Annotated in this window: 53 protein-coding genes (2 of these 53 only partly in view); 32 read left to right on the forward strand and 21 right to left on the reverse strand. The window is 68.8% G+C overall.

Features of this window, described 5'->3' with window-relative positions; translation table 11 throughout:
* Positions 1-381: the 5' portion of a pit accessory protein gene (locus J2X58_RS18350; RefSeq protein ID WP_090055078.1), read on the reverse strand. It extends 249 nt beyond the left edge of the window; 381 of the gene's 630 nt are visible here — the first part of the coding sequence; the start codon lies at positions 379-381; the stop codon falls past the left edge of the window.
* A gap of 151 nt (positions 382-532) precedes the next feature.
* On the opposite strand from J2X58_RS18350, the gene J2X58_RS18355 reads away from it, so the two are divergent.
* Complete coding sequence (locus J2X58_RS18355; RefSeq protein ID WP_090055080.1) at positions 533-1855, forward strand: hemolysin family protein; 1323 nt, start codon at positions 533-535, stop codon at positions 1853-1855.
* Between the two features lie 49 nt (positions 1856-1904).
* Positions 1905-2513 carry an exopolysaccharide biosynthesis protein gene (locus tag J2X58_RS18360; protein WP_310050192.1) on the forward strand — a complete coding sequence of 203 codons (609 nt, stop codon included), beginning with the start codon at positions 1905-1907 and terminating at the stop codon, positions 2511-2513.
* Positions 2514-2629: 116 nt separating this feature from the next.
* On the opposite strand, the gene J2X58_RS18365 is transcribed toward J2X58_RS18360, so the two are convergent.
* Complete coding sequence (locus tag J2X58_RS18365) at positions 2630-3394, reverse strand: RNA methyltransferase (RefSeq protein ID WP_310050195.1); 765 nt, start codon at positions 3392-3394, stop codon at positions 2630-2632.
* Positions 3395-3526: 132 nt separating this feature from the next.
* Here J2X58_RS18365 and J2X58_RS18370 point away from each other — a divergent pair, with 132 nt between their 5' ends.
* Complete coding sequence (locus J2X58_RS18370; RefSeq protein WP_090055084.1) at positions 3527-4330, forward strand: inositol monophosphatase family protein; 804 nt, start codon at positions 3527-3529, stop codon at positions 4328-4330.
* A 259-nt stretch (positions 4331-4589) separates the two neighbouring features.
* Positions 4590-5600 carry a metallophosphoesterase family protein gene (locus J2X58_RS18375; protein WP_310050197.1) on the forward strand — a complete coding sequence of 337 codons (1011 nt, stop codon included), beginning with the start codon at positions 4590-4592 and terminating at the stop codon, positions 5598-5600.
* Positions 5601-5613: 13 nt separating this feature from the next.
* On the opposite strand, the gene hda is transcribed toward J2X58_RS18375, so the two are convergent.
* From hda to J2X58_RS18390, 3 genes are all read right to left on the reverse strand, one after another.
* Entirely contained in the window at positions 5614-6315 is a 702-nt protein-coding gene (hda, locus tag J2X58_RS18380) for a DnaA regulatory inactivator Hda (protein ID WP_090180971.1), read from the reverse strand.
* Positions 6312-7478 carry an AI-2E family transporter gene (locus tag J2X58_RS18385; protein WP_090180974.1) on the reverse strand — a complete coding sequence of 389 codons (1167 nt, stop codon included), beginning with the start codon at positions 7476-7478 and terminating at the stop codon, positions 6312-6314. The genes hda and J2X58_RS18385 overlap by 4 nt, the downstream gene beginning before the upstream one ends.
* Before the next feature lie 99 nt (positions 7479-7577).
* Positions 7578-8564: a DUF2066 domain-containing protein gene (locus tag J2X58_RS18390; protein ID WP_310050201.1), complete on the reverse strand. Its 987-nt coding sequence runs from the start codon at positions 8562-8564 to the stop codon at positions 7578-7580.
* A 144-nt stretch (positions 8565-8708) separates the two neighbouring features.
* On the opposite strand from J2X58_RS18390, the gene purM reads away from it, so the two are divergent.
* Genes purM through J2X58_RS18405 form a run of 3 tightly spaced genes read left to right on the forward strand, consistent with a single transcriptional unit; the run spans position 8709 to position 11157 of the window.
* On the forward strand, positions 8709-9746 hold the full coding sequence (gene purM, locus J2X58_RS18395) for a phosphoribosylformylglycinamidine cyclo-ligase (protein ID WP_310050204.1): 1038 nt from the start codon (positions 8709-8711) through the stop codon (positions 9744-9746).
* Between the two features lie 8 nt (positions 9747-9754).
* The gene (gene purN, locus J2X58_RS18400; RefSeq protein ID WP_310050207.1) at positions 9755-10402 is read left to right on the forward strand and encodes a phosphoribosylglycinamide formyltransferase; all 648 of its coding nucleotides are present in this window, start codon (positions 9755-9757) and stop codon (positions 10400-10402) included.
* A 56-nt stretch (positions 10403-10458) separates the two neighbouring features.
* Positions 10459-11157, forward strand: coding sequence for a DUF3108 domain-containing protein (locus J2X58_RS18405; RefSeq protein ID WP_310050209.1), 699 nt, complete (start codon positions 10459-10461; stop codon positions 11155-11157).
* 60 nt (positions 11158-11217) lie between these two features.
* Here the strand turns inward: J2X58_RS18405 and murA are convergent, their stop codons facing one another.
* Both murA and J2X58_RS18415 read right to left on the reverse strand, forming a co-directional pair.
* Positions 11218-12477, reverse strand: a complete 1260-nt coding sequence (gene murA / locus J2X58_RS18410) for a UDP-N-acetylglucosamine 1-carboxyvinyltransferase (protein WP_090055095.1) — start codon at positions 12475-12477, stop codon at positions 11218-11220.
* Between the two features lie 53 nt (positions 12478-12530).
* Entirely contained in the window at positions 12531-12770 is a 240-nt protein-coding gene (locus tag J2X58_RS18415) for a BolA/IbaG family iron-sulfur metabolism protein (RefSeq protein WP_090055097.1), read from the reverse strand.
* A gap of 173 nt (positions 12771-12943) precedes the next feature.
* On the opposite strand from J2X58_RS18415, the gene J2X58_RS18420 reads away from it, so the two are divergent.
* The 12 genes from J2X58_RS18420 (at position 12944) to ptsP (ending at position 22899) form a co-directional block, all read left to right on the forward strand.
* Positions 12944-13951 (forward strand): KpsF/GutQ family sugar-phosphate isomerase, encoded by a 1008-nt coding sequence (locus J2X58_RS18420; protein WP_090055099.1) that lies wholly within the window; start codon positions 12944-12946, stop codon positions 13949-13951.
* 53 nt (positions 13952-14004) lie between these two features.
* Positions 14005-14553 (forward strand): HAD-IIIA family hydrolase, encoded by a 549-nt coding sequence (locus tag J2X58_RS18425; protein ID WP_090055100.1) that lies wholly within the window; start codon positions 14005-14007, stop codon positions 14551-14553.
* A complete protein-coding gene (gene lptC, locus J2X58_RS18430) occupies positions 14550-15149 on the forward strand; it encodes an LPS export ABC transporter periplasmic protein LptC (RefSeq protein ID WP_254779192.1) in 600 nt (199 codons plus the stop codon). The genes J2X58_RS18425 and lptC overlap by 4 nt, the downstream gene beginning before the upstream one ends.
* Before the next feature lie 13 nt (positions 15150-15162).
* On the forward strand, positions 15163-15687 hold the full coding sequence (lptA, locus tag J2X58_RS18435; RefSeq protein ID WP_310050216.1) for a lipopolysaccharide transport periplasmic protein LptA: 525 nt from the start codon (positions 15163-15165) through the stop codon (positions 15685-15687).
* Between the two features lie 3 nt (positions 15688-15690).
* Positions 15691-16410: an LPS export ABC transporter ATP-binding protein gene (gene lptB / locus J2X58_RS18440; RefSeq protein ID WP_090055103.1), complete on the forward strand. Its 720-nt coding sequence runs from the start codon at positions 15691-15693 to the stop codon at positions 16408-16410.
* A 99-nt stretch (positions 16411-16509) separates the two neighbouring features.
* Positions 16510-17994: an RNA polymerase factor sigma-54 gene (locus J2X58_RS18445; protein WP_090180991.1), complete on the forward strand. Its 1485-nt coding sequence runs from the start codon at positions 16510-16512 to the stop codon at positions 17992-17994.
* 120 nt (positions 17995-18114) lie between these two features.
* Positions 18115-18462 carry a ribosome-associated translation inhibitor RaiA gene (raiA, locus tag J2X58_RS18450; protein ID WP_090055108.1) on the forward strand — a complete coding sequence of 116 codons (348 nt, stop codon included), beginning with the start codon at positions 18115-18117 and terminating at the stop codon, positions 18460-18462.
* A 110-nt stretch (positions 18463-18572) separates the two neighbouring features.
* A complete protein-coding gene (hprK, locus tag J2X58_RS18455; RefSeq protein ID WP_090055109.1) occupies positions 18573-19523 on the forward strand; it encodes an HPr(Ser) kinase/phosphatase in 951 nt (316 codons plus the stop codon).
* Between the two features lie 5 nt (positions 19524-19528).
* Positions 19529-20425 carry an RNase adapter RapZ gene (rapZ, locus tag J2X58_RS18460; protein WP_255364612.1) on the forward strand — a complete coding sequence of 299 codons (897 nt, stop codon included), beginning with the start codon at positions 19529-19531 and terminating at the stop codon, positions 20423-20425.
* 38 nt (positions 20426-20463) lie between these two features.
* A complete protein-coding gene (locus J2X58_RS18465) occupies positions 20464-20856 on the forward strand; it encodes a PTS fructose IIA subunit family protein (RefSeq protein ID WP_090055111.1) in 393 nt (130 codons plus the stop codon).
* Positions 20849-21118 (forward strand): HPr family phosphocarrier protein, encoded by a 270-nt coding sequence (locus J2X58_RS18470; RefSeq protein WP_090055112.1) that lies wholly within the window; start codon positions 20849-20851, stop codon positions 21116-21118. The genes J2X58_RS18465 and J2X58_RS18470 overlap by 8 nt, the downstream gene beginning before the upstream one ends.
* A 32-nt stretch (positions 21119-21150) precedes the next feature.
* Entirely contained in the window at positions 21151-22899 is a 1749-nt protein-coding gene (gene ptsP, locus J2X58_RS18475) for a phosphoenolpyruvate--protein phosphotransferase (RefSeq protein WP_310050219.1), read from the forward strand.
* A gap of 864 nt (positions 22900-23763) precedes the next feature.
* Here the strand turns inward: ptsP and J2X58_RS18480 are convergent.
* Positions 23764-26235, reverse strand: a complete 2472-nt coding sequence (locus J2X58_RS18480) for an acyl-CoA dehydrogenase (RefSeq protein ID WP_310050220.1) — start codon at positions 26233-26235, stop codon at positions 23764-23766.
* A gap of 53 nt (positions 26236-26288) precedes the next feature.
* A complete protein-coding gene (locus J2X58_RS18485) occupies positions 26289-27167 on the reverse strand; it encodes an alpha/beta hydrolase (RefSeq protein ID WP_310050221.1) in 879 nt (292 codons plus the stop codon).
* Positions 27168-27307: 140 nt separating this feature from the next.
* Here J2X58_RS18485 and J2X58_RS18490 point away from each other — a divergent pair, with 140 nt between their 5' ends.
* From J2X58_RS18490 to J2X58_RS18510, 5 genes are all read left to right on the forward strand, one after another.
* Positions 27308-27904: a TetR/AcrR family transcriptional regulator gene (locus J2X58_RS18490; RefSeq protein WP_090055905.1), complete on the forward strand. Its 597-nt coding sequence runs from the start codon at positions 27308-27310 to the stop codon at positions 27902-27904.
* A gap of 92 nt (positions 27905-27996) precedes the next feature.
* A complete protein-coding gene (locus J2X58_RS18495; RefSeq protein WP_310050222.1) occupies positions 27997-29787 on the forward strand; it encodes a phosphoenolpyruvate carboxykinase (GTP) in 1791 nt (596 codons plus the stop codon).
* Positions 29788-29949: 162 nt separating this feature from the next.
* Positions 29950-30504 (forward strand): sigma-70 family RNA polymerase sigma factor, encoded by a 555-nt coding sequence (locus J2X58_RS18500; protein WP_090055908.1) that lies wholly within the window; start codon positions 29950-29952, stop codon positions 30502-30504.
* On the forward strand, positions 30501-30923 hold the full coding sequence (locus J2X58_RS18505) for a hypothetical protein (protein ID WP_090055121.1): 423 nt from the start codon (positions 30501-30503) through the stop codon (positions 30921-30923). The genes J2X58_RS18500 and J2X58_RS18505 overlap by 4 nt, the downstream gene beginning before the upstream one ends.
* A gap of 26 nt (positions 30924-30949) precedes the next feature.
* Positions 30950-31855 (forward strand): DUF4097 family beta strand repeat-containing protein, encoded by a 906-nt coding sequence (locus J2X58_RS18510; protein ID WP_310050224.1) that lies wholly within the window; start codon positions 30950-30952, stop codon positions 31853-31855.
* Positions 31856-31933: 78 nt separating this feature from the next.
* On the opposite strand, the gene J2X58_RS18515 is transcribed toward J2X58_RS18510, so the two are convergent.
* On the reverse strand, positions 31934-32644 hold the full coding sequence (locus J2X58_RS18515; protein ID WP_310050226.1) for a FadR/GntR family transcriptional regulator: 711 nt from the start codon (positions 32642-32644) through the stop codon (positions 31934-31936).
* A 131-nt stretch (positions 32645-32775) separates the two neighbouring features.
* On the opposite strand from J2X58_RS18515, the gene J2X58_RS18520 reads away from it, so the two are divergent.
* On the forward strand, positions 32776-33918 hold the full coding sequence (locus J2X58_RS18520; RefSeq protein ID WP_090055125.1) for an aldose epimerase family protein: 1143 nt from the start codon (positions 32776-32778) through the stop codon (positions 33916-33918).
* Positions 33919-33944: 26 nt separating this feature from the next.
* On the opposite strand, the gene J2X58_RS18525 is transcribed toward J2X58_RS18520, so the two are convergent.
* The 5 genes from J2X58_RS18525 to xerD all read right to left on the reverse strand — a co-directional run bounded on the left by J2X58_RS18525 (position 33945) and on the right by xerD (position 41554).
* Positions 33945-34847 carry a DMT family transporter gene (locus J2X58_RS18525; RefSeq protein ID WP_090180844.1) on the reverse strand — a complete coding sequence of 301 codons (903 nt, stop codon included), beginning with the start codon at positions 34845-34847 and terminating at the stop codon, positions 33945-33947.
* On the reverse strand, positions 34844-35698 hold the full coding sequence (locus tag J2X58_RS18530) for a glycosyltransferase family 2 protein (protein ID WP_310050230.1): 855 nt from the start codon (positions 35696-35698) through the stop codon (positions 34844-34846). Before J2X58_RS18530 ends, J2X58_RS18525 begins: the two co-directional genes overlap by 4 nt.
* A gap of 13 nt (positions 35699-35711) precedes the next feature.
* Positions 35712-39575 (reverse strand): phosphoribosylformylglycinamidine synthase, encoded by a 3864-nt coding sequence (gene purL, locus J2X58_RS18535; protein WP_310050233.1) that lies wholly within the window; start codon positions 39573-39575, stop codon positions 35712-35714.
* 206 nt (positions 39576-39781) lie between these two features.
* Positions 39782-40537, reverse strand: a complete 756-nt coding sequence (locus tag J2X58_RS18540) for a DsbC family protein (RefSeq protein ID WP_310050235.1) — start codon at positions 40535-40537, stop codon at positions 39782-39784.
* A 96-nt stretch (positions 40538-40633) separates the two neighbouring features.
* On the reverse strand, positions 40634-41554 hold the full coding sequence (gene xerD / locus J2X58_RS18545) for a site-specific tyrosine recombinase XerD (RefSeq protein ID WP_310050237.1): 921 nt from the start codon (positions 41552-41554) through the stop codon (positions 40634-40636).
* 175 nt (positions 41555-41729) lie between these two features.
* On the opposite strand from xerD, the gene J2X58_RS18550 reads away from it, so the two are divergent.
* Positions 41730-42221: an RDD family protein gene (locus tag J2X58_RS18550; protein ID WP_310050239.1), complete on the forward strand. Its 492-nt coding sequence runs from the start codon at positions 41730-41732 to the stop codon at positions 42219-42221.
* On the opposite strand, the gene J2X58_RS18555 is transcribed toward J2X58_RS18550, so the two are convergent.
* Complete coding sequence (locus tag J2X58_RS18555; RefSeq protein WP_310050241.1) at positions 42214-44202, reverse strand: hypothetical protein; 1989 nt, start codon at positions 44200-44202, stop codon at positions 42214-42216. The genes J2X58_RS18550 and J2X58_RS18555 overlap by 8 nt on opposite strands.
* Positions 44203-44250: 48 nt before the next feature.
* Entirely contained in the window at positions 44251-45264 is a 1014-nt protein-coding gene (locus tag J2X58_RS18560) for a hypothetical protein (RefSeq protein WP_310050243.1), read from the reverse strand.
* Positions 45265-45568: 304 nt separating this feature from the next.
* Between J2X58_RS18560 and fusA the strand changes: the two genes are divergently transcribed.
* Entirely contained in the window at positions 45569-47608 is a 2040-nt protein-coding gene (gene fusA / locus J2X58_RS18565; RefSeq protein WP_310050245.1) for an elongation factor G, read from the forward strand.
* Positions 47609-47947: 339 nt separating this feature from the next.
* On the opposite strand, the gene J2X58_RS18570 is transcribed toward fusA, so the two are convergent.
* A complete protein-coding gene (locus J2X58_RS18570) occupies positions 47948-48493 on the reverse strand; it encodes a type 1 glutamine amidotransferase domain-containing protein (RefSeq protein ID WP_310050247.1) in 546 nt (181 codons plus the stop codon).
* 102 nt (positions 48494-48595) lie between these two features.
* A complete protein-coding gene (locus tag J2X58_RS18575) occupies positions 48596-49075 on the reverse strand; it encodes an SET domain-containing protein-lysine N-methyltransferase (protein ID WP_090055141.1) in 480 nt (159 codons plus the stop codon).
* Between the two features lie 146 nt (positions 49076-49221).
* Between J2X58_RS18575 and J2X58_RS18580 the strand changes: the two genes are divergently transcribed.
* The 3 genes from J2X58_RS18580 (at position 49222) to J2X58_RS18590 (ending at position 52111) form a co-directional block, all read left to right on the forward strand.
* Entirely contained in the window at positions 49222-49722 is a 501-nt protein-coding gene (locus tag J2X58_RS18580; protein ID WP_310050250.1) for a hypothetical protein, read from the forward strand.
* A gap of 32 nt (positions 49723-49754) precedes the next feature.
* On the forward strand, positions 49755-51527 hold the full coding sequence (locus J2X58_RS18585) for an acyl-CoA dehydrogenase C-terminal domain-containing protein (protein ID WP_310050251.1): 1773 nt from the start codon (positions 49755-49757) through the stop codon (positions 51525-51527).
* Between the two features lie 107 nt (positions 51528-51634).
* Positions 51635-52111, forward strand: coding sequence for a GNAT family N-acetyltransferase (locus J2X58_RS18590; protein ID WP_310050254.1), 477 nt, complete (start codon positions 51635-51637; stop codon positions 52109-52111).
* Positions 52112-52183: 72 nt separating this feature from the next.
* Here the strand turns inward: J2X58_RS18590 and J2X58_RS18595 are convergent, their stop codons facing one another.
* Positions 52184-52942, reverse strand: coding sequence for a SapC family protein (locus tag J2X58_RS18595; protein WP_090055147.1), 759 nt, complete (start codon positions 52940-52942; stop codon positions 52184-52186).
* Between the two features lie 266 nt (positions 52943-53208).
* Here J2X58_RS18595 and J2X58_RS18600 point away from each other — a divergent pair, with 266 nt between their 5' ends.
* Entirely contained in the window at positions 53209-53817 is a 609-nt protein-coding gene (locus J2X58_RS18600; RefSeq protein WP_254779197.1) for an HNH endonuclease, read from the forward strand.
* Between the two features lie 239 nt (positions 53818-54056).
* Complete coding sequence (gene dxs, locus J2X58_RS18605; protein ID WP_090180809.1) at positions 54057-55952, forward strand: 1-deoxy-D-xylulose-5-phosphate synthase; 1896 nt, start codon at positions 54057-54059, stop codon at positions 55950-55952.
* A gap of 47 nt (positions 55953-55999) precedes the next feature.
* On the opposite strand, the gene J2X58_RS18610 is transcribed toward dxs, so the two are convergent.
* Positions 56000-56148 carry the end of a hypothetical protein gene (locus J2X58_RS18610; RefSeq protein WP_310050258.1) on the reverse strand. It continues 196 nt past the right edge of the window, so the window shows 149 of its 345 coding nt (coding positions 197-345); the start codon falls outside the window, past its right edge; the stop codon is at positions 56000-56002.

The following is a 56148-nucleotide window of genomic DNA, read 5'->3' on the forward strand; positions in this document are numbered from 1 at the left end:
GACCACGACGTCGGCCGAGCGCTCCAGCAGCGCGGCGCGCTGGCTGAAGTCGATGCCCTGCAGACGCTCGGCGACGATCACGTAGCGCTCGGCGAACTTCTCGATGGTCTTCGGGATCTTGTACAGCGCGGAGTTCAGCGCCTCGATGTCCTCGCGGTCCAGCGCGGTCACGAACGTGTTCACCAGTTCCTCGCCGATCTGCCCGTGCAGGGCCTTCTCGCGGGCGCGGGCCGTGCTGAAGGCCGCCATCACCGGCGTGCGGTCGGTCTTGGTCACCAGTTCGTGCATGGCCCGGGCGCTTTCGCGGGCGGCCTCGGCGCTCGCCTCGAGCAGGCCATAGAACTTGTCGCCCTTACCGAAGATCGTCTGGAGTGAAAACATGGGGTCGCCTGGGGGAACTTGGGGGATTTGTGACGCCAATGTTACCGGACTGGCCGGGCGCATGGGTTTCGACCCACGCGTTCCGGCCGAATCCGCCTGCCGACGGGGAACGTCCACGACCGCGCGAGGCCATCTGCTATATAAGCCCCCGATGCTCAGCGAACTCCTTCTTCTTTTCGTCCTGTCCCTCGGCAACGCGTTCTTCGCCCTGTCCGAGATGTCCGTGGTCGCTTCGCGCAAGAGCCGCCTGAAGCAGCTGGCCCGCGACAGCCGTCGCGCGCGGGTCGCCCTGCAGCTGGCCGAAGCCCCCGAGCACTTCCTGTCCACCGTGCAGGTGGGCATGACCCTGATCATCCTCGTCACCGGCGCCGTGGCGGGCGACCGGCTGGGCGAGCATTTCGCGGAGATCGTGCACGGCGACGCCCCCGCCTGGTTCGAACCCTGGTCGCGCGCGCTCGGCTGGCTGGTGGGCTTCCTGCTCATGTCGCTGGTGCAGATCGTGATCGGCGAGCTCGTGCCCAAGCGCGCGGCCCTGTCCGCCCCCGAGAAGATCGCCTGCCAGATCGCGATGCCGATGCTGGTCGTGTCGCGGATCACGCTGCCGATGGTATGGCTGCTCAACCACCTGTCGACCGGCATCCTGCGCGTGTTCCGCCTGAACCGCGCGGCCGCGGCCGCCGCCACGGAAGAGGAGATCCGCCTCCTCGTGGCCGAGAGCGCCGAGCAGGGGATCCTCGACAGCGACGAGCGCAACATGGTCAATCGCGTGCTGCGCCTCGGCGACCGGACCGTCGGCTCCGTGATGACCCCGCGCATGAAGATCGCCTGGCTCGACCAGGCCGCGACGCGCGAGGACAACCTCGAGGTGCTCCGGCAGACGCAGTTCTCGCGCTACCCCGTGTATCGCCGCGACGAGAGCGAGGTGATCGGCACGGTGGAGGTCAAGTCGCTGATCGGCTCGCTCGAGCGCGGACCGGTGGACCTCTTCGCCCACGTCGCCCGCCCCCTGTTCGTGCCGGCGACGGCGCGGGCCCTCGACCTGCTCGAGGCGTTCCGGGACGCGGACACGCAGCTGGCGCTCGCCGTCGACGAGTACGGCGACATCGAGGGACTGGTCACGCTGAACGACCTGCTGACGGCCGTCGTCGGCGCCACCGCGCCCGCGGCCGACGATGTCGCCCACGAAGGTCCCATCGTCCGCCGCGACGACGGCAGCTGGCTGATCGACGGCGGCCTGCCCGCCGACGACCTGCGCGAACTCCTCCAGCTCGACCGGCTGCCGAACGAGGAGGAGCACGATTTCCGCACGGTGGCCGGCATGATCACCACGCACTTCGGGCATATCCCGCGCGCCGGGGAGTCGTTCGTCTGGCAGGGCAACCGCTTCGAAGTGGTCGACATGGACGGGGCGCGCATCGACAAGGTGCTGGTGAGCAGCGTCGGCACCGACGAGGTCGCCGCCGCCACGGAATGAACCGGATCGATTCAATGCCGGTTCAAGCCCGTGCGGCGACAGTCGGACCATGACGCCCAAGGAACCCCGGGAAGACAAGACCGCCGCCCTGCTCAGGGCGGCACTCATGTCCACGCCGGGCGAGCGCATCACCGTCGAACAGCTGCTGGAGCCGTTGCGCCGCCGCGCGTTCGGATTCCTCCTCCTGCTGCTGGCCATCCCCAACTTCATCCCCGTGCCGCTTGGCATCGGCGGCGTCATGGGCGTGCTGGTGATCGCCCTCGGCGTCGAGATGCTGATCGGCCTCGAACATCCCTGGATCCCGGGCTTCCTGCGCCGGCGGACGATGTCGCGCGAGGGGCTGCTGCGCTTCCTCGACCGCATCGCGCCCGTCACGCGCCGGCTCGAGCGCATCTGCAAGCCGCGCGTGCAGCGCCTGACACGACGCCCCTTCACCTTCGTGTCGGGGGCGATCATGATCCTCGTCGGCATCCTGCTGGCGCTGCCGATCCCGTTCACGAACTACGTCTTCGGCGCCATGCTCATCGCGTTCGCCTTCGCGCTGGTCGAGCGCGACGGCATCCTGCTGCTGGCGGTGTGGACAAGCACCGCCGCGATGGTCGTCGCCTCGGCCACCTTCAGCCGCGCGCTGGTGCAGCTCTTCCGCGACATGTTCTGAGCAGGCAACCCGTTGGAGCGGACCTGGCCGCGACAGCTTTTCGCGAGGAGCGACAGGGCCTGTGGCTCTCCGCGAAAAGCCGTCGCGGCCAGGTCCGCTCCCACAAATGTTCTGTTCTAGTCGCGCTTGTGCGCGATGTCCGCCATGCGCTGGGCGTCGGCGAGGATGCCGTGGAGGATGCGCAGCTCGCGCAGTTCCGGCCGCGCGCGAAGGAAGATCTTGCGCAGCTTGAGCATGATCGTGGTCGGCGAGCGGCCCTTGTGGAACTCGATGTCGTCGAGCGTCCTGCCGAGGTGCTCGAAGAACCGCTCGAGCTGTTCGGCGTCGGCGGGCACCTCGTCCGGATCCGCCTCGGCCACGACGGGTACCTGTTCCTCGGCCAGCAGCGCGGTGCGCAGCTCGTACGCCACCACCTGCACGGCCTGCGAAAGGTTCAGCGAGCTGAAGTCGTCGACGCTCGGGATCCGGACCATGGCATGGCAGCGCGACAGCTCGTCGTTCTCCAGCCCCGTGCGCTCGTTGCCGAAGACCAGGGCCACCTGCTCGCCGCGGCGCGCGGCGGCGATGGCCTGCGCCGCGCCCTCGCGCGGGTCGAGCTCCGGCAGGTTCACCCCGCGGCGGCGGGCGGAGAGGCCGAGCGCGAACGTGGTCCCGGCGAGGCCGGCCACGAGGTCGTCGTGGATCGCCGCGCCGGCCAGCACGTCGTCCGCGCCCGCCGCGAGTGCCGTCGCCTCGGGATCGGGGAAGCGATGCGGAGCGACCAGGGTCATCCGGTCGAAGCCCATCGTGCGGATGGCGCGCGCCGCCGAACCGATGTTCCCCGAGTGCGAGGTGCGGACGAGGACGAAGCGGAGGCGGTCGTGGAGCTCGGAAAGGGCCATGGGCGGACGGGACTGGCGGCAGGACCGGAAAGTCTACAACGGCAATGACTTGGGCGAGAGGCGGCGCGGTGTTAAACTTCCCGGCCGATGCGGCACGACCGCCTCCCCCGTTCTTTTGCCAAGCCGATCCCCATGCCAAGACCCGCCGTCAACGTCGCGGCGCGCGCCGCGCGCTCCGCAGGAAACATCATCCTGCGTTACATGAATCGCATCGAAGGCCTCACGGTCGTCGAGAAGCAGCGGATGGACTTCGCCTCCGAGGTCGATCGCCTCGCCGAAGCCGAGATCGTCAAGGAACTCCGCCGCGCCTATCCCACCCATGCCATCGTCGGCGAGGAATCCGGCCAGATCGGCAAGGGTCCGCTCACCTGGGTGATCGATCCGCTCGACGGCACCCACAACTACCTGCGCGGCATTCCGCATTTCTGCGTGTCCATCGCGCTGGTCGAGAAGGGCGAGCCGGTCTATGGCGTGGTGTTCGATCCCCTGCGCGACGAACTCTTCACCGCCAGCAAGGGCGACGGCGCCTACCTCAACGATCGCCGCATCCGCGTGAGCAAGCGCGAGGGCCTTTCCGGCGCGCTGATCGCCACCGGTTATCCGTACCGCGCGCGCAACCACCTCGAGGCCCAGCTGGCCATGACGGCCGAACTGCTGAAGGAAGCCGAGGACATCCGTCGCATGGGTTCGGCCGCGCTCGACCTCGCCTATGTCGCCGCGGGCCGCGTCGACGGCTTCTTCGAGCCGGGCCTCAACGTGTGGGACATCGCCGCGGGCGCCCTCCTCGTCCGCGAGGCCGGTGGCGTCTACGGCGATTTCGCCGGCCGCGAGGGCCTGCCCGAGAACGGCAACATCATCGCCGCGAACCACAAGGTCGCCGCCGCCATGACGCAGGTCATTGGCGCCAACGCGACCGCGCGCCTGCTGCAGGCCTAAGCCACGATGACGGGGCGGCGCATTCCGCGCCGCCTCCTGGGCATAGGCTTACCGCGATCAGGCTAAAGACGACACGCTGACCGTCGTCGCCTGCCCTATCGACCCGCACGCCGTCACCGCTAATCACTTTCGGCACGCTGCGTCATCCCTGTTCCCGACGCGGCGTGGGTATCCGCTGTCCCGCCTGCGGCATCCGATTCCTAGGATGACGGCAGCTCCTCGCAACGAGGCGCTGCTGTCCCCTCCCCAAGGAATTCCCATGCCCCATCCCACTTCCAGGCGACTCGCCCTGGCCGCCCTCGCCTCCGCCCTGACCTTCGGCGCCGTGACGGCACACGCCCGCGTGCAGACCATGATCGTCACGTCCGATCCGCAATACCCCTGGACCGAGCGAACCGACGCCGGCTTGCCGGAGAACGACGAGGAGCGCAACCGTCGCTCCGAGCGTCTGATTCGCGAGCAGTACGAGAGTATCGCGGCTTATCGCGCGGCCAGGCCGGGCGAGGACATTCCGGTGATCGTCAACGGCGACCTCACCGCCTATGGCCATGGCTGGCAGCGAACGAAGATGGACGAATTGCTCGGCATCCTGGGCGACAACGTCCACCTCGGCCTCGGCAATCACGATTATCAGAACAACATCCGCCAGCCCGACGGCAACGGCTGCTACAACAATGGCTGCGCGCGCGACAGCATCGAAGACACCGCGAGGCATGTTCGGCGAAAGCGCACACGCTTGTCGTTCGACTGGACGACCGACCAGGGCGCGCTCAGCGATACGCATAGCGGTAGCCTGGCCTATGCGTTCACGGGCAAGGGCTTCGAGGGTGCGCTGCAGTTCCAGCTCAACAACCATCCCGATTACGAAGCCTCCTTCTCGAGCCTGTACAACCTGCGCACGCAGGAGTACCGGATCACGCGTTCGCTGCCGTGGATGAACCACATTCTCTCGACCCATCTTCCGCGGCCAGAACATGAGTTCGCCATCGTCCACATGCATCAGGACACCCACCTCGGTCCCGACTTCGCACGGGCGATGTCGACGCATGGCGTCACGGCGATCTTCGCGGGCCACCTGCATCACTACCATGGGCGCTACGGCACCATTGGCGGTACGCCGATCTACCTGAGCGGTTCGGCGTCGCAGCGTACCTATCTGATCGTCGAACACGACACCGACACGCGCGAACTACGCATCTACGGCGTGCGGGACAACGATCCGTCGAAGAAGACACTCATCGAGTCGCTGTCGACCCGTCGGGGCGGCTGACGAGCTCATCGGCTCAATCGTGCCGTTCCTTCAGCAGGTTGCGCAGGAACGGCACGGTGACGCGCCGCTGCGCGGCGAGCGAGGCGCGGTCCAGCGTGTCGAGCAGATCGAGCAGCGTGCCGAGGTCGCGCGCGTGGTGGGCGAAGAGCCAGTCGAGCACGACGTCGTCGAGTTCGATGCCACGCGCGCCGGCCTGTTCGCGCAGCACGTCGCGCCGCTCCGCATCGCCCAGCGGCTTGAGCACCGCCTGCGTCAGCGAACCGAGCCGCGAACGGAGATCGGGCAACGCGATGTCCAGCGACACGGGTGCGCCGGAAGCCGAGAACAGCAGCGTGCAGCCTTCAGCGCGGTAGCGATTGAAGGTGTCGAACAGCGCGTGCTCGGCATCGGCCTCGCCGGCGATCGAGTCGATGTCGTCGATCGCCAGCACATCGCTTCCGGCCATGCCGCGGACCGCCGCCGCGCGCGAGCCGCGCAATCCCGCCAGCGGCAGGTACTGGGCCGTCCGGCCGGCGTCGATCGCCGCCTGGCATGCGGCGATGAGGAGGTGCGTGCGTCCACTGCCGACCGGGCCGGCCACGAACACCCATGGCGCCGCGGCGTCCTCGGCGGCCGCGCGCAGCGCGTCGACGGCCGCGGCGTTCTCGCCCGGATGGAAATGCTCGAACCGCTGGCGGCGGGGCCAGCGCAGCGCGAGGGGAAGCTGTGTCGTCATGGGACGCGGTCGTCGGGCAGCACCGGACGCGTACCGCCCGTGCCGACGTGCACCTCGACGTCGACCTCGACGGGAATCGCATCGTCGTCGACGGCGCCCGCCGGCGTGCCGGTGTAGAGGTCGCTCTCGCGGTAGCGGGTGAAGACGTAGCGCAGCAGCACGACCACGACCGAGGCGGCCGGCAGCGCCAGCAGCACGCCGAGGAAACCGAACAGGTGACCGCCCGCCAGGACGGCGAAGATCACGGCCACCGGATGCAGGCCGATCTTGCCGCCGACGAGGCGCGGCACCAGCACGTAGCCTTCCAGCAGCTGCCCGACGGTGAAGACGACCGCGACGAGGATCACGTGCATCCAGTCGCCGTACTGCACGAGCGCGGCGATCAGCGCGGCGACGAAGCCGATCATGAAGCCGAGGTACGGGACGAAGCTGAGCAGGCCGGCCACCATGCCGATCAGCGGACCGATCGAGATGCCGACCAGCGTGAGGCCGAGGCCGTAGAAGACGCCCAGCGCCAGCATGACCAGCAGCTGGCCGCGGACGAAGGCGCCGAGCACCTGGTCCGACTCGCGCGAGAGGCGCACCACCGTCGGTTCGATGGAACGCGGCAGCAGGCGCTGGATGTGCGCGATCATCGTGTCCCAGTCGCGCAGCAGGTAGAACGCGACCACGGGGATCAGGACGGCGTTCGTCAGCCAGGTGACGATGCCCATGCCCGACTGCGTGACCTTGGCGACCGTCTTCGCGGCGATGCTGCCGACCGAGCCGATGTGTTCCTTGACGGTGGCGAGCAGGCGGTCGGTGTCGAACACGTTCGGATCGAGGCGCAGGCGCGTCTGGATCCAGGGCAGCGCGGTGTTGCGCACCCAGTCGACGTAGCGCGGCAGGTTTTCCGAAAGGCTTTCGAACTGGTGCTGGATCAGCGGGATCAGCAGGAGGACCACGCCGATGAAGACCAGCGTGATCACGGTGAACACGATGCTCACCGCCCAGGTCCGGCCCATGCCGAGGCGCTGCAGGCGGTCGGCCAGCGGATCGCCCAGGTAGGCCAGCATCGCGGCGAGCGCGAACGGCATCAGGACCGGCGCAAGCAGCCAGATCACGAAGATGATGACGGCGGCGATCGCGAGCATCTGCCAGCGGCGCGAGGTGTCGTGAGTCATGCGAGTCCAGTTTCGGCGTGAAGGCCCGCGCCCATGGTCCCTGTGCGCGGGTGATGCGATTGTCGCGGATCGCCCCCCGTTTGGGCGAATCGAGCGGGATCAGGGCACCCAGCGGACCGCGAGGTCGGCGCCGTCGTGGCCGTCGGCGGCAAGGATATGGCCGCCGGACGCATAGCCTGCGACCAGTCGCGCCAGCGGCGCGTTGGCGCTGACCGCGAGCAGGACGCCGTCGGCCGTGGCGCCGACCGGAGCCACGGTCTTCACGGCCGGGTCGTTGCCGAAGGTCGAGAGGAGACCCGCGTAGTCGGCCGCCGAGCGCAGGCCGGACACCCAGACCTTGCCACTGGAACTGCCGCCCTGGGTCGCCGCGAACTGGCGGTCGAGCTTGTCGGCCATGGCGTTGGCGCCATTGGTCAGCAGGGCCGCGCGTGCCTCGCCGCTGTCCTTCCAGCTGGAGGTCTTGCCGGCCGAGACGAGCGTCCAGTCGGTCTGGTCGTCGCCGATGCGGCCGACGAGGATGACGCCGGTGTTGTACTGACGGGCGACGGTCGCGACCGCGCCGGGGTCGCCGCTGGCGAGCGCGTTCGCGTCCGGCGCATGGCCGTCCTTCGGCACGACGATCGTGTAGCCGCGCGAATCGGCCATCTGGGCGAGCGGAGAGATATCCTGCTGTCCGAGCAGCTTGCCCGACGCGTCGCGGGCGACGACCAGCACCGGCGCCTTGGGCGCGGCGGCCGCGGCGTCACCGACGGCCAGCACCCGGCGGATGGCGCCCGGATCGAACACGATGTCGAGGCTGAGCGGCGCGCCGTTGGCGCCGTTCGTCCGGGCGTACTGGTATTGCTGGACGAGGCCGCCGGGCTGCTTCATCGCATCCGCGTAACCGGGCTTGCCGCGCGGGTCCGCGCCGTTCGAGGCCCGTGCCAGCACCTGGGTCAGGCCCGTGGCGAACGCCTGGTCGCGCACGGCGGCGCTGGTGTCCGCGACCGGTACCGTCACCGTGTAGATGGACGTCTGCGCGATGGCGGTGCCGAGGCTGGCCATCACGAGGAGCATCAGGGAGGCGATGAGGCGGAATGGGCGCATGGGTTCGGCGTCGCTTTCGTCAAGAGGGGCAGTCTGCCCAAACCTTGCCATGGCGTCCATCCAGACCGCGTGCAGGCGGGCCCGCGGGCCCGCGGGCCGCTTGCTGCTATCATGCGCGGTTTCCAATACGCGCCGGTACCGCTTATGTCCTCCGACCAGGGCTCCCTCACCTACCGCGACGCTGGCGTCGACATCGATGCCGGCAATGCCCTCGTCGAGCGCATCAAGCCGCTGGTCAAGCGGACGTTCCGGCCCGAGGTGATGGGTGGACTGGGCGGCTTCGGCGGCCTGTTCGACCTTTCCGGCCGTTACAGGGAGCCGGTGCTGGTCTCCGGCACGGACGGCGTGGGCACCAAGCTCAAGCTCGCCCAGCAGCTGGGCCGGCACGACACGATCGGCATCGACCTGGTCGGCATGTGCGTCAACGACGTGCTCGTGCAGGGCGCCGAACCGCTGTTCTTCCTCGATTACTTCGCGACCGGCAAGCTCGACGTCGACACCGCCGCGGCGGTCGTCGGCGGCATCGCGCGCGGCTGCGAGCTGGCGGGCTGCGCCCTGATCGGCGGCGAGACCGCCGAGATGCCGGACATGTATCCGCCGGGCGAGTACGACCTGGCCGGCTTCACCGTCGGCGCGGTCGAGAAGTCCGCGATGAACGACGGCTCGTCCATCGTCGCCGGCGACGTCATCCTCGGCGTCGCGTCCTCGGGTCCGCATTCGAACGGTTACTCGCTGATCCGTCGCATCCTCGAGCGCGCCGGTTCGCCGCTGGAGACGGAGGTCGGTGGCGTGAAGCTGGTCGACGCGCTGATGGCGCCGACGACGATCTACGTGAAGCCGATGCTCGAACTGATCGGCAAGGTCGACGTCCACGGCATGGCCCACATCACCGGTGGCGGCCTCACCGAGAACATCATCCGCGTCGTGCCCGAAGGCCTCGGCCTGTCGATCGACGCGTCGAGCTGGGAACTGCCGCCCGTGTTCCAGTGGCTGCAGCGCGAAGGCAACGTCGCCCGCGAGGAGATGTGGCGTACGTTCAACTGCGGCATCGGCTTCACGGTGCTGCTGGCGCAGGACCAGGTCGAGGCCGCGAAGGCCGCGCTCGCCGCGCACGGCCTCGCCAGCTGGACGATCGGTTCCGTCGTCGCCGCCACGGGTGGCGAGCGCGTGCACATCGCCTGATCGCGGCCATGGATCGTCCTTTGCGCGTCGCCGCGCTCGCCTCCGGGCGAGGCAGCAACCTCGCCGCGCTCATCGCCGCGCGCGACGCCGGCCGGCTGCCGGTGGAATTCACCCTGGCCGGCAGCGACAAGGCGCAGGCCGGCGCGCTCGCGGTCGCCCGTGACGCGGGCATCCCCACCGTCGCGCTCTCGCCGAAGGATTACGCCACCCGCGCCGACTTCGACGCGGCGCTGTTCGGCCGGGTCGCCGACAGCGGCGCGGATCTCCTCGTGCTGGCCGGCTACATGCGCATCGTCGACGCGGCCGTCGTCGCCGCGTGGGAAGGCCGTGCGATCAACGTGCATCCGTCGCTGCTGCCCAAGTACCGCGGGCTGCACACGCACCGCCGCTGCCTCGAGGCCGGCGACACCGAACACGGCGCCAGCGTGCACTTCGTGACCGCCGAACTGGACGGCGGACCGGTGGTGGCCCAGGCGCGCATCCCGGTCCACCCGGGCGACACCGAGGCCGATCTCGCGGAACGTCTGCTGGTCGAGGAGCACCGGCTCCTGCCCGCCGTCGTCGCGGCGATCGCGTCGGGGCGCCTGCGCTGGCACGGTGGCCCGGTGTTCGACGGGCAGGCGTTGACGTCTCCCCTGCGTCTCGCCGACCTGTGACGGCCTGAAGGTCGCGGCCTCCCTTCCGTTCAGCCGCCGTCGCTAAACTCGACGGCATGAAGACCACTACCCTGCTTCGCGCCGGCTTCGCGCTGGCCCTCGCCCTGCCCGCCGCCGCCTTCGCCGCGAGCGTGCCGCAGGCCTTCACGGCCACCTACAACGTGCTCCAGGGCGGCAGCCCGCTCGGCACCGCGACGATCCAGCTCAAGCCCGCCGGCAACGGCCAGTTCGAATACACGAACCAGAGCAAGGGCACGGCAGGCATCGCGGCGATGCTCGGCGCCAGCGTGTCGGAGACCTCGCGCTTCAGCTGGGCCGGCAACGTGCCGCAGCTGGTCAGCTACAGGTACGACATGCAGGCGATCAAGCCGAAGACGCGCGAGGTCACCGTCCAGGGCGCCACGGTGCAGGTGCAGGACAACAAGAAGAACTACAGCTACGCGTCGGTGCCGGGCATGGTCGATCGCAACACGCTTCCGCTCGCGTTGGGCGTGGCGCTCGGAGCCGGCCAGAAGGACGTCACGCTGCCTGTCGCGGTGAAGCAGGCGGTGGAGAACCAGCAGTTCAGGGCGGCGGCGAACGAGCAGGTCAAGGTCGAGGCCGGCACGTTCAACGCGGTCCGCGTCGACCGCGTGGACGAGAAGCGCGGCTTCACCGCCTGGTATGTTCCGAAGAAGTACCCGGTGCCCGTGAAGCTGGCCCAGACCGACGGCGGCGACCTGACGCTGGAACTCGTGAGCTACAGCGGGAAGTAAGCGGCGCGGTTCGGCGACAGGCCCCAAGAAAAAGCCCGCGCGAGCGGGCTTTTTTTCGTCTCAGCTCGGCAGGCGCCGGATGATCGCGCCGAGAACGCCGAGTTTTTCCTCGATGTTCTCGTAGCCGCGATCGATGTGGTACACGCGATCGACGGTGGTATCGCCTTCGGCGACGAGGCCCGCGAGCACCAGGCACGCGGACGCGCGCAGGTCGGTGGCCATGATCGGTGCGCCGCTCATCTTCGGCACGCCGGTGATGATGGCGGTATTGCCCTCGAGGCGGATGTCGGCACCCAGGCGCTGCAGTTCCAGCGCGTGCATGAAGCGGTTCTCGAACACGGTCTCGGTGATCACGCCGACGCCTTCGGCGACGCAGTTGAGCGCCGTGAACTGCGCCTGCATGTCGGTCGGGAACGCCGGGTACGGCGCGGTGACGAGATTCACCGCCTTCGGACGGCGACCCTGCATGTCCAGCTCGATCCAGTCCGGACCGGTGCTGATGTGCGCGCCGGATTCCTCGAGCTTCTGCAGCACGGCGTCCATGGTGTTCGCGCGCGCGCCGCGGGCGCGGACCTTGCCACCCGTCATCGCGGCGCCGACGAGGAAGGTGCCGGTCTCGATGCGGTCGGGCAGCACTTCGTAATGCGCGCCATGCAGGCGCTCGACGCCCTCGACGATCAGCGTGGACGTGCCGATGCCGTCGATCTTCGCGCCCATCGCGATCAGGCAATGCGCGAGGTCGACGACCTCGGGCTCCTGCGCGGCGTTCTCGATGATCGTGGTGCCTTCCGCCAGCGTGGCGGCCATCAGGATGTTCTCGGTACCGGTGACGGTGACCATGTCCATCACGATCCGCGCACCCTTCAGACGGCCGGAGCGCGCCTTGATGAAGCCGTTCTCCACGGTGATCTCGGCGCCGAGCGCCTGCAGGCCGCGGATGTGCTGGTCGACGGGACGCGAGCCGATGGCGCAGCCGCCGGGCAGCGACACTTCGGCCTTGCCGTGGCGCGCGACCAGCGGGCCGAGCACGAGGATCGAGGCGCGCATGGTGCGCACCAGGTCGTACGGCGCGACGCAGGAATTCTCCGGGCGCGGGTCGATGTGCATCTTCATGCGGTCGTCGAGGACGACGCGGACGCCCATGCGACCGAGGAGTTCGATGAAGGTGGTGACGTCGTGCAGATGCGGCACGTTGCCGATGCTGACCGGTTCGTCGGCGAGCAGGCAGGACGCGAGGATCGGGAGCACGGCGTTCTTGGCGCCGGAAATGCTCACCTCACCGTGGAGCGGCTGGCCGCCGCTGATAAGGATCTTGGCCATGGAAGGGGTGCCTTGGAAGGAATGACGGGACGAGGAGGCCCCGGCGCGCGTGTTCAGCGGCGACCGGCGGCTTCTTCGGGGGTGAGGGTCTTGAGGCCAAGGGCGTGGATGGCGCCGCCCATGAGGTCGCCGAGCGTCGCGTAGACGAGGCGGTGGCGGGCGAGCGGCAGCTTGCCGGCGAACTGTTCCGAGATCACTTCCGCTTCGAAGTGGACGCCGTCGTCGCCGCGAACGTCCGCCTGCGCGCCGGGAAGGCCGGCTTCGATCAATGCCTGGATGCGCGCAGCGTCCATGGAGTCTCCGGTAAGGGGGTCGCGGCGGGGGCGGGGTTCCGAAACGGTCCCTGAATCACCCGTCGATGCCAGCGACGATAAAATGAGAATATGTAATGGTAATGGAAATCCGGTGTCGCAGAAATGGACATCCCGGGTGACCAGGGACAGCCCCCGCCCGGAACCGAGCTCGCATGAACGCACGCACAGCCCCGCCCGCCAGCCTCGTGAATGCCGATACCGTCATCCGCAGCGCCCGCACCGTCATCAAGACGGAGGCCGCGGCCATCCGGGCGCTCGAAGCGCGGGTCGACGCCGCCTTCGTCCAGGCCTGCCAGATGATCCTGGCCTGCAAGGGCCGCGTGGTGGTGTCCGGCATGGGCAAGTCGGGCCACATCGCGCGGAAGATCGCCGCCACGCTGGCGTCGACGGGCACGCCGTCGTTCTTCGTCCATCCGGGGGAAGCCAGCCACGGCGACCTCGGCATGATCCAGCCGGACGACCTCCTGCTCGGAATCTCCTATTCCGGCGAGACGGACGAGCTCCTCTACATCCTGCCGGCGATCAAGCGCCAGGGCATCGCCCTGATCTCGATCACGGGCAATCCGAAGTCGTCGCTGGCCACGCAGGCCGATCTCAACCTCGACGCCAACGTGGCCTCCGAGGCCTGCCCGCACGGTCTCGCACCCACCGCGAGCACGACGGCCGCCCTGGTGATGGGCGACGCCCTGGCGGTGGCGCTGCTGGAAGCGCGCGGTTTCACCTCCGACGACTTCGCGCGCTCGCATCCGGCCGGCAGCCTGGGCCGCCGCCTCCTGCTGCACATTTCCGACGTCATGCATTCGGGTGACGACGTTCCCCGCGTGCGCCTCGGCGCCACGCTGAGCGAGGCCCTGGTCGAGATGTCGCGCAAGCGCCTGGGCATGACCGCCGTGGTGGACGAGGACGACCGCCTCCTTGGCGTGTTCACCGACGGCGACCTTCGCCGCGCGCTCGACGACGATGGCGTCGACCTGCGCAGCGCCTCGGTGGCCCAGCTGATGACCCGCGGCCCGAAGACCATCGGCTCGGACAAGCTGGCCGTCGAGGCCGCGCAGCTGATGGAGAAGCACCAGATCAACGCGCTGCTGGTCGTCGATGCGGAAGGCCGCGCCGTCGGCGCCCTGAACATCCACGACCTGCTCCGGGCCCGCGTCGTCTGACGACGGGCATCCAGGCGTTCCCCACGCGCCTCCTCGTCCCCACATAGCGAACCATGGCCTACACCCACTACACCGAGATTCCCGCCGACGTCGCCGAGCGCGCGGCGCGCGTGCGCGTGGTCGTCTTCGACGTCGACGGCACGCTGACCGACGGGCGCCTCTGGTACGGCGAGGACGGCCGCGAGACCAAGGTCTTCCACGTCCACGACGGCCTCGGCCTGAAGGCGCTGGAGCGCAACGGCGTGAAGGTCGCGATCATCACGGCACGCATCAGCCACCCTGTGTCCCTGCGCGCCGAGGAACTCGGCATCGCCCACGTCTACCAGGGCCAGAAAGACAAGCGCGCCTGCCTGACCGGCCTGCTGGACGCCCTGCAGCTCGCGCCCGAGCAGGCCGCGTTCGTGGGCGACGACCTCCCCGACCTGCCCGCCATGGGCATCGCCGGCCTGGCCGTGGCCACCGCCAACGCCCATCCCTGGGTGGCCGAACGCGCCCACTGGCGCACGCGACTGACGGGCGGCTACGGCGCGGCGCGCGAAGTATCCGACCTGATCCTCGCGGCGCAGGGCAAGGCGGAAGCCGAGCGGGACCGCTGGCTGTGAGCGTGCTGAATTTCTTCCGCGACCGCAGCGCGACGGGCGTGGCGGGCATGCTCGCCGTGGCGCTGGGCGCGAGCGTGCTCCTCTACTACGCCACGGCGCCCGAGAAGAAGGTGCAGGATTTCGTGGGGCCGCCGCGATCCGGCTACGTGCTCACCAATTTCAACCTCGACTCGTTCAACGAGGAGGGCAAGGCGGCCTTCACGCTCACCGCGCCGCATCTCGAGCGCCGCGAAGGCGACGAGTCGCTGTACATCAACGCGCCGGATTTCGTGCTGCCCTCGACCAACGAGACCAACGCACCGCCCTGGACGGGCCACTCGCAGTACGGGTGGGTCAACAAGGACGGCAGCATGCTCAAGCTGCAGGGCAAGGTGCACATGGACCGCGTCGCCTTCGGCACGACGCCCCCCGCCAGCATCGACACCTCCGAGGTCAGCGCCTGGCCGAAGGAGAATCGCCTGGAGACGGCCGAGGCGGCCCGTATCGTTCAGGGAACCTCTACAATGGATGGCGTTGGCATGCGCGCCAATCTCGACAGCAAGCACCTGGAGCTCCTCGATGCAGTCCACAGCACGTATCAGCCGCGCAAGCGCTAAGGCCCTTCTCGTCGTGCTTGGCGCCGGGATGCTGGCCGCCCTGCCCGTCGCGGCGAAGCAGTCCGATCGCAACGCCCAGGTCCAGGTGGACGCCAAGTCGTTCGACGGCAAGCAGCAGCCGCAGGGCATCGTCATCTACACGGGCAACGTGATCATCACGCAGGGCACGCTCAAGGTGACGGGCGCCAAGGCCACCGTGTACCTCAACGACGACAACTCCGTGAAGCGCGTCATCGTCGACGGCGGCCCTGCGACCATGCAGCAGCAGGACGACGACGGCAACTGGATGCACGGCCGCGCTAACAACGTCGATTACAAGGTCGAAGAGGACTACGCGGTGCTCACCGGCAACGCGCACATCGACCAGCCGGTCAAGGGCACCGCCGATGGCGACAAGCTCACGTACAACACGAAGGACAGCACGATGACGGGCGAAAGCAATAGCGGCGCCCCCGTGCACATGACCTTCCAGCCCAAGAACACCACGCCCGCGGCCGCACCCGCGAAGCCCGCGGCGTCCGACACGAAGAAGCCCTGACCCATGCTTTCAGCCCAAGGCCTGCAGAAGCGCTTCCGCGCACGCCAGGTAGTCCGCGATTTCGCGTTCTCCATCCGCGAAGGCGAGGTGGTCGGCCTGCTCGGCCCGAACGGTGCCGGCAAGACGACCTGCTTCTACATGGTGGTGGGCCTGATCCAGGCCGACGCCGGCCAGATCAAGCTCGACCAGCAGGACATCACCGGCCTGCCCATGCACGCCCGCGCGAAGCTCGGCATCGGCTACCTGCCGCAGGAGGCCTCGGTGTTCCGTCGACTCAGCGTCGCCGACAACATCCTGGCCGTACTCGAGCTGCGCGACGGCATGACGCAGAAGCAGCGGGAAGACGAGCTGGAAAGCCTGCTCGACGAGCTGAAGATCTCGCACATCGCCGAGCAGAAGGGCATCAGTCTCTCCGGCGGCGAGCGGCGTCGCGTCGAAATCGCCCGCGCGCTGGCCGCCCGCCCGCGCTACATGCTGCTCGACGAACCCTTCGCGGGCGTCGACCCGATCTCGGTGGGCGAGATCCAGCGCATCGTGCGCCATCTCAAGGAGCGCGGCATCGGCGTGCTCATCACGGACCATAACGTCCGCGAAACACTCGGCATCTGCGACCGCGCGTACATCCTCAACGACGGCGAAGTCCTCTCCCGCGGTACGCCCCAGCACATCCTCGCGGACGAAAAGGTTCGGGAAGTGTATCTGGGACGTGAGTTCCGGATCTGACGCCCCGTCCTACCCCACCTTGGGAATAGCTCGCCGAGGCGCTGGTTTGCGGGGGCCAACAGGGGTTAGGATGGATCGGGAACCCCACGCGTCGCAGGCATGAAACCCGGACTTCAGTTTCGCCTCAACCAGCAGCTCACGCTGACACCTCAGCTGCAGCAGGCCATCCGCCTGCTCCAGCTGTCGCAGCTGGAGCTCGAGGCCGAACTCCGCCAGATCGCGGAAAGCAACCCGTTGCTGGAGTTCGCCGAAGATGCCGAATCCGAGGCGGACGCGGCCGACGACGAGGGCTTCGAGGCCGCCGATTACACGCCGCCCCGCGACGAGGTCCCGAAGAAGGCCTCCAAGGACGACGACGAATCCACCGCGGCGCCTTCCGAAGAGCTCGCGCCCGACTGGGACGACGACCGGTTCCACGGCGAGGCCGGAGACTATGCCGGCGCCCCGTCGCGCGCTGGCGGTGTCGACGACGACGGCTTCGAGCCGCAGAACGCCGCGCCCGAGAGCCTGCAGCAGCACCTGGAGTGGCAGCTCAACCTCTCGCAGTTCTCGCCGCGCGACCACGCCATCGCGACCGCGATCATCCATGCGCTCGACGAAGACGGCTACCTGCGCGACGGTGTCGAAGCGGTGGAAGCCGCCCTGCCCGCGGAACTCGGCGCACGTGCCGCTGAGATCGAAACCGTGCGCCAGCGCGTGCAACGTTTCGATCCCACGGGCATCGCCAGCCTCGACCTGCGCGACTGCCTCGACTGCCAGCTGTCGCAGTTCTCGCTCGACACGCCGCATCGCGAGCTCGCGATCCGCATCGTCAACGAAGAACTGGAACTGCTCGCGCGCAACGACCGCACGAAGATCGCCCGCAAGCTCAAGGCACCCGAGGCCGACGTCGCCGCGGCGGCGAACCTCATCCGCAGCCTCGATCCCAGGCCCGGCGCGGCCCTCGACGCCACGCCCGTCGAGTACGTCGCGCCCGACGTCTACGCGCGCCGCGAGAACGGGCGCTGGCAGGTCAGCCTGAATCCCGACGCCCAGCCGCGGCTCGGCCTCAACCAGCATTACTGCAACCTCATCGCCCGCGCGCGCGGCGACGACGCGACATGGATGAAAGGCCAGCTTCAGGAAGCCCGCTGGCTGCTGAAGAGCCTGCAGTCGCGCGCCGAGACGTTGCAGAAGGTGGCCGACGTGATCGTGCGCCGGCAGAGCGCCTTCCTCGACTACGGTCCCGAAGCCATGCATCCGCTGGTGCTGCGCGAAGTGGCCGAGGAGGTCGGGATGCACGAATCGACCATATCCCGCGTGACCACGCGCAAGTACATGCATACGCCGCGCGGCACGTTCGAACTCAAGCATTTCTTTTCCAGCGGCGTGGCGACGGAAGACGGCGGCAGCGCGTCCGCCACCGCCATCCAGGCCATGCTGCGCAAACTGATCACGGCGGAAGACGCGCGCCGCCCCCTCTCGGACCAGGCGCTCGCGGAGGAACTCCATCGACGCGGCATTCAGGTCGCCCGACGTACGGTAGCCAAGTACCGGGAAGCGATGCGTATCCCCAGTTCCAGCGAACGCGTCCGCGCCCATTGACGGTGACCGGGAACCTCGGCACAGGAGAACGGTCCCAACGTTTCAAGGCTCGAGGAACGGCACCGTGTCGTTCCGATCTCGTCGCCGAACGGCGGCACCCTCAGCAAGTAGGAGGCGTCAATGCAAATCCAGATCAGCGGCCAGCACATCCAGATCACCCCCGCCCTGCGTGAGCGCGTGGAACAGCAGATCGGTCGCTTCGAACGCCTTTTCGACAACATCAAGGCCCTCGACGTGGTGCTTTCCGTCGACAAGAACGAGCACAAGGCCAGCGGCACCCTCCACTGCGCCGGCACCCGGCTTCATGCCGACGGTCTCGCCCGGCTCGACGACGACAAGAAAGGCGACACCCTCTACAACGCGATCGACGCCATGATCGCCAAGCTCGCCGACCAGCTGAAGAAGCACAAGGAAAAGCTTAAAGATCACCACAACGCCGAGGTCCGCGAGGCCCGCGCGGCCACCTGACGCGGTCCCATGGCGGCGCCCGCCGCCCTCCGGACCGCCCCTTGATGGCACAATAGGCGCAAGCCGGCACGCCCCGCGTGCCGGCTTTTTTCCTTCTAGGGACCCATTCCGTGGACCGGCTGACCGCCAGACAACTCTTCGACGGCGTACACGAGCGCATGGCCCTGCGCTGGGCGGCGGGCATGCGCGGCGAAGCGCGCGTGCTCGAACCCAACGCCAAGCAGAGCCGGCGACCCTCCCTGGTCGGCTACCTCAACGTGATCTATCCGAACAAGGTCCAGATCATCGGCACCGAGGAGCTGAACTACCTCGACGGCCTGGACTCCCGGCAGCGCTGGGAAGCCATCCACAAGATCGCCGCCTACCAGCCGGCCGCGCTGATCGTCACGAAAGACCAGTCGATTCCGCCCGACCTGCGCGAGGTCGCCGAGGAAACCGATACGCCACTGTGGCAGAGCACCAAGCGCGGGCATGAACTGCTCACCTACCTGCAATACCACCTGGCCCGCACGCTCGCGCCGCGCACGACGCTGCATGGCGTGTTCCTCGAGGTGTTCTCCATCGGCGTGCTGATCACCGGCGATCCGGGTTCCGGCAAGAGCGAGCTCGCGCTGGAACTGATCAGCCGCGGCCATCGACTCGTCGCGGACGACGCCACCGAATTCACGCTGATCGCACCGGACGTCATCGACGGCGCGTGCCCGGAACTGCTGCAGGACCTGCTCGAAGTGCGTGGCCTCGGCGTGCTGAACATCCGCGAGATGTTCGGTCATACCGCGGTCAAGCCGTCCAAGTACCTTCGGCTCGTCGTCCACCTTAAGCCCATGCGCGAGGGCGAGGAGAACGACGCCATGACGCGCCTCACCGGCGACGTCAGCCGCCGCAACGTGCTCGACGTCGACGTGCCGATGATCACGATTCCGGTCGCGCCCGGACGCAACCTCGCCGTCCTCGTCGAGGCTGCCGTGCGCAACCATGTGCTGAAGAGCAAGGGCATCGATCCCGCCCAGACCTTCATCGACCGCCAGGCGCACCAGATGCGCCGGTTCTCCCCGTGGTGACCCGAGTGACCGACGAACTCATCAGCCCCATCGTCGACCCCGACGGCATCCACCTCGTCGTGCTCACCGGCATGTCCGGGGGCGGCAAGACCGTCGCGCTGCGCGCGCTGGAAGACCTCGAGTTCTACTGCGTCGACAACATGCCGGCGGAACTCATCCCGCAGCTCGTCGCCGCGGTGAGCCAGGGCGAGCACGGCCCCCGCCGCCGCATCGCGGTCGGCGTCGACGTGCGCAACCGCCGGGTCGACCTCTCGCGCATGCCGCACGTGCTGTCCGAGCTGTCGTCGGCCGGCGTGCACGTGCACCTGATCTTCCTCGACAGCCGCGACGACGTCCTGATCAAGCGCTACTCCGAAACCCGCCGGCGGCACCCGCTCGCGGCGGAGAAGCTCTCGCTGGCCGACTCCATCGCCCAGGAGCGCAAGCTGCTGCGTCCGCTGGTGTCGATCGCCGAGAAGGTCATCGACTCCTCCGACCTCAACGTCCACCAGCTGCGCCGCCTGTTCGCCACGGGCTACGCGGCCGCGTCGGACGGCACCACGCTGCTGTTCGAATCGTTCGCCTACCGTCGCGGCCTGCCCTCCGACGCCGACTTCGTCTTCGACGCCCGCTGCCTGCCCAATCCGCACTGGGAGCCGCGGCTCCGGCCCTTCTCGGGCAAGGATCTGCCGGTGCGCGAGTTCCTCGACGCGAACCCGCTGGTGGGCGAGTACTACGCCGATGTCGCCCGCTGGCTGGACACCTGGCTGCCCCGCTTCGAAGGCGAGGACCGCAGCTACGTCACCGTCTCGATCGGCTGCACCGGAGGCCGGCACCGGTCGGTCTACCTGGTGGAGAAGCTCGCCCAGCACTACCGCTCGCAGCGCGGCAACGTCCTGACCTTCCATCGCGAGCTCGAGTGACCGATGATCATCCCCAAGCCACAACGAGTATCCGGGCGATGACCGTCGGTGTTCTCCTCATGACCCACGAAGCCGTCGGCAAGGCGCTGATTTCGGCCGCGCGCCACGTGATGCCGAAGCTGCCGCTGGACGTCGACGCCGTCGAGGTGCCGCCCAGCGCCGACCCCGACGTCATGCGCATGCTTACCGCGAAACACGCCCGCGAGCTCGATCACGGCGAGGGCGTGCTGGTGCTCGCCGACCTGTACGGTGCCACGCCCTGCAACATCGGCCTCTCGCTCAGCGAGCTCGGCGTGCACCTGCGCTGCGTCTCGGGGCTGAACCTGCCGATGCTGCTGCGCGTTCTCAACTACTCGGAAAAATCGCTGTCCGAACTGGCCGAGATCGCGGCCAGCGGCGGGCGCGGAGGGATATTCATCGACCATGCTTGAACGGGAAATCACGGTATCCAACCGGCTCGGCCTGCACGCGCGCGCGTCGGCCAAGCTCGTCCAGCTGGTCGCGAGTTTCAAATCCACGGTGTGGCTCCTCAGCAAGGGCCGCGAGGTGAACGCCCAGAGCATCATGGGCGTCATGATGCTCGCCGCCGGCATGGGCACGTCGCTCACGATCCGCGCCGAGGGCGCGGACGAAGAAGCCGCGATCGCGGCCGTGGCCGACCTGTTCGACCGCAAGTTCGACGAAGGCGCCTGACGCATGACGCATCCGCACGGCATGAGGCATCCATGAGAATCGTGCTGACCGGCACGCCGGCTTCCCGGGGCATGGCCCTCGGGCGGGCGCGACTGGTCCAGCCTAGCCTCCTGGCGGTCGACACGCGGATGCTCGAGGACGACGAGATCGGTCCCGAGATCGAGCGCCTGCACAAGGCGATCGACACCGCGCGCACCGAACTCCACGAGCTGCGCGGCAAGCTGCACGGCGCCCTCGCCCGCGAGGTCGGCGACTTCATCGACGCGCACAGCCTCCTGCTCGACGACGAGGAACTGCTCCGCGGCCTCGACGAACTGGTCTCCATCGGCCACTACACCGCCAGCGCGGCGCTGAAGATGCAGCGCGATCGCCTCGCGGCCGTGTTCGACGCCATGAACGACCCGTACCTGAAGAGCCGCGGCGAGGACATCGACCAGGTCATCGGCCGCGTCATGTCGGCGCTCAACCAGCAGTCGAGCCGCGAGGAACGCAAGCTCGCGGCCCGCGTCGGGGAAATCATCGTCAGCGACACCGTCGCGCCCGCCGACATGGCCGGCATGGCCGGCCAGGGCATGCTCGGCGTCATCGCCAGCGCCGGCAGCATCTACTCGCACAGCGCGATCCTCGCGCGCAGCTTCAACCTGCCGATGCTCGTCGGCACGCGCGACGCGCTCGCCACCATCAACGACGACGACCTGGTCCTCATCGACGCCGAGCACGGCGAGGTCATCGTCCACCCGACCGCGCAGGACCTCGCGCGCTACCGGCAGTGGCAGCGCCAGGCGGCCGCCGAGGGCCGGCGCCTCGCCGCGCTGGCCACCGCGCCGACGCTCACGCGCGACGGCGCGCATATCCGGCTTTACGCCAACGCCGAACTGGCGGGCGACGTCACGCTGGCTCGCGCACGCGGCGCCGATGGCGTGGGTCTGTACCGCTCGGAGTTCCTTTTCCTCCGTCAGCGCGGCTTGCCTTCGGAAGACGAGCAGTTCGCCGCCTACCGCGACGTCGTGCTCGGCATGGGCGGCCTGCCGGTGACCATCCGCACGCTCGACCTCGGCGCCGACAAGGCCGACGCCGCGGGTCTCGCGATCCGCGGCGAGGACAACCCCGCCCTCGGCGTGCGTGGCGTGCGCCTCTCGATGCGCTACCCGGACATCTTCAGCGTGCAGTTGCGCGCGATCCTGCGCGCCGCCTGTTACGGACCCGTGCGGATCCTCGTCCCGATGATCACGCACGTCGGCGAACTGATCCAGGTGCGCTCGCTGATCAAGAAAGCGCGCGAAGACCTCACGCAACGCGGCCAGGAATTGCCCGAACGGCTGGAGATCGGCGCCATGATCGAGGTGCCCGCCGCGGCGATCGGCGTCACCTCCATCCTGAGCAAGGCCGACTTCCTCGCCATCGGCACGAACGACCTCGCGCAGTACGTGCTCGCCGCCGACCGCAACAACGATGCGCTCGACGGCATCTACGATCCGCTCCAACCCGCGTTCCTGCGCCTCATCGCCCACGTGATCGCGAGCGCCCGGCGCGCGAAGAAGGCGGTCAGCCTCTGCGGCGAGATCGCCGGCGACACGCAGTTCACCGCCCTCCTCCTCGCCATGGGCCTGGAGGAATTCAGCATGCACCCCGGACAACTCCTGCAGGTCCGCGACCGCCTCACCAAGCTCGACTGCACGGCGCTGCGCCGCGCGGCGCCCAGGCTGTTCCGTGCGCATACGCGCGATGAAGTCGAGGCGCGGTTGCTCGAGGTGGTCGCCGAGCAGACGGACTGCCTGTAGCCGCGTCGGGCAGGGATTCGCCCTCGCAGGAGCCTCGAAGTTGGGTGGGAGCCGATGGTATCGGCGATCCCGCGGCAGCGGGCAACCTCGCGACACGATCGGCACCCGTCACCGTCATCCCGGTGCAAACCGGGATCCACGGCGAGGCGATCGGTTTAGGCGGTACGGTTTCAAGGCACGTGGCCGACACCCTGCCGCGCACATCGATGCCGCGCCCACGCTCGGCCCGCAAACCGAGGCGGTGGGCCCCGGCGTGCGCCGGGGCGACGGTGAGGACTTTTCGCGAAGCTTCGGCCCCCCTCTCACCGTCTCCCGGTGCAGACCGGGATCCACGGCGAGGCGGTCGGTTTTCGCGGTACGGTTCCAGGGCGAGTGACCGCGCCGTGCCGCGCATATCGATGCAGCGCCGACGCTTCGAAGCAGGGGTGGGAGCCGATCGTATCGGCGATCCCGCGGCAGCGGGCACACTCGCGACACGATCGGCCCCCCTCACCGTCATCCCGGTGCAAACCGGGATCCACGGCGAGGCGGTCGGTTTAGGCGGTACGGTTCCAACACGCGGAGTCGCACCCTGCCACGCACATCGATGCGGCGCCCACGCTCGGCCCGCAAACCGAGGCGGTGGGCCCCGGCGTGCGCCGGGGCGACGGTGAGGACTTTTCGCGAAGCTTCGGCCCCCCCCCCCTCACCGTCATCCCGGTGCAAACCGGGATCCACGGCGAGGCGGTCGGTTTTGCCGCGCAGTCTCAACGTCCTACCGGACACCGAGGCGGTGGACACCGGCGTGCGCCGGGGTGACGGTGATCTCACGAAAAAAAAGGGCCGCGATCGCTCGCGGCCCTTTCTGTTACTTTGCTGCGTCGATCAGGCGGCGCGTACCGCGGCCATCTTCTCCGCGTTGCTCACCACGTTCGCGCGCAGCTCCTCGCTGTCGAAGTCGTCGACCGAGATGAACTCGGCGACGCCGTCGCGGACGCGCTGGAGCAGGTCGCGTTCCGCGGCGGTGATCGCACCCAGCTTCTCGGCTTCCGCGAGCTGCTCGTTGTAGGTGTGCGAGGTGAGCTGACCGCCCTTGAACGCCTTGAGGAACTTGCGCTCGACCGGCTCGGCGGCGATCACGTCGGGCAGGATCGCGTTCATGCGGCCGACGGTGTTGTTCGCCGTGGGCGTCATGTACGTCCAGCTCGTCAGGCGGTCGCGGGCTTCGCTGGGCGCGGTGATCAGCGCGGCGACGCGGCGGCCCAGGCGATCCGACGGCGGCACTTCGCGACGGCCGAACGGGAACACCAGGGCGCGCAGCAGCCAGGCGACCGGGCGTACCGGGAAGTTACGGATCACGCCATCCAGCGCCATCTGCATCTTCCACACGCACTCGTGGAACGCCCAGGCGAGCAGCGGACGATCCGCTTCCGGACGGCCGGTGTCCTCGTAGCGCTTGAGCATCGCGCTGGCGATGTACAGGTACGACAGCGTGTCGCCGAGGCGGGCCGACAGCTTTTCCTTGAACTTCAGCTTGCCGCCGAGCACGCCCATCGAGACGTCGGCGCACAGCGCGAGCGCGGCCGAGTAACGATTGAGCTTGCGGTAGTAGCGACGCGTGTAGGCGTCACCGGCGGTGTCGCCGATCTTCGCGGCGGTGAGGCCCAGCACGAAGCTGCGCACCGCGTTGGAGAAGCCGAAGCCGATGTGGCCGAACAATGCCTTGTCGAACGTCTTGAGGCGCTCGCGGTAGTCGGCGATGTTCAGCGCCTGCATTTCCTTCAGCACGTAAGGATGGCAGCGGATCGCACCCTGGCCGAAGATCATCAGGCTGCGGGTCATGATGTTCGCGCCTTCCACCGTGATGGCGATCGGCACGCTCTGCCAGCCGCGGCCCATGTAGTTCTTGGGACCGAGGATCACGCCCTTGCCGCCGTGGACGTCCATCGCGTCGGACGCGATCTGGCGGCACCATTCCGTGGCGTGGTACTTGGCGATCGCCGACGGCACCGCCGGCTTCTCGCCGCGGTCCACCGCCGCGGCGGTGGCGCGCGACAGTGCCTGCGTGGCGTAGGTCAGGCCGCCGATGCGGGCGAGCGCTTCCTCCACGCCTTCGAAGCGGCCGATGGCCAGGCCGAACTGCTTGCGCATGCGCGCATAGGCGCCGGTGGCGGCCACCGCCATGCGCGACGCGCCGGTGGCATTGGACGGCAGCGAGATCGCGCGGCCGACCGAGAGGCACTCGACCAGCATGCGCCAGCCCTGGCCGGCCATGTGCGGACCGCCGATCAGCACGGACAACGGAACGAACATGTCCTTCGCATGCACCGGGCCGTTCTGGAACGGCGTGTTGAGCGGGAAGTGACGACGGCCGATCTGCATCCCCGGCGTTTCGCGCGGGAGCAGCGCGAGCGTGATGCCGAGGTCTTCCTTGTCGCCCAGCAGCTTGTCCGGGTCGTACATGCGGAACGCGAGACCGACGATCGTCGCGACCGGCGCGAGCGTGATGTAGCGCTTGTCGAACGTCAGGCGGATACCGACGGTTTCCTCGCCGTTCCACATGCCCTTGGTGACGATGCCGAAATCGGGAATCGACGTGGCGTCCGAGCCGGCGTAGGGGCCGGTGAGCGCGAAGCACGGGATCTCGCGACCGTCGGCGAGGCGCGGAAGATAGTGGTTCTTCTGCTCGTCGGAGCCGTAGTGCATGAGCAGTTCGCCCGGTCCGAGCGAGTTCGGCACGGCGACCGTGGATGCCAGCGTCTGCGACATGCTCGAGAGCTTCTGCAGCACGGCGGAATGCGCCAGCGCCGAGAAGCCGAGACCGCCGTAGCTCTTCGGGATGATCATGCCGAAGAACTTGTTCTTCTTGATGAACTCCCAGACGTTGGGCGGCAGGTCCGCCAGTTCATGCGTGATCTGCCAGTCGTCGATCATGCCGCAGAGCTCTTCGACGGGGCCGTCGAGGAAGGCCTGTTCTTCGACCGTGAGCTCGGGCTTCGGCTGGCGCAACAGCACCGACCAGTTCGGCTTGCCCGAGAACAGCTCGCCCTCGAAACCGACCGTGCCGGCCTCGAGCGCCGTCTGCTCGGTGTCCGACAGCTTCGGCGTCACCTTGGCGAACATCGACAGCAGCGGGGCGCTGATCTTCTTCCGGCGGAAGTCGACCATCAGGAGCGGCACCGCGACGACCGCCAGAAGGATCAGCAGGACGACGGTGGTCACCGGCGCGCCGGCGAGGAGGCCCACGACGAGGATCGTCGCCGCCGTCGCGATGGCCCACGTCTTCAGGGACGTGCGGTGGTAGGCGCAGGCACCGGAGGCGATGAGCGCCGCCAGTACAACCAGGATCGCAGACATGGGTATCACCTCTTACTGTGGTTCGTTGCGGTCGTTGAAGGTGGAGCGGTGGATCAGATCGTTTCCATGAAGCTGGCGATCTCGCGCGTGAACGCGTCGTTCGCGTCGCCCGCCACCATGTGGGTGGCGTCGTTCAGTGCCACGTGATGCGCGTGCGGCACGAGGCGGAGGAATTCGTCGACGGTGTGGCTGGAGACGACGTCGCTGCGCGTTCCCGAGAGCAGCAGCACCGGCACCTGCACGCGCGCGGCGGCCGCGAACAGCCGCGGCTGGTAGCGCTCGCTTTCCTGCACCACCCCGTCGAGGAGTGCGGGATCCCAGTGCCAGCGCAGCCGGCCATCGGAAGCCTGGCGCAGCAGCGGCTTCAGCTGCGCCTCGGTTTTCCGTTCACGACGATGCGGAAGGTAAGCCTCGATCGCGGAGGCGGCCTCCTCGTAGTCGGCGAAACCGTCGGGATGGGCGCGCATGAAACCGAGGATACGTTCGACGCCGGCGGTTTCCCACCGGGGCGTGATGTCGACCAGGATCAGCGCCGAGAACGGCGGACGCGCCGGATCGGACTCACCGGCGGCGACGAGACCGAGCAGGCCTCCCATCGACGCGCCGACCAGCACCGGCGCGCGTCCGCCGGCCGGCGTGGCGTCGTGCGCCACGAGCAGCAGATCGGCCACGAACTGTTCCATGTGGTAATCGCCGCGCGGCACGTGCTCACTCTCGCCGTGCCCGCGCGCATCGAACGTCGTGGCGTCGAAGCCCCGCGCGTTGAGCGACCGGGCGGCGCCCAGCCAGGCGTGACGCGTCTGGCCGAAACCGTGCGCGAAGACGAGGCCGGGCGAGCGTTCGCCCTGCCAGCGCTGGGTCGCGAGCACGATCCCGTCGTCGGCGACGAGCCGGCTGACCGAAGATGCGACGTGGGCGGGATTGGCTACCATACGGCCGAGTATGTAGCGCCGCCGGAGGCACGTCAATACGCCGGCGTACGGTCATGTAACGTGTTCGAAGTCAAGGTCTTATGCAGCATGCGCGCGGCCGCCCCGATTGCAAACGGCGGCGTCTCCGCTACCATGCGTCGATGAACGACAGTTCCAAGACCGAACGGGTCCGCCTCTCCGCCGAAGACTGGGAAGACGGGGCGCTTGCCCTCATCGCCGAACAGGGCGTCGGCGCCCTCGCCGTCGAGGCCCTCGCGCGACGCCTCGGCGTCACGAAGGGCAGTTTCTACTGGCATTTCCGCACGCGCGAGGCCCTGCTCCAGGCGGCGCTCGAGCGGTGGGAAGAGTACGGCGAGCGCGAGGTTCTTGCCGAAATCGAGCGCATTCCCGATCCCCTGAAGCGCTTTCCCGAGCTGTTCCGCCGGGTCGCCCACGAGATGCAGCCGCACCGCGTGTATGCGGCGCTGCTGAAGGCGCTCGACCACCCGCAGGTCGTGCCGGTCATGTCGCGCGTCTCGCAACGGCGCATGGACTTCCTCACCCGCCTCTATCAGGAGGCCGGGCTGGAGCCGGTGGTCGCGCTGCATCGCGCGCGCCTGACCTACGCCGCGTATGTCGGTTTCCTCCAGCTGAACTTCACCCTCGGGCTGCCGCGATTGAGCCACGACGAGTTCGACGCGTACGTCGAGCACATGATCGCTACGCTCACGCCCGCGAGGTCCAGCGAAGGATCCTGAACGGCGCGGCCGCTTTTGCTGCGCCGTGCCTTGCGCATACCAACAATCGCAAACTACTGTCTCCACTGACGTTTAACTGGAGACCACACAGGATGCGAGCGCACGGCAGTTCACTGGATGCATTGAACCGATGGGTCGACGAGGTCGCCCTGCTGACGGAGCCCGCCTCCATCCGCTGGTGCGACGGCTCGGATGCGGAGTACGCCGGACTCGTCGAGACGATGCTTGCCAGCGGCGACCTTCTTCCGCTCAACGCGGAAACGAACCCGCGCAGCTACCTGCACCGGTCGCACCCGTCCGACGTGGCGCGCGTCGAGCACCTCACCTTCGTCTGCACGCCGGACGAAGCCGATGCCGGCCCGAACAACCATTGGATGGCGCCGGCCGAGGCCCACGCGAAGATCGACGCCCTGTTCGCCGGTGCCATGCGCGGGCGGACGATGTACGTCATCCCGTACTGCATGGGACCGATCGACTCCCCGCTCGCGCGCTGCGGCGTCGAGATCACGGACAGCCCGTACGTCGTCGCCAACATGCGCATCATGACGCGCATGGGCGCGGCCGCCCTCGCGCGCATCGAGCGCGAGGGCCGCTTCGTGAAGGGCCTGCACTCCACGGGCGACCTCGATCCCGAGCGCCGCTTCATCATGCATTTCCCCGAGGAGCTCTCGATCAAATCGATCGGCTCGGGCTACGGCGGCAACGCGCTGCTGGGCAAGAAGTGCCACGCGCTGCGCATCGCCAGCCACCAGGCGCGCCGCGAAGGCTGGCTCGCGGAACACATGCTCATCGTCGGCATCGAGAATCCGAAGGGCGAGAAGCACTACATCGCCGCCGCGTTCCCGTCGGCCTGCGGCAAGACCAATCTCGCGATGCTGATTCCCACCGAGGGCTACCGCAGGGCCGGCTGGAAGGTCTGGACGGTCGGCGACGACATCTGCTGGATGACACCGGGCGACGACGGGCGCCTGTGGGCGATCAACCCCGAGGCCGGCTACTTCGGCGTCGCCCCGGGCACGGGAGCCAACACGAACCCGACCGCCCTCGCGACGCTCGGCCACGATGCGATCTTCACCAACGTCGCCGTCACCGCCGACGGCCGGCCGTGGTGGGAAGGCCTCGGTGAGGGCGAGCCCGTCACGGACTGGCAGGGGCGCCCGTTCGACGCCGCCAACGGACCGGCCGCCCATCCGAATTCCCGCTTCACCGTCAGCGCGAAGCAGTGCCCGAGCTGGGCGCCCGAGTCGGAAGACGCCGCCGGCGTGCCCATCTCGGCGATCGTGTTCGGCGGCCGGCGGCCGTCCCTGGTGCCGCTCGTGTTCGAGGCGAAAGACTGGGCGCACGGCGTGCTCGTCGGGGCCGCCATGGGCTCGGAGACCACGGCCGCGGCCACGGGTGCGGTGGGCGTCCTGCGCCGCGATTCGATGGCGATGAAGCCGTTCTGCGGTTACAACTTCGCGGACTACTTCGCCCATTGGCTGTCGTTCGACAAGCCGGGCGCGAAGCTGCCACGCATCTTCCACGTCAACTGGTTCCGCAAGGACGCCGACGGTCGCTTCATGTGGCCGGGCTACGGCGAGAACCTCCGCGTGCTCGACTGGATGATCCAGCGCGTCGAGGGGCTGGCCACCGGGCATGAAACGCCCATCGGCACCGTGCCAGCGAAGGGCGAGCTCAACACCGAGGGCCTCGACGTCTCCCCCGCGACGCTCGACGAGCTGACGCGCGTCGACGTGGAGGGCTGGATCGAGGAGCTCAACGCGATCGGAACCTACCTCGACGGCTTCGGCGAGCGCATGCCGGAGCGGCTGAAGGCCGAGCAGCTGCGCGTGGGCAAGGCGCTCGAGGCGGCCCAGGAACGGCGCCCGGCACAGGTGGCCTGAGGCCATCTCCGTTCGCCGATACGATCGGCTCCCACCCCTTCGGTAGAAAGTTCGCTACCGGAGGGATGTGGCGGAACGCCGCGCCGTCCCTTAAACCGTTTCGCCCTTGCCCGCATCCAAGCTGGCAAGATGAACGCCCTATGCCTCACCGCCACCTCCTTCATGCAGCCTGAGCTGCCCGCCGCCTCGTCGGACGACGAGACCGTGCGCGCCGCGGTGGCGGGTGACCGCAAGGCTTTCGAGGTTCTCTATCGCCGCCACGCGGACCGGGTCTACGGCGCCGTCCTGCGCCTGGCCGCCTTCGACCACGCCCGCGCCGAAGACCTCACGCAGGAGGCCTTCGTCCGCGCCTGGCAGAAGCTCGAAGGGTTCCGCTTCGAAAGCTCGTTCGGCACGTGGGTGTACCGTCTCGCCGTGAACGTCGCGCTGATGTCCATACGCGCCCGCAACGCCGACCCGGTCACGATCCTCGACGACGAACACCTGCCGGACATCACCGATATCGACAATCCCGTCCGCGCCTTCGAGCGCGACGAACTGGAAAAGGCCATCGCGGCGTTGCCGCCGCGGGCCCGCGCCGTCCTCGTGCTGCACGACGTGGAAGGCTGGAAACACGAGGAGATCGCCACCGAACTGTCGATGGCGGTCGGTTCCTCGAAAGCGCAGTTGCACCGTGCCCGCGGCCTGCTCCGCCGCGTGCTGGGAGATAAGCCATGAACGAACTCGACTACCTGCGCCAGATGCGCTCGCTCAACCGCCCGGTGGTTCCGCACCGCGATCTCTGGGCCGGCATCGAAAGCCGCCTCGACGAAGCGGCCGCCCCCACCGTCGCGCGCCGGCATCGCGCGCGTCCCTGGCTGATGGCCGCCGCCATCGCCGGCGTCGCGGTGCTCGGCGGCGGCATCGGGCTGCACCTCGCCGCGCCGGCGTCCGACGGCGGGATCGCCGCCAGCGGACACGCCTGGAAACCCACGGATCCGCGCCTCGCCGGCGCCGCCGTGGAGCTCGACGCGGCACGCATGGAGCTGACCCAGGCCATGCAGGATTCCCCGGATTCGGCCGCGTTGCAGCGGCTGCTCCTGAAGACCGAACGACAGCGCGATCGCCTGCGCAATTTCGACAAGCAAGCCGGCTAACGCGACCAGCAAGGACACCCACGACCATGAAAACGATCCATCTCACTCCTCTGCTGCTGGCGCTCTCGATCGGTCAGGCCTTCGCCTCGACGCCGATCAACCTGTCGAAAGACATCCGCCCGAACGCGAAGGTCAGCATCGAGAACGTCAAGGGCGAAGTCACCGTGACCGCCTGGGACAAGAACCAGATCCAGGTCTCCGGCACGCTCGGCGACGGCGCGCGTCCGTTGCAGATCGAAGGCGACGACCGCGAGGTCGAGGTCCATGTCGGCGGCGACGAGAAGAAGGGCCACTGGTTCAGCTGGGGCAACGACTCGCGCATGCAGCCCACGATCCTCAACGTCCGCGTGCCGAAGTCCGTCGAGGTCAGCATCAACGTCGTCAGCGCCCCGGTCAGCATCGACGGCCTCGACGGCGGCAAGGTCGACGTCGACTCGGTCAGCGGCCGCATCCGCGCCAACCTGCGTTCGCCGGAAGTGAGCATGCAGACGGTCAGCGGCACCATCGATCTGGCGGGCCGCGCCGGCCGTGCCGATCTGCAGACGGTGTCGGGCGACATCACGGCGCCGAACGTCGCCGACAAGATCGATGCCCAGACCGTGTCCGGCCGCATGACCATCGGCGGCGGTCCGTGGAAGGACGCCAACTTCAGCACCGTCTCCGGCGACACGCAGATCGCGGGCGGCCCGACCCGCGAGGGGAAGCTCGATGTCGATTCGATGAGCGGCGACGTCCAGCTCCAGCTCCCCGCCGATACGTCCGCCCGCGTCGAAGCCTCGACGTTCAGCGGCGACCTGCGCAGCGACTGGGGCGACGTCTCCCGCGGCGACGGCCCGGGCAAGGATCTCAAGACCACCATCGGCGGCGGTAGCGCCAACATCCACGTGGAATCGTTCAGCGGCGACGTGCGCATCCGCTCGGCGGGGAAGTAGGGATCGTCATACCGGCGCGGAACGGGCACGTCGCATCGGCTCCTCGCTTCCGCGCTCGAGGTGCGACCGGCGAGGCACTCAGGCCGTCTTCTTGCCCTTGCGCATGTTCGCGCGCGAGTCCGCGATCATCGCCTGCATGGCCGCGGTGGCTTCGTTCGGACGACGGCGACGGATCGCTTCGTAGACTGCGCGATGATGCGGTAGCGAATACCGGAAGTTCTTCGCCGTGCGCGCCGACATGACGAAGAAGGTACCCAGCGCCGTTTCGATCACGCCGAACAGCGAACTGAGCAGCTCGTTGTTGGTCGCCGTCAGCACCGCTTCGTGGAAACGCAGATCGGCCTCCGCCCAGTCGTCGAGCGTCTGCGCCTCCTCCATCGCCTCGAGAGCCTCGCCGATGGCGGCCAGCTGCGCCGGGTCACGGCGCCGCGCGGCGGCGGCCGCCGCGGCGGGCTCGATGATGGCCCGCATCTCGACGAGCTTGTCGACGAAGTCCTCGGTCGGCATCGCCGCGCAACGCCAGGCGAGGACGTTGGCATCGAGGTGGTTCCAGAAGCGCGCATCGCGCACGCGCATGCCGGTCTTCTGGCGCGTTTCGATGAGCCCCTTCGCCGCCAGTACCTTCAGCGCCTCGCGCAGCACGGTGCGGCTGACGGCAAGCTGCTCCGCCAGACGCGCTTCGCCGGGCAACGGATCGCCGGGACGCAGGACGCCGCCGACGATCAGCCCGCCGAGCTCTTCGATGACCTGGACGTGCAGGTTCCTGGGGCTTGCCGCCTTCGGGGGCATGAGGCTCTCCGTTCCCGTGTCGTGTGCATCCTAGCGCAGGCCGACCCGTGCCGATGACGCGGCGCAGCTTGTCATTTGTCTTACAAATATGTTCAGGTCGCGGGGATCACACCGACTGGAGTGGAACCGCGATGAAGAAAGCTACGATCCTGGCCGCCGCGATCGCGCTGGCGTGCAGCGGCGCCGCCGCGGCCGGCGACGCATCGAAGGCCTCGTTCGGCAAGACGCCCGACGGCAAGGACGTCACGCTCGTGACGCTGACGAATGGCAAGGGCATGACGGTGAAGGTGCTTTCCCTCGGCGCGGCGCTCTACGCCGTGGAGGTGCCGGACCGCCACGGCAAGCCCGGCGACATCGTGCTCGGGTATCCCGACCTCAAGGGCACGTTCGCCAAGCCGCAGTACTTCGGCGATACCGTCGGCCGTTACGCGAACCGCATCGCCAAGGGCCGCTTCACGCTCGACGGCAAGACGTATTCGGTGCCGGTCAACGACGGACCGAACTCGCTGCACGGCGGCAAGGTCGGCTTCGACAAGGTCGTGTGGACCGTCGACAAGGTCGAATCCGGCGCGAAGCCGAGCGTCACCCTCAGCTACGTGAGCCCGGACGGCGACCAGGGTTATCCCGGCAAGGTCACCACGCACGCCACGTATTCGATCGGCGAAGGCAACGAACTGACGATCGAGTACACGGCGACCACGGACGCGCCGACGATCGTCAACATCACGAACCACGCGTACTGGAACCTCGCCGGCGAGGGCACCGGCAGCGTGATGGACCAGCAGCTCATGATCGCCGGCGATGCCTACCTGCCGACCGACGCGACCGCGATTCCCACGGGCGAAGTCCGCTCCGTGGCGGGCACCGATTTCGACTTCCGCAAGGCGAAGCCGATCGGCCGCGACGTGCGCGACGCGAAGGAACAGCAGATCGTCTTCGGCCGTGGTTACGACCACAACTGGGTGATCTCCCGGAAGGAGGCGGCACAGCCGCGCGAGGTGGCTCGCGTCACCGACCCGAAGAGCGGCCGCGTGCTGTCGCTGTGGTCGGCGCAGCCGGGCCTGCAGTTCTACTCGGGCAATTTCCTCGACGGCACCACCTCGGGCAAGTCCGGCGGCATCTATCGCCAGGGCGACGCGTTCGCACTCGAACCGCAGCTGTTCCCCGATACGCCGAACCAGCCGGACTTCGGCTCGGCACGCCTCGACCCGGGCAAGACCTATCGCAACACGATGACCTACAAGTTCACGGTGGATAAGGCCACCGCGCACTAAGGATCGAACGGGGTTCCACCTCGCAGTCACACCTCGTGATGCAACGCTTCCGCCGGTTTGCGCCGGCGGAAGCGCGGCGCGAGTTCCACCATGTACATCGCGGCGAGCACCAGCGCGCCACCGCCGAGCATGCGGCCGGTGAGCGCGTCCACGCCCAGCAGCACAGCGAAGCCCGCGGCGAACACCGGCTCGGTGGTCATGACGATCGCCGCGCGTGTCGCCGGCATGTGCGCCTGCGCCCAGGTCTGCACCAGCATGGCCACCGCGCCCGCGACCAGCGCCATGTAGAGGACGGCCACCCAGGCCTTCGCGTCCGGCGGCAGCGCCGGACCGCCATGCGGCAGCGTGATCGCAAAACAGACCGCGGCGATGCCGACCATCTGGATCGCGGACATCCCGAACGCATCCCCGGGCTTCGACCAGTGACCGAGGCCGACGATGTGCAACGCGTAGAGCGCGGCGGACGCCAGCGTCAGCAGCACGCCGCCGTCGACCTCGAAGCCGTTGAGCGCGAGCACGCCGAGGCCGACCGTCGCCAGCAGCACGGCGAGCCAGGTCGTCCAGGGCATGCGCTGGCGGAAGAGCAGCAACGACAGGATGGGCGTGATCACGACATACATGCCGGTGACAAAGCCGCTGACACTCGGCGACGTCCGCGCCAGGCCCTCGGTCTGCAGCCACTGCGCGACGCCGTAGAGCACGCCGAGCGCCAGGCCCCGCGCGAGCTGGACGCGGCCGAGGCGCAGCAGCGGCACCGCGAAGCACAGCAGCATCACCACGGCGGCGATGACGAAGCGCACCGCCAGGAAATCCGCCACGGACATGCGCCCGACGACGTCCTTGATGAGCACGAACGTGGAACCCCAGATGGCCGTCACCGCGAGCAGGCCCAGGGTGGCGACGCCGCTCCCGCGCGACGCCTCGCTCACCGGCGCTTCCGCAGCAGCTGCGCGGGCACCTTCAGCACGAAATGCGCCCAGATGCCGAGCCACACGACCGCGCGAACGAAGGCGTTGCGCGCCGCCGGATCGTGCCGGCGGAACCACAGGTACATGCTGCGATGCTTGTGCCGGCTGACGAACACCGGACGATGCCGGCTGGAACCGCCCTTGCCGTGGAGCACGCGAACGTCGCCGGCGAGGATCACCTTGTAGCCGGCATCGCGCGCGCGGCGGCAGAGGTCCATGTCCTCGCAGTGCAGGAAGAACGATTCGTCGAAGCCATGCAGGCGATCGAACGCGGGCCGCGGCATCAGCATGATGGCGCCGGACACGATCTCGACCTCTTCCGCGCCATCGGGGATCGGACCGCGGATGTCGATGCCGCCGTCGCCCTTACCGCCGAACTTGGTCGAGAGCGAACGGCGCAGCAGCGGGTCGCGCCGGCGCGACGCCGGATCGGGGTGTCCGTGGCTGTCGCACACGACCGCGCCGACGATACCCGTGTGGATGTCCATGTGCGCGGCCATGCGACGGATCGTGTCGCGCTCGATCAGGCAATCCGGATTGAGCACGAGCAGCCGCGCACCGCGCGCCTGCGCGGCGCCGCGATTCACCGCGGGGCCGAAACCGAGGTTCGCCCGGTTGTAGATCACGCGCACGCGGTCGTCGTCGGCGTAGGCCCGGTCGAGCGATTCCGGGATGCCGTCGGTCGAACCGTTGTCGACGACGAGCAGCTCCACCGGCACATCGCTGGCGAGCGCGTGTTCCACGCACTCCCGCGTCAGCGCCCCGCTATCGGCGAGGACGATGACGATGCTCGTGAGGGGGACGGCGTTCATCGGCGTGGCGCGATCAGCCCACCCAGACGCGGGCGTTGCGGAACATGCGCATCCACGGCGAATCCTCGCCCCACTGCTCCGGGTGCCAGCTCAGCTGCGCGCTGCGGAACACGCGTTCCGGATGCGGCATCATGATCGTGACACGACCGTCGGCCGCCGTGAACGCCGCCAGGCCGCCCGGCGAACCGTTCGGGTTCAGCGGGTAGCTTTCGGTCGGCTTGCCGCGGTTGTCGACGAAACGTGCCGCCGCGTGGCTCTTCGACGGGCTGCACACGTTCGGGAAATGCACCCGGCCCTCGCCGTGCGCGACGGCGACCGGAATGCGCGAACCCGCCATGCCGCGGAAGAACACGCTGCCCGAATCGAGGATCTCGAGCGTGGCGACGCGCGCTTCGTACTGCTCGGACTGATTGCGCAGGAACTGTGGCCAGTGCTTCGCGTCGGGGATGATGTCCTTGAGGCCCGACATCATCTGGCAGCCGTTGCACACGCCGAGCGCGAACTTGCTGCCGTCCTCGAAGAAGCGCGCGAACTGCTCGCGCAGCGCGTCGTTGTAGAGGATCGACGTGGCCCAGCCGCGGCCGGCGCCGAGCACGTCGCCGTACGAGAAGCCGCCACAGGCCGCGAGGCCGATGAAGTCCTTCAGGTGGTGGCGGCCGGTGGCGAGATCGGTCATGTGGATGTCGACCGCGTCGAAGCCGGCGCGCGAGAACGCGGCGGCCATTTCCACCTGGCCGTTGACGCCCTGCTCGCGCAGGATCGCCACGCGCGGACGCTTGCCGCTCGCGATGAACGGCGCGGCGATGTCGTCGGCGGGATCGAACGTGAGCTTCGGGGTGATCCCCGGATCGGCGTCGTCGAGGCGCCACTCGTTTTCCTGGTCGGCGCTCAGCGGGTTGTCGCGCAGGCGCTGCATCGCGTAGCTGGTTTCGTTCCACGCGCGGAAGAGTTCGGTCCAGTTCCACTTGAACGCGGTTTCGCCGTTCAGATGGAGCTTGATGCCGAGCTTCTCCTTCGGACGGCCGACGTGGTGCGTCATGCCGGCGAGGTTGTGCTTCACCAGCAGCGCTTCGAACGCTTCGCGATTCGCCGAGGCGACCTGCACGACGGCGCCGAGTTCTTCGTTGAACAGAGCGCGCAGCGTCGCGTCCGCCCAGCCGTCCAGGCGCAGTTCGAGGCCGCAGTGGCCCGCGAACGCCATCTCCAGCAGCGTAACGATGACACCGCCATCCGAGCGGTCGTGATAGGCGAGGAGCAGGCCCGACGCGTTCGCTTCCTGGATCAGTTCGAACATCGCGCGCAGGCGCTTGGCGTCGTCGAGGTCCGGCGGCACGCCGCCGCCGCGGTTGAAGACCTGCGTGAGCGCGGAGCCGCCGAGGCGGTCGCGGCCCGCGCCGAGGTCGATCAGCCACAGATCGGTGTCGCCGCGGTCGGTCTTCAGCTGCGGCGTGAGCGTGCGGCGCACGTCGTCGACGCGCGCGAATCCGGTGATGACGAGCGACACCGGCGACACGGTCTTCTGCGCCTTGCCGTTCTCGTCGGTCCACACGGTCTGCATGGACAGGGAGTCCTTGCCGACGGGGATCGCGATGTCGAGCGACGGACACAATTCGAGGCCGACGGCCTTGACGGCGTCGAAGAGCGCGGCGTCCTCGCCCGGGTGGTTCACGGCGGCCATCCAGTTCGCCGACAGGCGCACTTCGTCGAGCTTGATCGACGCGGCCGCGAGGTTGGTGATCGCCTCGCCCACCGCCATGCGCGCGGCGTCGGCGCTGGACAGCAGCGCCACGGGCGCACGCTCGGCCATCGCCATCGCTTCGCCGGTATAGCCCTCGAAGTCGGTCATCGTCACCGCGACGTCCGCGACGGGCACCTGCCACGGGCCGACCATCGGGTCGCGCGCGTTGAGGCCGCCGACCGTGCGGTCGCCGATGGTGATGAGGAAGTTCTTGCTGCCGACCGCGGGCAGGCGAAGCACGCGCATCAGCGCCTCGTCCATGCCGATGCCGGTGAGGTCGGCGACCAGATCGACGCGCGGCTTCACGCGCTTCGCGTCGCGATGCATGCGCGGCGGCTTGCCGAACAGGACATCCATGCGCAGGTCGATCACGGTGATGTCGCGACGGGTGTCGCGGACGATCAGGCGGGCCTCTTCCGTGGCGTCGCCGACGACGGCGAACGGACAACGCTCGCGGGCGCAGAACGATTCGAAGAGTTCGATGTCTTCCGGACCGATCGCGAGGACGTAGCGCTCCTGCGACTCGTTGCTCCACACCTGCATCGGCGACAGCGTCGGGTCGTCGCAGGGCAGCTTCGAGAGGTCGATGACGCCGCCGACGCCCGCGTCGTTGAGGATTTCGGGAATCGCGTTGGACACGCCACCCGCGCCCACGTCGTGGATGCTGACGATCGGGTTGTAGTCGCCGCGCGCCCAGCACGCGTCGATCACCTGCTGGCAACGGCGTTCCATTTCCGCGTTGTCGCGCTGCACCGAGGCGAAATCGAGTTCCGCGCTGGAGGTGCCGGACGCCACCGACGAGGCGGCACCGCCGCCGAGGCCGATGAGCATGGCCGGGCCGCCGAGCACGATGACCTTGTCGCCGGGACGGACCTTGCGCTTCTGCACGTGGTCGGGGCGGATCGCGGCGAGGCCGCCGGCGATCATGATCGGCTTGTCGTAGCCGCGGCGGACGCCCTTGTCGCCGGTCTCCTGCTCGAACGTGCGGAAGTAGCCGCCGAGCGCGGGCCGGCCGAATTCGTTGTTGAACGCGGCGGCGCCGAGCGGGCCGTCACGCATGATCTCGAACGCCGACGCCATGCGCGGCGGCAGCGGGCGATCCTTTTCCCACGGACGCGGCAGGCCGGGGATGCGCAGGTGCGAGACGGAGAAGCCGGTCAGGCCGGCCTTCGGCTTGCCGCCGCGGCCCGTCGCACCCTCGTCGCGGATCTCCCCGCCGGCACCGGTGGCGGCGCCCGGCCACGGCGCGATGGCCGTCGGATGGTTGTGCGTCTCGACCTTGATCGCGTACGGCGCGGCTTCGGCGACGGTGCGGAACACGCCGTCTTCCGGGCTCACGAACAGGCGCTTGCCGTCGTAGCCTTCGATCACCGCGGCGTTGTCGTGATACGCGGAGAGCGTATGCGCCGGCGACTTCTGGTGGGTGTTCTTGATCATGCCGAACAGCGAGGCATCCTGCGTCGCGCCATCGAGCGTCCACGTGGCGTTGAACACCTTGTGGCGGCAGTGCTCGGAGTTCGCCTGCGCGAACATCATCAGTTCGGCGTCGGTGGGCGCGCGGCCCATCTCCGCGTAGCGATCGGCGAGGTAGTCGATCTCGTCGTCCGCGAGCGCCAGCCCGAGTTCGGCGTTCGCGGCGGACAGCGCCGCGCGCGGATCGGCGCCGAGTTCGACGCGGCCCAGCGGACCGGGTTCGCCGGCGAGGAACAGACCGGCCGCCTCGTCGAGCGAGGCGAGCGGCGACTGCACCATCGGGTCGCAGAAGGCGCCCATCACCACGGCATACGACGGATCGTTCGCGTCCGGCATGCCGGTGACGCGCCACGCCGTGCCGCGCTCCACGCGGCGGACGTCGAAGCCCGCGCCGTGGAGGATGTCGGTGGCCTTGCTCGACCACGGCGAGATCGTGCCGAGGCGCGGGACGACCCAGAAGGTCGCGTCTTCCGGCGCGGCGCCCTTCGCTTCGAGCACGGCGAGCAGACGCGCGCGCGCGTCGCCTTCCGGCTGCGCGTCGGCGTCGACGAAGTAAGTGAACCAGGCGGCCTGCACCCGCGTCCCGTGATGCAGGGCATCCAGGTGGGCGTTAAGTCGTTCGAGGCGGAAAGGCGAGAGGGCGCTCTGCCCGTCGAGTGCGATCATGCGGGGGGAAAAGGCGCTAAGGGAAAACGCCTATTCTACATGATGTTGCGCGGCAGCATCGGGCAGGCTGGCCGAAGGCCCGCGGCCCGTAGGAGCGCGCCCTGCGCGCGACAGCTCTTCGCGAAGGGCAACGGGCCCTGTGGCTCACCGCCTCGAAAGATGTCGCGGCCAGGGCCGCTCCCACAGCGCGCTCCTACCTTTGGCGGTCAGCCGCCGCGCTTCACCGTGCCGGCCGGGGCGTTCAGGGCCTGCAGGAGCTGGGCCGGGGTGACGTAGCCGCCGACCACGTCACCGTTCTCGGTCACGATGGTGGGGGTGCCGTTCACGCCCAGGCGCTCGCCGAGCTCGAACTCGTCCTTGACCGGGTTGGCGCAGGTGGCGGCCTTGGGGGTCGCGCCCTTCATGGCCTCGTTGAACGCGTTCTTGCGGTCGGCGCTGCACCAGACCGAGACGGCCTTGGTGTAGGAGGGGGTGTCGTTGCCGGCCGTGGTCTTCAGGCCTTCGCGCGGCCAGAACACGTATTCGACGGCGATGCCCTGCTTGTTGAATTCGTCGATGTGGGCGTGCAGCTGGCGGCAGAACCCGCAGTCGACATCGGTGAACACGGTGACCGTGTGCTTGGGGTTCGCCGGGGCGTACACGAGGCGCTGCGAGGCCGGGACCTTGGCGAGCTCGGCCTTGCGCGTGGTCGCCCAGCTCGCGGCGCTGAGGTCGGTGCGGTTCTTCAGGTCGATGAGGTTGCCGTTGAGCATGTAGCGCCCGTCGGCGCTCACGTAGACCATGCGGCCGGACGCCACCACCTGATAGAAACCGGGCATCGGCGCGGGGGCGATGCTGTCCACCTTGATACCGGGCCCGAGCGCTTCCACCGCGTCGCGCACGGCCTTGTCGTCGTCGGCCGCGCAAGCCGTCATGGCGAAGGCGCCGGCCATGAGCGCGGGCAGGATTTTCTTGAACATCATCGGTACGACTCCATCGAACACCGGGGGAACACGGGACTGCCTTGGATCGCGAGCGGCCCGTTCGGTTCCCCGATTGTGGCACAGCGCGGCATCCGCCTACCCGCGCGGGTGGTGCTGGGCGTGGAGGCGCTTCAGCCCCTCTTTGGCCACCAGCGTGTAGATCTGCGTCGTGCTGAGCGCGCTGTGGCCCAGCAGCATCTGCAGAGCGCGCAGGTCGGCGCCGTGGTTGAGCAGGTGGGTGGCGAAGGAATGTCGCAGCACGTGCGGACTGACCCGCTTCGCCGGAATGCCCACCTGCACGGCGTAGCGCTTCACCAGCGTCCAGAACATCTGCCGCGTCATCGCGTCGCCGCGCCGGGAGAGGAAGAGCGCGACCGGTTGCCCATGGCCCTGCGCCAGCCCGGGGCGGGCGTCGCGCAGATAGGCCTCGACGTGCGCCAGCGCCTCTTCGCCGACGGGCACCAGGCGATCCTTGCCGCCCTTGCCCGTCACGCGCAGCACGCCCTGGCGCGTGTTCAGGCCGGCCAGCGGCAGATCGACCAGTTCCGAAACCCGCAGCCCCGACGAGTACATCAATTCGAGCATCGCGCGATCGCGCAGGCCGAGCGGCGTGGAAATGTCCGGCGCGACGATCAGCGCCTCGATCTCGCGCTCCGCGAGCGCCTTCGGCAGCCCGCGCGGCATCCGCGGGCGCTGCATCAGCAGCGTCGGGTCCTCACGATGCCCCTCGTCGCGCGCGAGTTGCGCATAGAACCGCCGGAACGCCGACTGCCGCCGCGCCATGCTGCGCACCGACACGGGCTGGCTCCCGTGGTAAGCGGAAAGATCGTCGCGACCCGCCGTCGCCAGCGTGCGCTGGCGCGTTTCCAGCCAGCGCGAGAGCTGCTGCAGGTCGCGCCGGTAGGCCTCGAGCGTGCGATCGGCCAGGCCGTCCTCGGCCCAGACGCGCTCGATGAAGCGCTCGATCAGGCGGGCGTCGCTCGACGCGTTATCGGAAGAAGACGATGACGTAGGCATGCTGCGATGTTAGGGCGCGAAGCGTCGTTGTGGGAGCGGCCCTGGCCGCGACGCCGTTGGGGCCGTGAGCCGAGGGTCCTGCCGCTCCTCGCGAAATGATGTCGCGGCCAGGACCGCTCCCACCAGGAGCGGCGGGCATAATGCGCGCTCGTCCCACTGCCGTCGCCGGACTTTCGTGAGCACTTCTCCTTCGCCCGCGCCGGCCTGGCGCCGCCTTGCCGCCATCGTCTACGACCTGTTGCTCGTGGTCGCCATCGTGATGGTCGTGGGGCTCGTGGCGCAGTTCGCGACCGGCGGCCGGCTGGTCGACGCGCACGGACAGATCGTCGCCTGGTGGTACCGCCCGCTGCAGGGTCTCGCCATCGGCGGCTACTTCCTGTGGTCGTGGGTGCGCGGTGGACAGACGCTCGGCATGCGACCGTGGCGGATCCGCGTGAGCGACGCGGACGGACGCACCGTGACCTGGCGGCAAGGCCTGCTTCGCCTCGTCGTCGCCGCGGCGCCGCTCGCACTGCTGGCGATCTATCCGCTGACCTCGGTGCGGATCGCGCTGTGGGCGCCGCTGGTGGCATGGGCGCTGTGGCTGCTGCCGTCTTTCTTCGACACGCGCCGTCGCGCGCTGCACGACATGGTCGCGCGCACCGAGATCCGCCGCACCGCTACTTGAACTGATCGCTCGCGGGCACCCACGAGTCGGAGCCGGGCTTCGCCACCGGCACGTTGATCTTGATCGACGGCTCGCAGCCCGCGGGGAGCGGACCGCCGGTGATCCGCGCCGTGGTGCACAACGCCGTGTTGTCGAGCACGACCGGCGCGGCGGCGACCGTCGCGCTGTTCGCCGGCGGCAGGTTTTCCGCCAGCGGCTTCGCCGGTGCCATCGTCTGGTTCTTCGCCAGTGCGTCCGGATTGGCGGGCTTGGGCGGCGGATCGCCGCCGCAGCCGAGGGTGAACAGCGAGACGGCCTTCATGGCGCCACCCGCGTTCCCCGGCCCGGCGACGCAGTTGATGCGGATGCCGCGAGGCAGCGAGATGGTCGGCCGCACGGTCGCCGCTTCGGCGCCACGCCGGATCGCCGTGTCGACGGACGATTCGCCCTTCGGCGTCCACGCATCGTCGAAGCGCGTCTTCTCGTAGTGGATCTTCACGCGGCTGCCGGACTGCGGTTCGAGTTTGCCGCGCGGCTTCAGTTCGACGTACGCGCCTACCTGCCCCGCCTTGTCGCCCTGCCCTCCCGGCACGCCGTCGTCGCGCTGCGACGTGCCGTTGGCGCCGGTGAGCCGCTCGCCTTCGTCGACGCCCTTCGCGGCGCCGGGCTTGCCGGTGTCGGCCGCCGCGCCCGGCGCGTTCGAGCCCGATGCCGTCGCGGCCGCGTCGCCCGCGGCGGCGGCCGGCGCCGGTTCGCCTGGCCGGGCCGCGGTCGAGGAGGCATCGGCGGCCTTGCCCTGCTCGGCCTGTGCCTGCGCGTCGCTGGTCTGTCCGGCGGCGATGTCGCCGGGCGCCTGGCCGGGTTCGCCCGGCGCCGTGTCGACGCCGGCCAGGGGGCGCTGCACGTCCGCCGGCGTCACCGCCGGTGCCTGCACGACGGGACGATCCCTGTTCGCTTCGGGAGCCGCGACCACCGGACGCGACGTGGCGTCCGGCAGCGGCACGGCCTCGAGCTCGGCCGTGGCGTCCACGGCCGGCGCGCGGATCGGCTCGACCGCGATCTTTTCGGGCACGGGGCGACGGTCGGCGGCGAGGTCGGGCTTCGGCGCCGTGGGCACCGGGGCGACGTCCGGCACCGGGGTGTCCTGGGGCGTCGGCGGCGCCGACGATTCCTCGACCTCCGGGCGCGGCACCGTCGCGAGCGTCATGGCGGTCGTCGGCACCGGCGCGGTCCGCTCGGAGGTGATGGTGGGTGGCGTGGGCGTCACCGCCATCTGCGCCGCCGGCGTCTCGGGCAGCGCCAGCGACGCGGGTGGTGGCATCGGCGCCGTGCCTTCCACCTGCGCCTTGCGCACGGGCTCGGGCTGAAACCGCGGCGGGACGACCTGCGGCTTCGGCGTGTCGACGGCGAGATCCGGCGGCGCCTGCGCCGGCACCGGCACTTTCTCGAGTTCGGGCTGCGGCGGAGGCGCCTTCGGCTGCGACAACGGGCGCTCGACGGTGGCCACCACGCTCGGCGGCGGCGCGCTCAGCTTCACGTCGGGCTTCACCTGCGGCGGCTCGGCGGCGGGCACCGCGATCGCGGGAAGCGGCTTCGCGGCGGACGCGACCGCCGCCGCGCGCGAACCGCGCGATGCACGACTCGCCGTCGCGCGCGCCTTGTTCGCACGCGCTTTCGCGACCGGCGCCTTCGACGGCGTGCCACGCACCGGCGGGGCCGGCGGCGGCGGTTTGTCGATGAGGCGCACCTGCAACGCGTCCGTCTCGTCGGGTTCCGGCGGCGGGGGCAGCAGGTCGTACGCCGGCCCGAGGATCATCCCGAACAGGAACATCAGGTGGACGAGGATCGTGCCGACCCAGCCGGCGATGCGCAGCAGGCTCTCACGCGGCTTTTCGCGCAATCGCCGACGGTAGACGAGCGCGCGCATGGCCGCCTCGCGCGGCGAGATGGGCAGCGAGCTGGCGGCGATCGAGCGGTCGCTGTCCGGAAGGTTCGTGGGCATCGGGCGCTAGTGTCCATGCTGCGGCGCCGCCACACAATCGCCGCGCCTTCACTTGCCCGCGCGGCGCTCCCGTTCGGCGTTCTCCTCGTCCATCGCCTTGAGCGGGATGTCCGACGCGCAGCCCTGGGGTAGCGGCTTCTCCGCGCGGAACGCGGCGATGCATTGCGCTTCCGTCGGCGGTGGCGGCTGGTCCGGCAGATCCTTCACCGGGGGATTCGCGGGCGCCATGTTGAGCCGGACGTCGCCGTCCTTCTTCGCGGCTTTCGAAGGCGCTTCGCCACCGCACCCGACGGGCAGCACGAAGAACACGGTCTTGCAGTTCACGCGCGTGCCGTGGCCCAGGTCGATCGTCTTCTTGACCGTGGTGGCCTCGACCGCGTGGCGCAGCCCCGCGTTGAGCAGGTTCTCGTTGCTCGGCGCCCAGTCTTTCTCGAAGCGCGTTTCCTTGTAGGTCACCGTGGTTTTGTGCGACATGATCTGGCTGTCGCCGGTCGGCTTGCGCGCGACGAAGTCGGCCTGCGTCGGGCTTCCCGGCCCCTGGGTCGGCATCCTGACCGTGCCGTCCGGACCGAACAGGGCGGGAGCCGCCGGCGCCTGGGGCGCGGGCGTCGCTTCCGGCGGCGGGGCGTCGGCCGTCTCGGCTTCCTTCTTCGGGCGCGGCGGCTCGGGACGCGTGGCCTCCGGCGAACGGACCTTCGGCGGCGGCTCGCTGACCGGGGGCGGTGGCGGTGCGGCGGCGACGGCCGGCGGCGGTTTCGCCGGCTCGATGAAGCGCACCTCGAGCACGTCGTCGCGGTCGTCGGGGGGCGCGTACCCCACCAGCGGGCGTGGCTGCATCTCGTAGCGAACCAGCATCACGATGAGCACGTGCAGCACGATCGCCGCGGCCATCGCGAGGACGTTGCGCACGTGATGGCGCGGCGGCGGCCGGTGACCGATGGCGTGCAGGGCGGCGACGGTCTGGCCGTCGAGCGGTACCAGCCCGCGCGCGCGCGTCGACGCCCCCGACTCCGGCCGGTGGGGTTCGACGAACGGCGGTGGCGCCTTGCCGGGGTATTGCACGCGTGCGTGTGTCCCGTTGCGGTCGAGAGGAAGTCGGACAGGATAGCGGCGGTCCGCTAAACACAGCGTAAGCCCGGGTCCTCGGACACCGCCCGTGCCGGAAGATTCCCTCGCCACTTGATTCCGGCGCCGGGAAGGAGAAGGCTTGGAGCGGGCACCCGCCCGAACCACCGCCATGACCGTCCAGGCCACCGGACGACCGTGACGGCCCGCCATCGCAACGCCGGGGAGGTGTGCGAGAGGGCGACGCCGATCATGACGCCGCAATCGCCACGCGTCCCCTTCACTGAAGGAGGGTCGCATCGTGTCGCCATCCACGGAACGCATCCGCAGTCTCGCTCTCGCCGGCCATGCCGGCGCCGGAAAGACCACCCTGTTCGAAGCCATGCTCCATGCCGGAGGCGCGCTCACCGCCGTCGGCAGCGTCGAGCGCGGCAGCACCGTCTCCGACACCGATCCCATGGAAAAGGCGCGCGGTCATTCGATCGACGCCTCCATCGCCTCGATCGAACGCAACGGCTACCGCATCCATCTCCTCGACACGCCCGGCTACGCGGACTTCCGCGGACCGGCGCTCGCCGCGCTCGCCGCCGCCGACACCGTCGCCATCGTAGTGAACGCCGCCAACGGCATCGAGCACGGCACGCGCAGCATGATGGCGCACGCGAAGGAACGCGGGCTCGCGCGCATCCTCATCGTCAACCGCATCGATGCCGAGGGCGTCGATCTGCCCGGACTCGTCGACGCGCTGCGCGACGAATTCGGCAGCGAGTGCCTTCCACTCAACCTGCCGGCGTCGAAGGGGCACGCGGTACGCGACGCCTTCTTCCAGACCGCGGGCGACACGGATTTCTCGTCGCCCGGCGAGGCGCACCAGCGCATCATCGACCAGGTGGTGGAGATCGACGACGCGGTGATGGAGCACTACCTCGACGCGGGCGAATCGGCGCTCTCGGCGGCGGAAGTGCGCGACGCGCTCGAACACTGCCTGCGCGACGGGCACCTCGTGCCCATCGTGTTCACCGGCGCGCGCGACGGCATCGGCGTCGACGAACTGCTGGAACTCGTCGAGCGCATCCTGCCCTGTCCGAAGGAAACCAATCCGCCGCCGTTCCGCGACGCCGCGGGTGCGCCGTTCCCGATCGCCGCCGACGAAAGCGGCCACGTCGTCGCCGACGTCTTCAAGATCGTCAACGATCCTTTCGTCGGCAAGCTGGGCGTCTTCCGCGTCTGGCAGGGCACGGTACGCAAGGATGCCCAGCTGCTCGTCGACGACGGCCGCAAGCCGTTCAAGGTCGCGCACCTGTTCCGGCTGAAGGGACGAGAACACGTCGAGGTGGACGAGGCCCTTCCGGGCGACATCGCCGCCGTGGCGAAGATCGAGGACATCCATTTCGACGCCGTGCTGCACGATGCCGCCGACGAAGGACGCATCCACCTCGAGCCCGCCGCGTATCCGGCGCCGATGTACGGCCTCGCCGTCGAGCCGGCGCACAAGGGGCAGGAACAGAAACTCTCGCAGGCACTGGGTAAGCTCGCGGAAGAGGATCCCTGCTTCCGCGTCGAGCACCACAAGGAACTCAACGAGACGGTCGTACGCGGGCTGTCCGACCTGCACCTGAAGCTGATGCTCGAACGCATGAAGGCGCGTTACGACGTGGACGTGGTCACGCATACGCCGCGCATCGCGTACCGCGAGACGGTGGGCGCGGGCGCCGAGGGTCATCACCGGCACAAGAAGCAGACCGGCGGCGCGGGCCAGTTCGGCGAAGTGTTCCTGCGCGTGGAGCCGCTGGAGCGCGGCGCGGGCTTCGTCTTCGACGACGAGACCAAGGGCGGCGTCATTCCCGGCCAGTTCATGCCGGCGATCGAGAAAGGCGTGCGGCAGGCGCTCGACGCGGGTGCGATCGCCGGCTACCCGATCCAGGACGTTCGCGTGGTCGTTTACGACGGCAAGCACCATCCGGTCGATTCCAAGGAGGTGGCCTTCATCAGCGCGGGGAGGAAGGCGTTTCTCGACGCGGTATCGCGCGCGAGGCCGCAGGTGCTCGAACCCATCGTCGACCTGGAGGTATCGATCGCCGATCAGCACGTCGGCGACGTCACCGGCGGCCTGGCGTCGAAACGCGCGCAGATCATGGGCACCGATTCGCTGCGCGGCGGGGAGACGCTGATCAAGGCGCGCGTGCCGCTCGCGGAACTCGTCGACTACCCGACGCAGCTGAAGGCCATGACGGGCGGACAGGGGCGCTACGCGATGGCGTTCAGTCACTACGACACGGTGCCGCCCGGCGTGCAGAAGAAGCTGGCCGAGGCGTGGAAGCCGAAGGTGGAAGAGGACTGAGGCGATCGGGCCCGCTGCTGCGGGAATCGCCGATACGATCGGCTCCCACCGGCATGAGGCAATCGTGCTGGAAACGGAGGGAGGATGACTGAGGCGATCGGGCCCGCTGCCGCGGGAATCGCCGATACGATCGGCTCCCACCGGCATGAGGCAATCATGTTGGAAACGGAGGGAGGATGACTGAGGCGATCGGGCCCGCTGCCGCGGGATCGCCGATACGATCGGCTCCCACCGGCATGAGGCAATCGTGCTGGAAACGGAGGGAGGATGACTGAGGCGACGGTGGGAGCCGATCGTATCGGCGATCCGGGCGGCGCAAGCCGCCCGGCCTTGCCGCGATCACGCCGCCAGCGTGTCGATCAGCGCGTTCGTGAACGCCGGGATGTCGTCCGGCTTGCGGCTCGTGATGAAGTTGCCGTCCTTCACCACCTGGCTGTCTTCCCAGTTCGCGCCCGCGTTGGTGAGGTCCTCCTTCAGCGACGGCCACGACGTGACCTTCTTGCCCTTGACGAGCCCGGCATTGATCAGGGTCCAAGGCCCATGGCAGATCGCCGCCACCGGCTTGTTCGCCTGCGCGAAGGTCTTCACGAAGGCGAGCGCCTTCTCGTCGGTACGAAGGTTGTCGGGATTGATGACACCACCCGGCAACACGAGGGCGTCATAACGGCCGGCGTCGGCCTTGTCGAGCTGGACGTCCACCGGAACGTCCTCGCCCCAGTCCTTCACGTCCCAGCCCTTGATGCGCTGGGCGTCGCCCGGAGCGATCACGTCCACCGTCGCGCCCGCTTCTTCCAGCAGGCGCTTCGGTTCGGTCAGTTCGACCTGTTCGAAGCCATCGGTAGCCAGCACCGCGATGCGGCGTCCGTCGAGTCGTTTGTCTGCCATGGGGATCTCCGTGGGGAGGAAAGGTCCCCACAGGATCGACCCCGACGGATGACCGTCGCGTCGCGTCGCCGTCGGCACACCATGGGCAAACGTGAACGAACCTTACGCGCCCTTCTTTTTCGGCTTCAGCATCGTGCCGATGCAGTTGGGCGAACCGCACAGGCAGGCCCAGATCTTCTTCAGGCGCGCGGTGTGCGGCATGTCCAGCGTGATGCCGTAGTCGTAGGTGAGTTCCTCGCCCGGGGCGATGTCGCGGATCGCCTCGATGATCACGCGATCGTGCTTCGACGGCTTGCCTTCGACGGCTTCCTCGATCAGCGCCTGGCAGTTCGGCTCGCACCCGTGGTTGATCCAGCGCGCGGTGTTGCCGTTGCTGTTGCCGTCGACGATGTACTTCTCGTTGAGCGTGAACAGGAACGTGTGGCCCGTCTCGCCGCCGTCGCCGTAGCGCTTGTCGGCCTGTGCGTGGGTGATGCGATCGCCCTTGTACTCGACGATCTCCTCGCCGGCCTTGATCGGTGCGGTGGCGAACACGCCATTTCCGTGGATGGGCGAACGTCGTGCGGCGATGCGTCGGGACATGGTTTCCGGTGATCGAAGGGGACAATCTTCGATGATGCCTGCTCGGCCGCCGCTTGGGAACCGCGTTTCAAACGTGTCCCTCGCACTGGCGGTCCACCCGGCGCTACCATCGAACGACCGTTCGACCACGCCGGAAGCCTAAGGGAATGACTCCGATCATCCGACACCCCCTCGTTCGCGCCGCGCTGATCGCCGGCGTCGCCCTGCTCGCCGCGTGCGGCCCGCCGAAGAAAAGCGTGTTCCCGCCGGCCGTCTCGCTGCAGGAAGTCACCGCGAAACCGGGCGGCGTCTGGCACGTGACCCTGCGCATCCGCAACAACAGCTACGGCGGCATGTCGTTCGAAACCTTCCAGGGCACGCTGCGCGTCGGCGATCTGGGCGGCGTGCTGCTCGACGCCCGGGTCGACCAGGACATCCCGTCCTTCGCGGCCGACGTCGCGACCATCGACCTGCTGCCCACGCCCGAGATGTCGAAGGCGCTGGAGGAACTCGCCGCCAAGGGCAGCTCCGGCGCCCTGCCCTACGCCATCGACGGCCGCATCACCGCCACGCCGGAGAAAGAGAAGGAGTCGCGTTCCTTCCCCGTGCAGGGCAAGAACTGGCTCTCGCCGGTGCCCGGCATTCCCGACACCTACCGCTCGCCCTGATCCGCCACACCCGCGCCAGCCCAGGACATTCCATGACGTACAAAGCCCCGCTCGACGACATGCGCTTCGCGCTCTACGACGTACTCGGCGCCGAAGCCGTGCTGACCGGCCTCGATGGCGGCGAGGCGCACAACCGCGAGTTGATCGATGCCGTGATCGAGGAAGCCGCGCGTTTCACCGAGCAGGTACTGTCCCCCCTCAACGCGTCCGGCGACGCCGAGGGCTGCCACTACGACAAGGCGACCGCCTCGGTGACCACGCCGAAGGGCTTCCGGGAGGCCTATCGCCAGTATGCCGACGGCGGCTGGACGGGACTCACGGCCAGCGAAGCGTCGGGCGGCCAGGGCCTGCCGGCCACGGTCGGCGTGCTCGCGAAGGAGATGATCGACTCCGCCAACCTCGCCTGGGGCATCTATCCCCTGCTGTCGCACGGCGCCATCGACGCGATCGAGCACCACGGCGACGACTGGCAGAAGCAGGTCTTCCTCAAGCGCCTCGTGGACGGCCAGTGGACGGGCACCATGTGCCTCACCGAGCCGCAGGCCGGCTCCGATCTGGGCCTGCTGAAGACGCGCGCGGAACCCAACGACGACGGCAGCTACCGCGTCGCCGGCACCAAGATCTTCATCTCCGCCGGCGAGCACGACTTCGCCGACAACATCGTGCATCTCGTGCTCGCACGCTTGCCCGACGCACCGGCCGGCAGCCGCGGCATCTCCATGCTGGTGGTGCCGAAGTTCCGCGTGGACCGCGACGGCAACGCGGGCGAGCGCAACTCGCTCGCCGCCGGCGCCATCGAGCACAAGATGGGCATCAAGGGCTCGGCCACCTGCGTCATGAACTTCGACGACGCGCAGGGCTGGCTCATCGGCCCGCCGCACAAGGGCCTGATGGCCATGTTCACCATGATGAACGCCGCGCGCCTCGGCGTCGGCGTGCAGGGCCTTGGCGTTTCCGAGCGGGCGCTCCAGCGCAGCCTCGCCTACGCCCGCGAGCGCCTGCAGATGCGCGCGCTTTCGGGCGCGAAGTCGCCGGACAAGCCGGCCGACCCGATCACCGTGCATCCGGACGTCCGCCGCATGCTGCTCACGCAGCGCGCGTTCGTCGAGGGCGGCCGGGTGCTCGCCGTGTACGCCGGCCTGCAGAGCGACATCGCGGCGCGTCACCCGGACGCCGGCGCGCGCAGGACGGCGGACGAGCTGCTCTCGTTCCTCATCCCGATCGCCAAGGGCCTGCTCACCGAAGCCGCGCAGGAGTGCACCAAGGAAGCGCTGCAGATCTTCGGCGGCCACGGCTACATCGCCGAGCACGGCATGGAGCAGTACGTTCGCGACGCCCGCATCATCACCCTCTACGAGGGCACCACGCAGATCCAGGCGCTCGACCTGCTCGGCCGCAAGATCATGCAGCTGCAGGGCGCCGGCCTGAAGCATTTCCTCGGCGAGATCTCGGCGTTCTGCCAGGCGAACCAGGCCAACGACAGCGTCCGCGCCTTCATCGGCCCGCTGGCCGTCGCGGCGAAGACGTGGGGCGACCTCACGCAGGCGATCGCGCAGACGGCGCAGGGCAACCCGGAGGAACTGGGCGCCGCCGCGGTCGATTACCTGTACTTCTCCGGCTACGTGACGCTGGCCTATTTCTGGGCCCGCAGCGTCCTCGCCACCGAGGGTGGCAGCCTCGCCACCGAGCGCCGCCAGGCCAAGCGTGACACCGCCACGTTCTACTTCACCCGCATCCTGCCCCGCATCCATGTGCACAAGGCGGCGATCGAAGCCGGCGTCGCGACCCTGCCCGAGGTGCTCTGAGCACGTCGCATCGATCCAGAGAATCGTCCTCGGGGCTTCCGCCGGAAACCCCGAGGGTGTAGAAAAAGGTTTCGCCCCGACTTCCCACCGAGACGGTGCCCGACCCGATGAGCGACTCGACGTTCCTGATCCGTCTCGCCGAAAGCGACGATGACGACTTCATCCTTGGCCTCGTCCCTCGTTTCATCAACTTTCCGCTGCCCAACGGACGAACGCGGACCGACTGCCTCAAGGGCATCGAGGCCGATCTGGTCAAACACCTCGACGAGCAGCCGTCGAACAGCTACATCTTCGTGGCGGAGAACGAAGACGGCGACGCCGTCGGCTTCGTGCACATCCAGAAGACCAAGGATTTCTTCACCCATCGCGACAACTGCCACATCTCCGACATCGCGGTGGCGGAGGCCTTCGAGGGCGCGGGCGTCGGCAAGGTGCTGCTCGACCACGCGTACAGCTGGGCGAAGGAACATCGCTGCCAGTTCGTCACCCTCGCGGTGTTGCCGGGCAACGAGCACGCGCAGCGTCTGTACCGCAATTACGGGTTCGACACCGACCTGATGCGCATGGCCAAGCCGGTGCGTTGAGCACCGGCGTCGCTCCAACGAAAAAGGCCGCGATCGCTCGCGGCCTTTTCGTTTCCGGCGGACCGGGGAAAGTTACGACTTGACCGTCGTCTCTTCCTTGCGCTCGCGCTCGTCGAGGCGGGCGGCCATGCGGTCGATGTTGGCCAGCGACACGAGGTGCGCGTAGATCCAGCCGAACGCGCCTTCACGCAGGAACTCGTGGGCAGTCTTCTCGTCGAGGGCGCGCAGCTTCTCTTCGTTGATCACGAAGAGGCCGTTGAGGTTGATGCCCTTGCCTTCCTTCTGCAGCGTGACCGTGCGCGGCTCGAGCAGGTCGTGCTCGCGCAGCTTGCCCATGAACCACTGCGTGCGGGACACGTGGTCCTGGAACTCGCCGAGGAAGTTCACGGCGTTGGTCAGGGCCGGCGCATCGGTGCCGTCCTCGTTGAACAGGCGCTCGCCTTCCTCGTTGCTGAAGCCTTCATAGGCCTCGTCGAGGAACACGGTGAAATCGTCGCCCTCGGAGCCGGCCGGCTTCTCGGCCAGCACGAACGGATAGCGGCGCACGAAGGCCGGGATGTAGACGCCGGTCTCCCAGAAACCGTTGTCGCCGACGAGCAGGTTCTCGCCCTGGCGAAGACCGAGCAGGGCCATCGGGCCGGCCTCTTCGATCGAGTTGCCCGCGAAGAGGATCGGGAAGTCGCGCGCGGCCGGCGCGAATTCGACGCCGGTCAGCGGCACGGAGTGCGCGGCGGCGGCGAAACGGATGTTGTTCACGGCCTTAAGGCGCAGGTCGCGGTGGGCGGTGCGGTTCAGGGGAACCGGACGCTCGTAGAAAAGCACTTCTGCCACTGTGTAACCCTCATGGACCCGCCGGACCTGGGAAGCCACCCCGGCCCCCCTTCCAAACCCGCCGGGCTTCGAATGCGAATCCCCACTATAGCAGCGGCCGGTGACAGGAAAAGCCCCGCAAGAAGCGTACCTGCGAGATTCTTTTCCGTCATGGATATGGGCTATGCTCGGGCCAAAGGGGCCCTTGTGGCCTGGACCGGACGACCGGTCCGCACGGAGTTCGGCTTGCTGGAACGCTCTTTCGCATATGTGAAGGACGAGACCCGATGACGATGGAAGTGCTCCACGAAGACCTGCCCAGGGTGACCGCGCTGCACGCGACGCGGGTGCTTTCCCTGGACGCGGCGGGTCGGATCCTGGACTGGATCAGCTGGCAGGACGCCGTTTGCCTGTATGTCCGCGGCGTCGTGGCCTGGACCCTGGGCGATCCCTGCGTGACGGTGCGCGGCGGCATCAGCCGGGCCAACGGCCTGCGTAGCAGCCTCGACCTCCACCCGATCGTCGCCAGCACGGGGCACTGCCGCGAGCACGCGATCGACCCCGCACCCGCCCTGACCAACACCGCGCTCTTCGCCCGCGACCGGCACATCTGCCTCTACTGCGGGCACCAGTACACGCGCCACGAACTGACCCGCGACCACGTCGTCCCCCTGTCCAAGCGGGGCGCCGACGAGTGGGAAAACGTGGTCAGCGCCTGCCTGGCCTGCAACCTGCGCAAGAGCAACCGCACCCCGCAGCAGGCGAACATGCCCCTCTTGGCCGTGCCCTACCGCCCCAGCTGGGTCGAGCACCTGATCCTCTCCAACCGCAACATCCTCGCGGACCAGATGGAGTTCCTGGTCAGCCACCTGCCGCGGGACCGGCGGCCGGGTTGAGGGCTCCCGGAGTTGGGAGATGGGAAATGGGGGCGCCATCCGACGGACGCTCGAGGGGGCCGGAGGCGCCCGGCGGGCGATACGGCCTGCCTAACGCCGCCGGCCCCCTCGAGCGTCCGCCGGAACTGCGCCCCCACTTCCCATCCCCCACCCCCTTCCCATCCCCCACCTCCATTGCATCTCCCCCCGTTCACGCCCCGTCCCTTGCCCCGCCACCCCGCTAGGCGAACAATAGGCGGATGAACGACCTCTCCCGCTACCCTTATCTGGCGCAGATCGACTCGCCGGAGGATCTCCGCCGTTTCCCGACGGACGAATTGCCGGCCATCGCCGATGAACTGCGCCGGTACCTGATCGAGGCGGTGGCATCGTCGGGCGGGCATTTCGGCGCGGGCCTGGGCGTCGTCGAGCTGACCGTCGCCCTGCACCACGTCTTCGAGACGCCGCGCGATCGCCTGGTCTGGGACGTCGGGCACCAGTGCTACCCGCACAAGATCCTGACGGGCCGCCGCGACCGCATCACCACGATCAAGAAGAAGGACGGCCTCGCGCCGTTCCCGCGTCGCGAGGAAAGCGAGTACGACACCTTCGGCGTCGGTCACTCGTCGACCTCGATCTCCGCCGCGCTCGGCATGGCCATCGCGCTGCAGCGTCGCGGCGACCCGCGCAAGGTCGTGGCCGTGATCGGCGACGGCGCGATGACCGCGGGCATGGCGTTCGAGGCGCTGAACCACGGCGGCGACGTCGAGCCGAACATGCTCGTGATCCTCAACGACAACGGGATGTCGATCAGCGAAAACGTCGGCGCGATGACCAAGATGATGGCGCGCGCGATGTCCAGCCGCACGCTCAACGCCTGGCGCGAACGCGCCAAGAAGGCGATGCCGCGCGAGTCCTTCTTCGGCCGCTTCTTCAAGCGCTGGGAGGAACACGCCAAGGGCATGTTCGTGCCGTCCACGCTGTTCGAGGAACTGGGCTTCCACTACACCGGCCCGATCGACGGCCACAACATGGCCCAGCTGGTGAACGCGCTGGAGACGGTGAAGGCGCTTCCCGGCCCGCAGCTGCTCCACGTGATGACCACGAAGGGCAAGGGCTACGAACCTGCCGAAAAGGCACAGATCGAATACCACGCCGTCGGTCCGTTCGACCCCGTGGCCGGCCTCGTGAAGAAGACCGCGCCGGCCAAGCCGACGTACACGGACATCTTCAGCGACTGGCTCTGCGACATGGCGGCCGCCGACGAGCGCCTGCTCGGCATCACGCCGGCGATGCGCGAAGGCTCCGGCCTCGTCCGCTTCTCGAAGGAATACCCGCAGCGGTATTTCGACGTCGCCATCGCGGAACAGCACGCCGTGACGCTCGCCGCGGGCATGGCGGTCGAGGGCGCGAAGCCCGTGGTCGCGATCTACTCGTCGTTCCTGCAACGCGCGTACGACCAGGCCATCCACGACGTCGCCCTGCAGAACCTCGACGTCGTCTTCGCGGTCGATCGCGCGGGCGTCGTCGGCCCGGACGGTGCCACGCATGCCGGTAGCTTCGATCTCTCGTTCATGCGTTGCCTGCCCAACATGGTGATCATGGCGCCGGCCGACGAGAACGAATGCCGCACCATGCTCAGCACGGGCTTCCACTACGACGGCCCGGCCGTCGTGCGCTACCCGCGCGGTACTGGCCCGGGCGCGAAGCTGTCCACCACGCTCGATACGTATCCCATCGGCAAGGCGGAAGTGCGTCGTCGCGGCCACCACGGCCTGGCGATCCTCTCCTTCGGCACCATGCTCGCCCCGGCGGCCGTCATCGCGGCGGAGGTCGACGCCACGCTGATCAACATGCGTTTCGTGAAGCCGCTCGACGAGGAACTGATCCTCGAGCTCGCACGCACGCACGAGGCGTTCGTCACGATCGAAGACAACGCCGTCGCCGGCGGTGCCGGCGCGGCGGTCGCCGAACTCCTCGCCGCCCACGGCATCACGCTGCCCGTCCAGCACCTCGGCCTGCCCGACGCGTACCTGGAGCACGGCAGCCGCGAGGAAGTGCTCACGATGGCCGGCCTCGACCTGCCCCAGATCCGCAGCGCCATCCGCGCCCGCTTCCCGCAGTTCGTCGCCTCGCCGGTCGCCAGCGCCGGCTAAGTCCGGGAAGCCGCTCCCACCCTACCTTCGGGTGGGAGCCCAACGGATCACGCCGACCAGCAATACAACGGCTCGCCATAGATGCCCGGTGCGCCCAGCGCCGTTACGTCCGTCCCCCAAAAACAACAGTAGCGATCCCTTTCGGGCTGATATACGAGCCAATAACCGGCGTCGTGAGCGACACACCAACCGGACT

This window comes from Luteibacter sp. 3190, assembly GCF_031456385.1.
Taxonomy (GTDB): domain Bacteria; phylum Pseudomonadota; class Gammaproteobacteria; order Xanthomonadales; family Rhodanobacteraceae; genus Luteibacter.

Excerpts from the sequence above, each read along its gene's own strand:
- J2X58_RS18505 (WP_090055121.1), top strand. The coding sequence starts at position 30,501 with ATGAACGAACTCGACTACCTGCGCCAGATGCGCTCGCTCAACCGCCCG.
- raiA (WP_090055108.1), top strand. The coding sequence starts at position 18,115 with ATGCAAATCCAGATCAGCGGCCAGCACATCCAGATCACCCCCGCCCTG.
- J2X58_RS18540 (WP_310050235.1), bottom strand. The coding sequence starts at position 40,537 with ATGATGTTCAAGAAAATCCTGCCCGCGCTCATGGCCGGCGCCTTCGCC.
- J2X58_RS18355 (WP_090055080.1), top strand. The coding sequence starts at position 533 with ATGCTCAGCGAACTCCTTCTTCTTTTCGTCCTGTCCCTCGGCAACGCG.
- J2X58_RS18375 (WP_310050197.1), top strand. The coding sequence starts at position 4,590 with ATGCCCCATCCCACTTCCAGGCGACTCGCCCTGGCCGCCCTCGCCTCC.
- J2X58_RS18470 (WP_090055112.1), top strand. The coding sequence starts at position 20,849 with ATGCTTGAACGGGAAATCACGGTATCCAACCGGCTCGGCCTGCACGCG.
- J2X58_RS18480 (WP_310050220.1), bottom strand. The coding sequence starts at position 26,235 with ATGTCTGCGATCCTGGTTGTACTGGCGGCGCTCATCGCCTCCGGTGCC.
- xerD (WP_310050237.1), bottom strand. The coding sequence starts at position 41,554 with ATGCCTACGTCATCGTCTTCTTCCGATAACGCGTCGAGCGACGCCCGC.
- murA (WP_090055095.1), bottom strand. The coding sequence starts at position 12,477 with ATGGCCAAGATCCTTATCAGCGGCGGCCAGCCGCTCCACGGTGAGGTG.
- J2X58_RS18445 (WP_090180991.1), top strand. The coding sequence starts at position 16,510 with ATGAAACCCGGACTTCAGTTTCGCCTCAACCAGCAGCTCACGCTGACA.
- J2X58_RS18580 (WP_310050250.1), top strand. The coding sequence starts at position 49,222 with ATGACTCCGATCATCCGACACCCCCTCGTTCGCGCCGCGCTGATCGCC.
- J2X58_RS18360 (WP_310050192.1), top strand. The coding sequence starts at position 1,905 with ATGACGCCCAAGGAACCCCGGGAAGACAAGACCGCCGCCCTGCTCAGG.
- J2X58_RS18590 (WP_310050254.1), top strand. The coding sequence starts at position 51,635 with ATGAGCGACTCGACGTTCCTGATCCGTCTCGCCGAAAGCGACGATGAC.
- J2X58_RS18520 (WP_090055125.1), top strand. The coding sequence starts at position 32,776 with ATGAAGAAAGCTACGATCCTGGCCGCCGCGATCGCGCTGGCGTGCAGC.
- purM (WP_310050204.1), top strand. The coding sequence starts at position 8,709 with ATGTCCTCCGACCAGGGCTCCCTCACCTACCGCGACGCTGGCGTCGAC.
- J2X58_RS18600 (WP_254779197.1), top strand. The coding sequence starts at position 53,209 with ATGACGATGGAAGTGCTCCACGAAGACCTGCCCAGGGTGACCGCGCTG.
- purN (WP_310050207.1), top strand. The coding sequence starts at position 9,755 with ATGGATCGTCCTTTGCGCGTCGCCGCGCTCGCCTCCGGGCGAGGCAGC.
- J2X58_RS18585 (WP_310050251.1), top strand. The coding sequence starts at position 49,755 with ATGACGTACAAAGCCCCGCTCGACGACATGCGCTTCGCGCTCTACGAC.
- J2X58_RS18420 (WP_090055099.1), top strand. The coding sequence starts at position 12,944 with ATGAACGCACGCACAGCCCCGCCCGCCAGCCTCGTGAATGCCGATACC.
- J2X58_RS18515 (WP_310050226.1), bottom strand. The coding sequence starts at position 32,644 with ATGCCCCCGAAGGCGGCAAGCCCCAGGAACCTGCACGTCCAGGTCATC.
- J2X58_RS18530 (WP_310050230.1), bottom strand. The coding sequence starts at position 35,698 with ATGAACGCCGTCCCCCTCACGAGCATCGTCATCGTCCTCGCCGATAGC.
- J2X58_RS18365 (WP_310050195.1), bottom strand. The coding sequence starts at position 3,394 with ATGGCCCTTTCCGAGCTCCACGACCGCCTCCGCTTCGTCCTCGTCCGC.
- J2X58_RS18500 (WP_090055908.1), top strand. The coding sequence starts at position 29,950 with ATGCAGCCTGAGCTGCCCGCCGCCTCGTCGGACGACGAGACCGTGCGC.
- purL (WP_310050233.1), bottom strand. The coding sequence starts at position 39,575 with ATGATCGCACTCGACGGGCAGAGCGCCCTCTCGCCTTTCCGCCTCGAA.
- J2X58_RS18370 (WP_090055084.1), top strand. The coding sequence starts at position 3,527 with ATGCCAAGACCCGCCGTCAACGTCGCGGCGCGCGCCGCGCGCTCCGCA.
- lptB (WP_090055103.1), top strand. The coding sequence starts at position 15,691 with ATGCTTTCAGCCCAAGGCCTGCAGAAGCGCTTCCGCGCACGCCAGGTA.
- ptsP (WP_310050219.1), top strand. The coding sequence starts at position 21,151 with ATGAGAATCGTGCTGACCGGCACGCCGGCTTCCCGGGGCATGGCCCTC.
- J2X58_RS18465 (WP_090055111.1), top strand. The coding sequence starts at position 20,464 with ATGACCGTCGGTGTTCTCCTCATGACCCACGAAGCCGTCGGCAAGGCG.
- J2X58_RS18490 (WP_090055905.1), top strand. The coding sequence starts at position 27,308 with ATGAACGACAGTTCCAAGACCGAACGGGTCCGCCTCTCCGCCGAAGAC.
- dxs (WP_090180809.1), top strand. The coding sequence starts at position 54,057 with ATGAACGACCTCTCCCGCTACCCTTATCTGGCGCAGATCGACTCGCCG.
- J2X58_RS18385 (WP_090180974.1), bottom strand. The coding sequence starts at position 7,478 with ATGACTCACGACACCTCGCGCCGCTGGCAGATGCTCGCGATCGCCGCC.
- J2X58_RS18415 (WP_090055097.1), bottom strand. The coding sequence starts at position 12,770 with ATGGACGCTGCGCGCATCCAGGCATTGATCGAAGCCGGCCTTCCCGGC.
- J2X58_RS18425 (WP_090055100.1), top strand. The coding sequence starts at position 14,005 with ATGGCCTACACCCACTACACCGAGATTCCCGCCGACGTCGCCGAGCGC.
- J2X58_RS18390 (WP_310050201.1), bottom strand. The coding sequence starts at position 8,564 with ATGCGCCCATTCCGCCTCATCGCCTCCCTGATGCTCCTCGTGATGGCC.
- J2X58_RS18485 (WP_310050221.1), bottom strand. The coding sequence starts at position 27,167 with ATGGTAGCCAATCCCGCCCACGTCGCATCTTCGGTCAGCCGGCTCGTC.
- J2X58_RS18575 (WP_090055141.1), bottom strand. The coding sequence starts at position 49,075 with ATGTCCCGACGCATCGCCGCACGACGTTCGCCCATCCACGGAAATGGC.
- J2X58_RS18495 (WP_310050222.1), top strand. The coding sequence starts at position 27,997 with ATGCGAGCGCACGGCAGTTCACTGGATGCATTGAACCGATGGGTCGAC.
- hda (WP_090180971.1), bottom strand. The coding sequence starts at position 6,315 with ATGACGACACAGCTTCCCCTCGCGCTGCGCTGGCCCCGCCGCCAGCGG.
- J2X58_RS18570 (WP_310050247.1), bottom strand. The coding sequence starts at position 48,493 with ATGGCAGACAAACGACTCGACGGACGCCGCATCGCGGTGCTGGCTACC.
- J2X58_RS18555 (WP_310050241.1), bottom strand. The coding sequence starts at position 44,202 with ATGCCCACGAACCTTCCGGACAGCGACCGCTCGATCGCCGCCAGCTCG.
- J2X58_RS18405 (WP_310050209.1), top strand. The coding sequence starts at position 10,459 with ATGAAGACCACTACCCTGCTTCGCGCCGGCTTCGCGCTGGCCCTCGCC.
- J2X58_RS18510 (WP_310050224.1), top strand. The coding sequence starts at position 30,950 with ATGAAAACGATCCATCTCACTCCTCTGCTGCTGGCGCTCTCGATCGGT.